Raw genomic sequence first — 57671 nt, 5'->3', positions numbered from 1 at the left:
GCGTATATTTGTTATTTATTTAGTAGAAATTTGCCAAATAGACTGCCCGGAGTTTGTTTAGAGAACATAAAAGCTGGCTTTGATAAGATCAGCCACGAGATAGAAAATTTTGACGCATTGTATATCTTAGACGAAAATGGCGTGCAGATTGAAGACTCGATCAGCCTAAATGAAAAGTATAAAATTCCAAAAGGCGAAAACCGCGCAAACAAGGCATACTATTACACTGCAGTGCGTGAGAAAAGGTGCGTTTTAAGCGATCCATATCCATCAAGCTTAAATGGAGGTTTATGCGTCACAGCAAGTATGCCTATCTATAACGAAAAAAATGAGCTTAAATTTATCGCTTGCATCGACATAAGCCTAGAAAATATCCTAAATATGGTCGATAGCGGCTTTGTCGAGGAGCATTTTGGTAGATTTTTAAAGATAGTCTATACGCTCTTTTGTGCATCACTTTTTATGATTTGTGCATTTTTATTTTGGCACGGGGTAAAGAGCTTTATCTCAAAAAGTATCGAGCATATAAATGTCGAAGAAATTTTTGAATCAACCATCATTTTAACGCTGGCTCTTGCCATTTTTGATCTTGTTAAGACGATATTTGAAGAAGAGGTTTTAGGTAAAAATCAAGAAGAAAATAGCGTTATTTATAAGACGATGGTGAGATTTATCGGCTCAATTATCATCGCACTTGCGATCGAAGCGCTTATGCTAGTCTTTAAATTTGCTATTACTGCACCTGAAAATATCATAAACGCTATCTATCTAATAGGCGGCGTGGCGATGCTAATGGCGGCACTTAGCTTTTATCTTTTTAGCGTAAAAAGGCAAGAGAACAGATGATTGCTATTATTGATTATGGTGCGGGCAATATCAAAAGCGTGATAAATGCTTTTGATTTTCTTGACAAAAAATGTGCCTTAGTAAGTAAGCCTGAAAATTTAAAAGAGTATTCGCACATCGTTTTACCAGGCGTTGGGGCATTTGGTGAGGCGATGAAGAAACTAAAATTTAACGGCATGGATGAAGCGATAAAAGAGGCTGTAAAAAGTGGAAAAGCCTTTATAGGAATTTGCCTTGGTATGCAGCTTTTGTTTGAAAAAAGCTTTGAATTTGGCGAGCATGAGGGGCTTTCTCTTTTGCCAGGAGAGGTCGTTAAATTTGATGAAGCTAAATTTGATAAGCCACTAAAGATCCCGCACGTTGGCTGGAATACGCTTGAGTTTAAACAAAATAGCCTTTTAAGATTAGAACTAAAAGAGTTTGAGTATTTATATTTTGTGCATAGTTACCACGTGGTTTGTGATGATAAATTTACACTCGCAAAGACTACTTATGGTTATGAGTTTACAAGTGCGGTTTGGCATGAAAATGTCTTTGGCTTTCAGCCTCATCCAGAAAAAAGCCACGAGGTTGGGCTTAAAATTTTAGAAAATTTTGCGAGGTTATGATGGAAATTTTTCCAGCTATTGATTTGAAAGAGGGACAAGCAGTTAGACTTAGCAAAGGTCTTATGCAAAGTGCAAAAATTTATAGCAACGAGCCAAGTGAACTTGCTAAAAAATTTGAAGATTATGGCGCAAAATGGCTTCATGTGGTTGATTTGGATGGTGCATTTGCTGGAGAGACGATAAATTTTAAAACAATTGAAAAAATTACAAAGGCTACAAATTTAAGCGTCCAAGTGGGTGGTGGCATAAGAGATGAAGATCGAATAAAACGCTATTTGGATTTAGGAGTTAGCAGAGTGATCCTTGGCTCAGTTGCTCTTAGAGATCCAGAATTTACAGCAAAAATGGCTGAAATTTATAGAGTTGTAGTTGGCATTGACGCAAAAGATGGCTACGTGGCAGTACAAGGTTGGGGCGAGATCTCAAATATAAAAGCAGTTGATCTTGCAAGAAAATTTGCAGATGTCGGCGTAGAGGCTATGATTTGCACCGATATTAACAAGGATGGAATGCTTGGCGGAGTTAACGTTGAGTTTAGCTTGCAAATAGCTAGAAATAGCAAGCTTGAGACGATAGCAAGTGGTGGCGTGAGTGATATAAATGATATTTTGATGCTAAAAGCTACAAATGAGATTAGTGGCGTAATAGTTGGGAAAGCCTACTATGAGGGGTTGCTTGACCTAAAAGAGGCCTTTAAACTACTTAGATAGCGTTAAAGCTTTTATAAATTTAAATTAGCTAGAATAGGGCAATTTTTACTAAAAGGATATTATGTGAAGATTTTGGTTGTAGATGACAGTTCAACAATGAGAAGAATCATAAAAAATACTTTACAAAGGTTAGGACATCAAGAAATTCTTGAAGCTGAGCACGGTCTTGAAGCCTGGAATATCTTAACTCAAAATGAAGGTATCGAAGTTCTTATCACTGACTGGAACATGCCTGAGATGAACGGTCTTGAACTTGTTAAAAAGGTAAGAGCAGAGCAAAAGTATGTTGATATGCCTATCATAATGGTAACAACAGAGGGCGGAAAAGCTGAAGTTATAACAGCTTTAAAAGCAGGTGTTAATAACTACATCGTTAAACCTTTTACGCCACAAGTCTTAAAAGAGAAGCTTGAAGACGTTCTTGGTTAATGAAAGATAAATTCTACGAATTAAGCATAAAAACATCAAATTTTTATGATGAAATTTTAGAGCTAGTTTTCTCTTTTGGAGTTACCTGTGTTGAAGAGCTAGATCACGAGATCATCATCAGGGAAGAGTATGATCTAAAAGATATAGCTTGGGGTATTGAAGAGTATGCAAAAGGGCTCTCTAGTGTTCGTAAAATTTCAAATGATTTAAAAATTTCTCTTAATTTAAAAGAAAATAAAGACTGGCTAGGTGAATATAAAAAGGCAGTTAAGCCTATTTTGGTTGATAAAATTTATGTTAGACCTAGCTGGGAAGAGCCACTTAATGGCGTAACAAATATCATAATCGACCCAGCTCTAGCCTTTGGCTCAGGGCACCATGAAAGCACAAATTCTTGCTTGCAGCTTTTACAAAAATATGCAAAAAGTTGCAATACTACTTTAGACGTGGGGTGTGGAAGTGGAATTTTAAGTATTGCCCTGGCAAAGCTTGGTTGCAAGGTCGATGCTTGCGATACAGATGAGCAAGCCACGCAAAGCTCACTTAGCAACGCCGAGTTAAATGAGGTTAAATTTAATAAAATTTGGACAGGCTCTATCGCGAATTTAGAGCAAAAATATGACATTGTCGTAGCAAATATCATTGCCGATGTCATTTTTATGCTCTCAAATGACTTAAAAAAATCGCTTAAAAAAGGCGGCTACTTGGTATTGTCAGGAATTTTAAACAAGTACGAAGATAGGATTAAAGATACATTTAAGGATTTGGAGCTAATTGAGATAAAACAAAGTAACGATTGGAGTAGCTTTGTTTATAAGGAAATAGATGAATAACCAAAATAGTAACCAAAATAATGGCAACAATAACGGTTTTTTTAATAAAAATCCTATTTTCATTTTTGCCATTTTTGCAATAGTTATAGTTTTAGCTTTTAGAAGCTTTAGTGGAGACGGACTTGGTGGCTCTTTTGGGCTAAATAGTAATGCTCAGAGTAAAATGGTGGCTTATTCTGAGTTTAAAGATATGTTAAAAAATAAGCAGCTAAATGAGGTTGCTATCTCGGAGACTACCATAAAAGGCATAGGTAGTGACAAAACTATCTATCTTGCAAAACGTATAAATGATCCAACACTCATTGGCATACTTGAGCAAAATGGCATAACTTATAGCGTTTATAGCGAAAATAACTGGTTTGGAGATCTTATATTTTCATGGATCATACCGGTGTTTATATTTTTTGCTATTTGGATGTTTATTGCTAGTCGTATGCAAAAGAACATTGGCGGTGGCATACTTGGTATAGGAAGTGCAAAAAAACTTATAAATTCTGAAAAACCAAAAGTAAAATTTGACGATGTCGCAGGCGTTGAAGAGGCAAAAGAAGAGGTTCAAGAGATAGTTGATTATCTAAAAAGTCCTGATAAATATCTAAGACTTGGGGCAAAAATTCCAAAAGGAATTTTGCTAGTTGGCCCTCCGGGCACAGGCAAAACGCTTCTTGCAAGAGCAGTTGCAGGCGAGGCTAGTGTGCCATTTTTCTCTATGTCAGCATCAAGCTTTATAGAGATGTTTGTCGGTGTTGGCGCAAGTAGGGTTAGAGATCTTTTTGAAAATGCTAAAAAAGAGGCTCCAGCGATCGTTTTTATAGATGAGATCGATGCGATCGGTAAAAGTAGAAATTCTGGTCCGATGGGCGGCAACGACGAGAGAGAGCAGACGCTAAATCAGCTTCTTTCTGAGATGGATGGCTTTGACGCGGACAAGTCGCCAGTCATTGTTATAGCTGCTACAAATAGGCCTGAAGTTTTAGATGCTGCGCTTTTAAGACCAGGTAGATTTGACAGGCAAGTGCTTGTTGATAAGCCTGATTTTAAAGGACGCTGCGACATTTTAAAAGTTCACATGAAAGATGTAAAGATCGGTAAGGATGTAAATATCGAAGATATTGCAAGGCTTACGACTGGTTTAGCTGGTGCTGATCTTGAAAATATCATAAATGAGGCAGCACTTCTTGCAGGACGTAAGTCAAAGACCTTTGTCGAGCAGGCCGATCTTGTGGAGGCTGTCGAGAGATCGATCGCTGGACTTGAGAAAAAGTCTCGCCGCGTAAATCCAAAAGAAAAAAGGATTGTCACTTATCATGAGTGCGGTCATGCCTTGATAGCTGAGCTAACAAAAGGTGCAAAAAGGGTAACAAAAGTCTCAGTCGTGCCACGTGGTCTTGCGGCACTTGGCTATACTCTAAATACGCCTGAAGAGAATAAATTTATGATGCAAAAGCATGAATTGATAGCAGAAGTAGATGTGCTTTTGGCTGGTAGGGCTGCTGAAGAGGTGTTTATTAAAGAAATTTCAACCGGAGCTAGCAACGACCTAGAGCGTGCGACTGATATCATAAAAGCTATGGTTAGTATGTATGGTATGAGTGATGTTGCTGGTCTTATGGTGCTTGAAAAACAACGTGCTACGTTTTTAAATGGCGGTCAAAGTATCAAAGACTATAGTGATAAGATGGCTGAAAAGGTTGATGAGTTTGTAAAAACGCTTCTTCATGAAAGATACACTGCTGTGCTTGGTTTGCTTGAAATTTATAAAGGCGCCATTGAAAATATGGTATCAGCACTTTATGAAGAAGAAACAATCGAAGGAAAAAGAGTTAGAGAGATCATTAAAAACTATGAGATCGAAAATGATCTAGAGAGCAGACTCGTAGAGATAGAAGAAGACGAAAAGAGTAAAAAAGAGGAATAAAAATGAGTGGCTATATCGCGAAAGCAGGATATAAATTTATATTATTTTTTCTAATTTTATTTGTTTTATCTTTGCTGTTTGGGATCTTGCCACTACTTTTTGCTATTTTACTTTTTTTTGGGCTTTATTTTTTTAGAGACCCTGAGAGAGAGCCATTTTCTGATGATAAATTGGTTTTACTATCGCCAATTGATGGCAAGATAAAAGAGATCAGTGCTTCAAATTTTGACAATAATGAAGTAGCTAAGATCGTCATAAAAAAATCTTTTTTTGATGTTGGTACATTAAGGGCTGTAAGTGATGTAAAAGTAGCTGAAATACGCAAAAGACATGGCTTATTCTTATGCCAGGCTATGAAAATTTCAGAATTTTTAAATGAAAGAGCTATTATTCGCTTTGAAAAAGAAAATATAAAATTTGTTATGAAAATTATAGCTGGAGTTTTCAGTCGAAGCTTAGAAATTTCAAATGTTACTAGCCTAAAAGCATCTAGAAAATTTGGTTTTTTAGGAAGTGGTGAGGTGATTTTATACTTACCAAGAGAGACTAAAATATGTGTAAGCGTTGGAGAAAGCGTAAAGGCTGCTTCACTTTTGGGATATTTTGAAGAGGGAAAAAGAGATGAATAACATACAAAAGATGCAACTAATGTATATCTTGCCAAATTTATTTACAGCAGCTAGTGCTTTTTTGGGTGTTATTAGTATTATTTCATCTATTCAAGGTAACTATTTTAAAGCCATTATTTATATAATCTTATCGCTTATTTTAGATGGACTTGATGGGCGTGTGGCTAGACTTACAAAGACAACTAGTAAATTTGGGGTAGAGTTTGATAGCCTTGCAGATCTTGTTGCTTTTGGTGTAGCACCAGCGATTTTATTTTATTTGACTATTGGTAAAAATTTTGGCAGATTTGGAGCACTTATAGCTGCTATGTTTGTGGTTTTTGGAGCTATCAGGCTTGCTCGCTTCAATGTCACTACTGGTACATATGAGCCAAATGTTTTTATCGGACTTCCTATTCCATCAGCAGCTATTGTGAGCGTACTTTGGGTTGGTATTTATATTGACTATACTTTTTTGGAAGGATTTGAGTGGTGCTTGATGCTACTTGAAGCTACTTTGGCAGCTTTAATGGTTAGCAACATTCGCTATCCGAGCTTTAAAAAAATAAATTTAAAACAAACCCATGTGATAAGAATTTTAGTAGCTCTTGTAGTTGCATTTTCGATGCTTTATCTATATCCATTTGAAAGTGCGACTTTGGTTATGAGCGTCTATATGCTTTATGGCATAGTAAGAGCCACTATAATGTTTAGTAAAAATTCCAAAAAAAAGGAGAGCGAATGAGCGAAAATGGCATCATAAAATCACGTAAATTTTTACCAAAAATCGAAATCAAAAACTCTCTACTGCTGCTACTTAGGTAGCAAATTTCTCTTTACTTAACTCATCAAATTTAAATATAAAAAATAAAAAAGGACAAAAAATGGATAAGAATAAAATTATAATCTTTGATACGACTTTAAGAGATGGTGAGCAAAGCCCTGGTGCATCGATGAATACAGCTGAAAAACTACAGATCGCACTTCAGCTTGAAAGGCTTGGTGTGGATGTTATGGAGGCTGGATTTGCAGCAGCAAGCCCAGGGGATTTTGATGCGGTAAATCAAATAGCAAAGCAAGCCTCAAATATCACGGTTTGCTCTCTTGCACGCGCAGTTGAGCGTGATATTAAGGCAGCTGGCGAGGCATTGGCTCCAGCTAAAAATAAGAGAATTCATACATTTATAGCGACAAGCCCAATTCATATGGAGTACAAGCTAAAAATGAGCCCAGATGAAGTAATAAAACGCGCAGTCGAGTCTATAAAATACGCAAAAACCTTTTGTAATGATGTGGAGTTTAGTTGCGAGGACGCTTGTAGAAGTGAAATGAGCTTTTTAAAAGAAATTTGTGATGCTGCCATAAATGCGGGTGCAAAAACTTTAAATATCCCTGATACGGTTGGTTATTTATATCCTGAAGAGATAACTGCTCGTATTAGTGAAATAGTAAAATTTGTAGGCGATAGAGCGATAATATCTGTGCATAATCACAATGACTTAGGTATGGCTACAGCGAACTCATTAGCGGCTATAAAAGCTGGCGCAAGGCAGGTTGAAGGTACGATAAATGGCATAGGTGAGCGTGCTGGGAATGCTGCGCTTGAAGAAATTGTGATGGCTATCAAAACCCGCCAAGACGTCTTTGCTCCACTTTATACAGAGATTATCTCAAAAGAAATTTATCCAACTTCAAGACTGATCGCTAGTATTATAGGCATTGAGCCTCAACCAAATAAAGCTATCGTTGGTAAAAACGCATTTGCTCATGAGAGTGGCATACATCAAGACGGCGTGCTAAAACATAAAGAGACCTATGAGATAATTAGCGCCGAGAGCATAGGCCTTGAGAAAAATTCTCTTGTTTTAGGTAAGCATAGTGGTCGCCACGCGTTTAAAGATAAGCTTGCTAGCCTTGGATTTGACCTTGATAGCGATGCTCTTAATAAGGCATTTGAAAAATTTAAAGAGCTAGCTGATAAGAAAAAAGAGATATTTGATGACGATATTAGGGCTCTTGTAGCTGAAGAGATTACAAAAATTCCACAAGCTTATGAGATCACGGCTCTTCTTCAAAGTAGCGGCGGAAGCCTTGCGAGTGCTTCAATTAGTATAAAACACAATGATGAGATTATTAGCGACTCAGCTCTAGGAAATGGTACTGCTGATGCGATATTTAAGGTGGTTGATCGTATTAGTGGCATTAGCGGCACGCTAAAAGACTATAAAGTGGCGTCTGTTTCTCAAGGCAAGGATGCACTTGCAAAGGTTGATGTAAAGGTCGAGTTTGAGGGTAAAACGGCTGTAATAGGCCATGGACTTGACATAGATACTATGATTGCAAGCGCAAAAGCCTATGTTGGCGCGCTAAATAGCTACATTCGCATACACAAAAACTAAAATTTTAGCCGGCTGTTAAAATTGCAGCTGGCTACTTTAAATTTAATCCAAAAACTATATAAATTTTTAAAATTCAAAGTCTTTATTTTAAAAAAATAGAATTTTTACCATCTTTACAAATTTTAAAATATTACTCACTCACCTTAGCAACTTACTAATTTTAGGACTCATAAACATTCACCACTAAATTTAGAAGTGTGATATGCTCGCTCATAAATTTTTAAAATTTGATAGGGTTTAGACCGCATGCAGTGTAAAGCACTAGTGTATGCCCCTTGAATGTGCGAGGGATTTGGAGGATTAAAAAGGGAGATAAGGGGATGGACTTCGTGTCTGCCACGCAGTTGCGAGCCTGAGAAGTAAAATTAAGTCCTCTTGCCTACCTTTTGAATAAAAAATTGCGAATTTAATCAAGCCATTTTGTGAATTTCAAAATATTACACACTCACCTTAACAGACTACTAAATTTATATCCAAAAATACCAGCTCTAATTTGAAATTTTGCTTGGAGAGTAAATTTTTGACTTACTACCCAACTATCTTTTTAACAGCTAACGAGGCTAAATTTAGCCCAAAGCAAGCAGTCACGCCCATGAAGCTTCCAAGCGGCTTGCAACGTGGCTCTTCTGTTGAAAAAACCACATCAAATTTACCGCTAAAGCCTGATTTTTTGAGCTCATATCTATATTTTCTAGCTAGCGGATCGACCGAGGTTTTCCACACGCCAGCCACCTTTATCTTAGTTGGATCAACCCTTTTTGCCCCACCCATCGAGGCTATAAATTTGCTAGGATCTACCGCATTTGCAAGGGCAATCTTAGCAGTGATATCATCGATTGCATCGATCACCACGTCAAATTTACTAAAGTCAAAACCAGCAATAAATTCTGGTGTAATCAGTGCCTGAATAGGCGTGATGTAAGGATAAATTTTGGCAAATTCCTCCACCTTTACACCGCCCACGTTTTCGCTATAAATTTGGCGGTTTTGGTTTGTTATGTCAAATATGTCTTTATCGATTAGAGTGATGCTCCCAACCCCGCTTCTAGCAAGCGCATCCACACACATTCCGCCCACACCACCAGCTCCACAAACTAGCACTTTTGCGCTTTGAAGCCTGCTAAAACCATCCTCGCCAAAGAGCCATCTTATCCTTGTAAATCTATCATTTTGCATCAAATTTCCCCTTTAGACTCTCCAGACTCTCATATGAAGTCATATTTAGTTTTATGGGCGTTATCGTGGCAAAGCCCTCATTTACCTTGCTGATGTCGCTTGGCTTGCCTTTTTCGTATTCAAGTGCGGCATTTCCAAGCCAGTAGTACTCGATGCCTCTTGGGTTGCGATTAAGCGTGGCATGCGTTGCATAGGTGCGTTTGCCAGCTGGGACGACGGAGTAGCCTTTGAAATTTTTGCTTGTTACAGCCGGAATATTTATATTTAGGAATTCTCTTTGATTTAGCGAAATTTCACCCTCTAGCACCTTTGGTACGATAAATTTCACCACCTCTTTTGCTAGCTCAAAGCCAAGTTCATTTAGTGAGTTATTTGCATAAAACTGTGAAAAGGCGATACTTCTAATGCCTTGCAAAACCCCCTCCATCGCCGCTCCGCACGTGCCAGAGTAGGTGATATCTTCGCCTAAATTTGCTCCGTGGTTTATGCCACTTATTACAAGGTCTGGCTTTTTGTTATAAAGTGCGTGAAGTGCGAGATAGACGCAGTCACTTGGCGTTGCATCATCGAGTTTAAAAAAGTTATCATCAAGTTTTATAAATCTAAGTGGCCTTGTGAGAGTTAGCGAGTGAGCGCAGGCTGACTTTTCTGAGCTTGGAGCTACGATCGTGACATTTACGCCACCTAGCTCGCTTAAAGCTTCTTTTAAAGCAAGCAAACCAGCCGCCTCAAATCCATCGTCATTTGTTATCAAAATTTCTTTCAAATTTTATCCTTTAGAGGGTTGGATTTTATCACAGCTTTCTTAAAATTTTAAAGAATTTTTGCGTATAATGCCCCCAAAAAAAGACCTGATGAAAGTGTGTAAATGAAAATTTTAGTCTCCGCTCTTGAGCCATCGGCAAATTTGCATTTAAAAGAAATTTTGAAAAATTTCGAGGGCGAATTTGAGCTTATGGGAATTTTTAGCGAAGAGCTTGGCACGCCATATATGAAAAGTAGCGAGTTTTCAGCGATGGGCTTTGTCGAGGTTTTGCCACTCATTTTTAAAGCAAAAAAGGCGATAAAAGTGATGAGCCAGATGGCAAAAGAGGCTGATGCCGTGCTTTTAATAGACAGTCCAGCTTTTAATCTGCCGCTTGCAAAAGCGATCAAAGAGTCTGGTGCAAAGACGGCCGTGACATACTACATCTTGCCTCAAGTTTGGGCGTGGAAGCCAAAAAGAGTGAGCGCGGTTGAGAGGTATTGTGACAACCTAGCTTCGATCCTACCATTTGATGCGAAATTTTATAGTCGCTCGACCTACGTGGGACATCCTTTGATGGATGAGATAAAGCTTAAAAAAACTAGCCTAAGTAGCAGTGGCAAAGTGGCGTTTTTGCCAGGATCAAGAAGGTCAGAGATTTCAAGACTGATGCCAGTTTATAGAGAGCTTGCTGAGAATATTGAGGCAAAAAGGTTACTTGTCGTGCCACCATTTTTGCTTGATAAAGTGGGCGAAATTTATGGCGATGTGAGTGATTTTGATATCGTCTCAAATACGCCTGAAGCCTTGTATGAGAGCGACTTTGCCTTTGTTTGCTCAGGTACGGCTACTCTTGAAGCAGCGCTCATTGGTACGCCATTTGTGCTAGCATATAAGGCAAAAGCAATAGATATTTTTATAGCTAGAAAATTTGTAAAGATCAAGCACGCTGGACTTGCAAATATAATGTTTGATTTCATGGGCAAAGAGCCGCTTCATGAGGAGTTTATCCAAGAGTTTGCAACGGCTGAAAATTTGCTAAGAGCTTATGAGAGCTGCGATAGGCAGAAATTTTTAAAAGGCTGTGACGAATTGAGAGAGTATTTGTCGCATGGCAGCAGTAAAAATGTAGTAAAAATTTTAAAAAATATGGAGTAAAAAATGAGTGAACCAATGACAATGCATGGATACGAGAAGATAGAAGCTGAGCTAAAGGATCTAAGGCTGGTGCAACGCCCTCAAATCGTAACTGAGATAGATATCGCAAGAAGCCATGGCGATCTAAAAGAAAATGCTGAGTATCACGCTGCAAAAGAAAAGCAAGCTTTCATAGATGCTAGGATAGCAGAGCTAAGCGCGCTTCTTGCAAATGCTGAAGTGATCGATCCAAGTAGCTATGAGCACGATAGAGTTAGATTTGGCTCAAGTGTTACGATAATGGACGAGGAAACCGAAATAGAGCATACATATACGATAGTTGGCATTAGTGAAAGTGACATCGACAAAGGCTATATCTCGATAAATTCGCCACTTGCAAAGCAGCTTTTGGGTAAGGCTGAGGGCGATGAGGTAGTGCTAAATTTACCAAAAGGCAGAAGCGATGTTGAGATTGTAAAAATTTGCTATAAGCCTATAAAATTTGACTAAAAAGATGAGACAAAGAGTCAGAAACTGCTTTTTGGCTCTGCTAATTTTTAATTAAGGCAAAATTTGAGCGAATATCTATATGTCCCTGTTATAAAAGAAGGTGCAATCTTTATAGCTGATGCGCATGAAAACGTAAACCGAAATGGCTTTTTAAAATTTTTAAGAGCTGTTGATAGCGGGGAGATCAAAGAGCCGCCACAGATTTTCTTGCTTGGCGATATGTTTGACTTTCTAACGGGCGAGGGCGAATACACAATAGAATTTTACACTGAGCACTTAAGACTTATCAATAAAATTTCACAAAAGGTAGAAATTTTTTACTTCGAGGGCAACCACGATTTTAGACTTTCAAATTTATTTAATAAAACAAGAGAAATTTGGGATGGGCACGAGATGCTGCGTTATAAAAGCATTAGGGTTTATGATATTTACGATCAGCCAGCAAATTTTAAGACGATCAATGAAGAGCACGTTCAGATCGCACATGGTGATATATTCTTACCTTTTGTAGATAAATATGCACTTAGATTTTTGCGCGTAAAATGGTTTTTAAAATTTATGAATGCTTTGGATAAATTTTTAAATTTTAAAATATCAAAAGCGATACTAGCTAGGCTTACCAAGAAAAATTTAGACTATAAAATTCCTAATTTCAAGGAGTTAATGGGCAAGCATTTGCAGGGATACGAGGCTAATATCGTGATAGAAGGACACTATCATCAAGGCGAGCAATTTAACATTTATGATAAGTTTTATATAAATTTACCTTATTTTGCATGTGAGCAAAGTTATTTTGTTGTAGAATACGCCCAGCAAAAGTTAAATTTGCTCAAAATGAGTTTGAAAGGACATTGATGTTTGGAGATAACGTACTAAAAACGGACTCAAACGAGATGGAACTTGTTGATTTTCGTATCTTTAAAAAGACCGAAAACAAAGTATATGAAGGAATATACGGAGTCAATGTCGCAAAGGTGCGGGAGATCATTAAGATGCCAAATCTTACAGAGCTTCCAGGCGTTCCTGAGTATATCGAGGGAATTTTTGATTTAAGGGGCGTGGTGATCCCTGTTATAAATTTGGCAAGATGGATGAATATTATCGAGCCAACTGAAGGCGTAGTTATAAAGCCACGTGTTATTATTGCTGAGTTTAGCGGTATTTTGATCGGTTTTATCGTCCATGAGGCAAAAAGGATCAGACGCATAAGCTGGAAAGATATCGAGCCTGCAAATTTTGCTTCAGGTTCTGGCGCTTTAGACAAAGGCAAAATAACAGGCGTGACAAGAATAGAAAATGATGAAGTTTTGCTTATTCTTGATCTTGAAAGCATAGTAGAAGAGCTTGGAATTTACTCACCAAAGATCGAATTTGATGTAACGGACGATCAAAAATTAAAAGGTGCTGCTTTAGTTTTAGATGATAGCTCAACTGCTAGAAAACTAGTAAAAGATGCACTTGAAAAGATGGGACTCAGCGTAGTTGAGGCTAAAAATGGCGTTGAGGGCTTGGAGAGAATGGAAGAGCTTTATCAAAGATACGGAGATAACTTATCAAGAGAGCTTAGAGTTATCTTAAGTGATATCGAAATGCCACAGATGGATGGATACCGCTTTGCTTCAACTCTTAAAAATGATGAAAGATTTAAAGAAGTTCCAATAGTATTTAACTCCTCATTGAGTAATGATTTTAGTGAAATCAAGAGCAAAGAAGCTGGTGGTGCGGCGTATCTTACAAAATTTGATGCAAGCATATTTTATCAAGAAGTGCTAAAGGTTATTGAAGCACATTCTAAATCTGCAAAATGAGGTGAAACATGGATGATATGAAAGAAATAATGGAAGACTTTTTAATAGAGGCTTTCGAACTTATTGAGCAGATAGATCACGACCTTGTTGAACTTGAGTCAAACCCTGAAGATTTGGAATTATTAAATAGAATTTTCCGCGTTGCTCACACAGTAAAAGGTAGTTCAAGCTTTTTAAATTTTGACGTTTTAACAGAGCTTACTCACCATATGGAGGATGTTTTAAATAAAGCTAGAAAAGGCGAGTTAAAGATCACTCCAGACATTATGGACGTAGTTCTTGAGTCAGTTGACATGATGAAAGGCTTGTTAAGCAGCATTAGAGATCATGGAAATGATACAGCTGCTGGCATTGATATTAAAAACATTTGCGCAAGACTTACTCAAATTTCTGAAGGCGAAGCTCCAGCAGCAGCTCCTGAAGCTCCTGCCACACCGGTAGCTGAGCCAACACCAGAGCCAGAGCCAGCCGCGCCTACCGAAGAAGCACCAGAGATAAGTGATGCTGAGCTTTCAAAGCTAAGCGACTCTGAAGTCGAAGCAGAGATAGAAAGACTCTTAAAAGTTAGAAAGGCTGAGGATCAAGCAAGGCGTGCTTCAAAAGGCATAGCTCCAAAATCTCCTAGCGAGATAGCTCCAGCTGCAAGTAGTACTTCAGCTCCAGCTGCAAAAGCAGAGAGTAAAGAAAAAGACGGAGATAAAAAGGTCCCAGCAGCAAGCAGCGGTGCAGTAGCGCAGGAACAAACTATACGCGTTGAAGTAAAAAGACTTGATCATTTGATGAATCTAATCGGTGAGCTTGTTCTTGGTAAAAACCGCTTATTAAAAATTTATGATGACGTGGAAGAGAGATATGAGGGTGAGAAATTCCTTGAAGAGTTAAATCAAGTAGTCTCAAGCCTAAGTCTAGTTACGACCGATATTCAGCTTGCCGTTATGAAGACAAGAATGCTTCCAATAGCAAAAGTCTTTAATAAATTCCCACGTATGATACGCGATCTTAGCCGCGATCTTGGCAAGCAAATCGATCTTGAAATTTCAGGTGAAGAGACTGAGCTTGATAAGTCAATCGTAGAAGAGATCGGCGATCCACTAGTTCACATCATCAGAAATTCATGCGATCATGGTATCGAGGATCCTGAGACAAGAAAGGCAGCAGGCAAGCCTGAAAAAGGCCTTGTTCAGCTAAAAGCCTACAATGAAGGCAATCACATCGTAGTTGAGATAGTTGATGATGGTAAGGGTCTAGATGCTGACATGCTTAAATCTAAATCTATAGAAAAAGGCATCATCACTGAGCGCGAAGCTGATGCGATGAGTGAAAAAGAGGCATTTGGTCTTATCTTTAGACCAGGATTTTCAACTGCGGCAAAGGTTACAAATGTATCTGGTCGTGGTGTTGGTATGGACGTCGTTAAGACAAATATCGAAAAACTAAACGGTATCATTGATATTGAAAGTGAAGTTGGAAAAGGCACGGTTATGAAGCTTAAAATTCCACTCACACTTGCGATTATTCAGTCACTACTAGTTGGAACGCAAGAAGAATTTTATGCTATTCCACTTGCTAGTGTTCTTGAAACTGTTCGTGTACCGATCGATGATATCTACACGATCGATGGCAAAAATGTACTAAGGCTAAGAGATGAAGTCTTGTCTCTTGTTAGACTCTCTGATGTGTTTGGTGTTGAAAAGGCATTTGATGGTGGAGATCAAACTTATGTTGTAATAATCGGTGTTGCTGAAGCAAAACTAGGCATTATTGTTGATACTTTGGTTGGGCAAGAAGAGATTGTTATTAAATCAATGGGCGATTATTTACAAAATATCCCAGGTATTGCTGGTGCTACTATTAGAGGTGATGGTCGTGTGACATTGATTATCGACGTTGGTGCTATGATGGAGATGGCAAAAGATATCAAGGTAGATATTAGAGCCGAAATAGAAGATAGCACAAAAGCAAAGGAAAAACCAAGCGATTATAAAGTCTTAATAGTCGATGACTCAAAAATGGATAGAACTATCATGCAAAAAGCGCTTGAACCAACTGGGGTAACAATAATAGAAGCCACAAACGGTGTTGAGGCATTAAATATCGTAAAATCCGGAGAGCACTCCTTTGATGCGATTTTGATAGATATTGAGATGCCAAGAATGGATGGATATACACTGGCTGGCGAAATTAGAAAATACTCTAAGTACAGAAATTTACCACTTATTGCTGTTACATCAAGGACTTCAAAAACAGATAGATTACGTGGCGTAGAAGTTGGAATGACTGAGTATATTACAAAACCATATTCAGCCGAGTACTTAGAAAATGTCGTTAGAAAGAATATAAAATTAGCTTAGGGGTAAGGGATGAACAATAAACTAAATCAAGTTTTAAGTAAACAAAAACAGCAAATGAATGGTCCTGAGTTAAAAAATAATGAGGATATAGTTCAGCTAGTAGGATTTGTTGTCGGCGAGGAAGAGTACGCAATACCTATTTTAAATATCCAAGAGATAATCAAACCTATTGAATATACACGTGTTCCTAGTGTACCTGATTACGTTCTTGGCGTGTTTAACCTACGTGGAAATGTTATTCCGCTTATTGATTTGCGTAAGCGTTTTTCACTAAATGTCACAAAACAAAGCCCAAGCACAAGATATATCGTTATGAAAGATGCGGATAATATCGCTGGCTTTGTGATAGACCGCTTGACGGAGGCCATCAGAATAGACCGTAATAGGATCGATCCGCCACCAGAGACTTTAGTAAAAGACAAAGGCATGATTTATGGTATCGGAAAGCGCGACCAAAATATCCTTACGATCTTAAAGGTCGAAAGTCTTTTGAAACGTGATTTTTAGGGTATAGCTTGATAAAACTTTGTGTTTTTGATTTTGACTCTACAATAATGGACGGCGAGACGATAGATATTCTCGCCGCCGCTAATAATGTTAGTGAAGAAGTAGCTAATATAACTAAGCGTTCGATGAACGGTGAGCTTGATTTTTTTGAAAGTCTTACAAAAAGAGTAAAAATTTTAAAAGGATTGCCGCTTTTAAAAGTAAATGAAATTTGCAAAAATTTACCCATAATGCCAGGAGCTGGCGAGCTAATAGAAGCTTTAAAGCAAAAAGGTATCAAAGTCGTGGTTTTTAGCGGTGGATTTCACAATGCAACCGATGTAATGCAAAAAAAACTTAATTTTGATGCAAATTTTGCAAATATCTTGCATCATAAAGATGGAATTTTAAGTGGTGAAGTTGGCGGAGAAATGATGTTTAGTAGTTCAAAGGGAGATATGATCGACCGCTTGTGTGGACTATTAAATTTAGGCAAGGACGAGATAATGTGTGTTGGGGACGGGGCCAATGACATATCGATGTTTAGAAAGTGCGACCTTAGCATTGCATTTTGTGCAAAAGATATCTTAAAAAAAGAAGCAACACATTGTGTTGATGTTAAAGACTTGCGTGAAATTTTAAAATTTATAAGGTAGAAATGAATGTATGACAACGAAGCTAAATTCTCTCTTTGGTGTGATTTTATAGAGAGAAATTTTTTACAAAGCGAATTTAACTCTTTATTGGAAAATAATATTATAAACGGTGCTACAAGCAACCCAGCTATTTTTAAAACAGCGTTTGCTTCACCTGCTTATAAAAAGATCATAGAAACTAGCAATAAACGCCATCCAAAAGATCTTTATGAAATTTTAGCTACTCAAGATATAAAAACCGCCGCATGTAAAATGTTAAGAAATTATGCAAACGGCGATGATGGCTTTGTAAGCATTGAGGTTGATCCAAATTTAAGCGACGATACAGCTGCAACGATAGAAGAAGGTATCAGGCTTCATAATCTAATATCAATGCCAAATGTTATGATAAAAATTCCAGCTACAAAAGATGGTTATGAGGCGATGAGCGCGCTTATGGCAAGGGGAATTAGCGTAAATGCTACACTTATATTTTCACTAGATCAGGCTAAAAACTGCCTTGAAGCTTTTAAAGAAGGCAGTAAAGCTTATGCAAGTCGCTTTATAGATACTACTATGCCAAAAGGTGTGATAAGTGTTTTTGTAAGTAGATTTGATAGAAAGCTTGATGAGGTTATGGCTGCAAAGAGCTTGCCAACGGGACAAATCGGCATAATGAATGCTGCGAATATATACCACCTGATTGAAGATTTTGGACTAGAAAATGTAAGAACACTTTTTGCAAGTACAGGTGTAAAAGGTGGTGGTTTAAGAGGGGATTATTACGTTAGAGAGCTAATGTATAAAAATTCTATAAATACAGCACCAATAGAGACGATAAAAGAATTTATAAAAGAAAAAGCAGAGGCAAAAAATGTGCCTAGTAAAGAAAATATCTCAAGCTTTTTCCAGATTATAAAAAATAATGAGATAGATATAAATGTCGTTTATAAAGATTTATTAAGCGACGGTTTAAAGCAGTTTGTATCAGCATTTGATGATATTATGAAATCACTTTAGACAAAGAAGCCCAAGCTAATACATAAACAGCAAAAGTGATCATTCTTAAACAAGCTTTATTTAAAATTTATAAAGCATTAGATAAAATCAGCACCTATTTTTTTATGAAAGGAAAACGATGTTAGAGGGTATCGTTAGAGAGAGTATCGGTAAGAAGTCTGCAAAGGCTTTGAGAAGAGATGGTTATCTAATCGCCAACATTTATGGCAAGGGATTAGAGAATGTTGCAGCTGCTTTTAAAGTAAATGACTTTATTAAAGAAGCACGCAAAAAAGAGAGCCTTGCTTTTGATGTAAAAGTAGGCGGAAAAGTTTATAATGTCGTTATTGTTGATTACCAAAGAGATGTTGTTACAAGTGATCTTAAACACGTAGATCTAAAAGTAGCACTTCCAGGCGTTTTATCAAAATATATGATTCCAGTTAAGCCAGTTGGAACACCTATCGGTCTTAAAAATAAGGGCGTTTTGATCCAATCAAAAAGACGTCTTTGCGTAAAATGCACAGCTGAAAATTTACCAAATTCATTTGACGTTGATGTAAGCAAACTTGACATCGACGATACTATTTTGGTTCGTGATATCACAGCTCCTAAAGGCGTTACCATTGTAGACGCTGACCGTGTTGCGGTACTTGGAGTTATTAAAGCTAAATAAAAAGGGCTTTTGTGACACTAATAGCGGGGCTGGGAAATCCTGGCTCCAAATATGAAAAAACTAGACATAATATAGGCTTTATGCTTATAGATCTCCTAAAAGACTCAAATTACAAAGATGTTAGCTCAGCCAAATTCCAAGGCGAAGCTTTTAAATTCAATGACATTATCTTGCTAAAACCAACAACTTTTATGAACCTCTCAGGACAAAGTGTAAAAGCGGTAAAAGACTTTTATAAACCAGATAGAATAATCGTAATACACGATGATCTTGATCTTGGTTTTGGTGCAGTTAAATTTAAAAAAGGCGGTAGTAGCGGCGGGCATAACGGCATAAAATCAATCGATGGATTAATCGGTAACGACTACGAAAGGGTGCGCGTTGGTATCGGACATGATGGCGATGCTAAAAATTTCGTCCTTGGCGAGTTTAGTGACGAGGAGAAAAAGGCTTTAGATGAAATTTTAGCCTATACAAAAAATGCGGTTTGCGAGCTGCTAAAGAGCGACATCAACGAAATTTCACAAAAATTTACGGTAAAAAAAGGTCTTATCAAATGAAACTATATGCCAGATACGTTGGCTGGGTCTATATAAAATCTTTTCTTATCGTATTTTTAGCACTTGAACTATTTTATGTTGGTATTGACCTACTTACAAATTTAAAAGATCTGCCGCCATCTGCAAACCTTCAGCTCCTTTATATTGGGCTTACATCGCTTAGTGCTATTGGCTACGTTTTGCCACTTTCGCTCATTTTTTCACTCATTATTTTACATGTAAATATGGTCAGATCAAATGAGCTAATCAGTTTTTATGCGCTTGGCATTAGTAAAAATAGCTTAATTTTTCCACCATTTTTTATTGCACTTTTTGTAACTATTTTTTATGTTGGCTTAAATTTTACTCCATTTGCCTATGCGCACGACTATCAAAAAAGTATCGCTAAAAATACGGCCTTCTCAAAAAGCACAAATGATTCATTTTTAAAATTTGAAGGCAAATTTATCTACATAAAAGAGCTAAATTCTGTGAATCAAATAGCAAATGATGTTAGAATTTTTGAGATAAATGGCACAAATTTACTCTCAACTACATTTGCAAATCACGCTAATTTTAAAGACAATGAGTGGATTTTAAAAGATGTTAATCAAACTCTTTTGCCTCAAATTTTAGAGCTTGGTGAGGCTGGTTTTAATAAAATACAAAGCGAGAGCTTAGATGCATTAAAAGGCTTTAAGCCAAAGAGTATTGAAAGCGCTGCTAGTGTTGAAAACTCAAAATTTAATATCCCAGATGCGATAAATTTTATAAAGACATTTAAGAATGAAGGTATCGGCCTTGATAGCGCAAAAACAGCTTTTTACAACCTTGCTATTGCACCATTTTTTGCACCATTTTTGTTACTCATTTTTTACTATCATTTGCCTGTAACTGGTAGATTTTTTAATCTTGCACTTTCGACTTTTATCTTTGTTGTGATAACTCTTGTCGTTTGGGGGCTTCTCTTTATTCTTGCAAAATTTGCACAAACTTCTGTAATCTTGCCAGAGATTGGTATAGTTTTACCGGTCATTTTACTTTTTGCATACGCCATTTATCTCATAAAATCGCATCGTTAAGCCAAATTTTGGCAAGCTTTTTGTAAAATCAAGCCATTTTAATAAAGGCTATTTTATGGATTTTAAAGAGCTTGCACGTAGATACAAAACCCCACTTTACATTTATGATTTTAACCACATAAAAAACCGCTATGAAGCACTAAAGAATGCATTTTTTGCTAGAAAATCTCTCATTTGTTATGCGGTGAAAGCAAACTCAAATCTAAGTGTTTTAAAATTTCTAGCCGACCTTGGAGCTGGATTTGATTGTGTTAGCATTGGCGAAGTAAAAAGAGCACTTTTAGCAGGCGCAAAGAGATATCAGATCATTTTTAGCGGTGTTGGCAAGAGCGATGAAGAGTTAAAAGAGGCTTTAAAAAATGAAATTTTACTCATAAATGTTGAGAGTTTTGCTGAACTTTTAAGGCTTGAGGAGATCGCAAAAGGGCTAAACTTAAAGGCAAGAATTAGCATTAGAGTAAATCCAGGTGTTGATGCAAAAACTCACCCATATATCTCGACAGGGCTAAATGAAAATAAATTTGGCGTTGATGCTGAAATAGCCAAAAGAATGTACATCCACGCTAAAGCTTCAGACTCTCTTGAGCCAACTGGCATACATTTTCACATCGGTTCTCAGCTAACATCACTTAGCCCGATAATCGATGCTGCAAATATCGTTAGTGAGCTTTTAAGAGAGCTAAGAGCGCTTGAGATTGATATCAAATTTTTTGACGTTGGCGGCGGACTTGGCATCATTTATAACGATGAAAAAGAGATAAATTTATACGACTATGCTCAAGGAATTTTAGCTGCACTAAAAGGCCAAGACGTGACTATCGTATGCGAGCCAGGACGCTTTATCGTAGGTAATGCTGGCTACTTTGTTGCAAGCGTTTTATATGAAAAATTTAACGGCAAAAAGAGATTTGTCATCACTGATGGCGCGATGAATGATCTTATTAGACCAAGCCTTTATGGTGCTCATCATGAAATTTTTGTTTGTGGCAAGGATAAAAATTTAGGTGTTTGCGATGTGGTTGGTCCAGTTTGTGAAAGTGGCGATTTTTTAGCAAAAGATATAGAGTTGCCAGAGTGTGATAGTGGCGATATTATCGTTGTAAAAGGTGCTGGAGCTTATGGTTTTAGCATGAGCTCAAACTACAACACAAGAAACAGAGCCGCTGAAGTTTGCGTGCTTGATGGCAAAGACAGACTTATAAGAAGACGTGAGAGCTTTGAAGATGTCGTGGCACTTGAGAGAGAATTTTTGGAGAGCGCTGATGCAAGAGCTAAATGAGCTTAGAAAAGAGATCGATGCGATCGATGATCTCATCTTAAATAAACTAAATGAAAGGATGATTTTAGTTGAGCAAATCGGCAAGCTAAAACAAACTAGTGGGACGCCTATATATCGTCCTGAGCGCGAGCGAGCTATCATAAACCGCTTAACTAGTCTTAGCAAAGACAAAGCCTTAAATAAAGCTGCTATCGAAGCCATTTATCTTGAAATTTTTGCTGTAAGTAGAAATTTAGAAATGCCTCAAAAGATCGTATATCTAGGGCCTGAAGGCACTTACACGCATCAGGCGGCTCAGAGTAGATTTGGTGCGATGAGTTCATATTTGCCACTTGCGACCATTGAGGCGGTTTTTACAAAGCTAGCTCAAAAAGAGGCAAAATACGGCGTTGTGCCTATTGAAAATAATACCGAAGGCGCTGTTGGCGCTACGCTTGATTGTTTGAGTAAATTTAGTGGTATAAAAATAGTTGCTGAACTTTATGTGGATATCCACCATAGCTTTGTTAGCATAAATGAAAATTTAAAAGAGATAAAGCGAATTTATTCACATCCGCAAGGGTATAATCAATGTCGTAAATTTTTAGAAGATCATATGCTAAATGAAATTGAATTTGTTCCAGCAAAATCAACCGCAGCAGCTGCATATATGGCATCGATGGATAGAAATTCAGCTGCCATTTGCTCAAAGATTGCAGCAAAAATTTATAACGTACCGATCGTTTATGAGACGATTGAAGACAATATGGCAAATAGAACGAGATTTTTGATTTTAAGCGATTTTAAAAACGCAAGAGTTGAAAACTCGAAAACTTCGATCCTTGCAAAGACTGATCATAGTCCAGGACGCCTTGCTGATCTGCTTTCTATCTTTAAAAATGAAAATATTAATATCACAAAACTTGAGTCACGCCCTATAAAACAGCGCGAATTTAAGTCAATGTTTTATCTTGATTTTGAAGGGCATATCGACGATGAGAAGGTACAAAATGCCTTTGAACTCGCAAAAGAGAGCGGTGCTGAGATAAGCTGGTTAGGGAGTTATTTAAACGGAGAAGAGTAATGAAGTTTAATGATTTTTTAGATGATCTAGTAAATTACGAGGCTGGAAAGCCGATTGAGCTTGTAGTTAGAGAGTTTGGCATCGATGCAAAAGATGTGATAAAGCTAGCGAGCAATGAAAATCCTTTTGGCACGAGCAAACGCGTAGAAGAGGCACTAAAAGAGGTTGCTAAAAAAGCGCATCTCTATCCAGACGATAGCTACTTTGAGCTAAAAGAAGGGCTGGCTAAGAAATTTGGCGTAACTAGCAAAAATTTAATCATTGGCTCTGGAAGTGACCAGATCATAGAATACGCACTTCACGCAAAGGCGAATAAGCAAAGTGGCGTTTTGATGGCTGGCGTGACATTTGCGATGTATGAAATTTATGCAAAGCAAACTGGAGCTAAAATTTACCGCACAAAGAGCGTAGAGCATAATTTGAGCGAGTTTTTAGAAATTTATAATGCACATAAAGATGAAATTTCTGTCATCTTTCTTTGCTTGCCAAACAATCCTTTGGGCGAGTGCATCGATGCCGATGAGGTCTATAAATTTATAAAAAACATTGATGAAAACACGCTTGTGGTGCTTGATTGTGCTTACAACGAATTTGCTAAATTTAAAGATAGTAAAAAAGAGATAAAGCCAAGCGAGGTGGTAAAATTTAAAAATGCCATATATCTTGGAACATTTTCAAAGGCTTATGCACTTGGTGGTATGCGCGTGGGATACGGCGTGGCAAATGAAGAGATCATAGGCACTCTCTCAAAACTAAGAGCCCCATTTAATATCACAACTCCAAGCCTAAGAGCTGCGATCGTGGCACTTGGTGATGATGAGTTTGTGCAGCAAACCATGCAAAATAACTTCGAGCAGATGAAGAGATATGAGGAATTTGCAGAGCAAAATGGCATTGAGTTTATCCCAAGCTATACAAATTTCATAACTTTTAAATTTAACGAGCCAAAATCAAGCCAGATATGCGAAAAGATGCTAAAAAAAGGTATAATTTTACGAGATTTAAAAAGCTACGCCTTAAATGCGGTGAGAATCACCATAGGTCAGGCATGGCAAAACGATAGGGTTTTTGAAGAGTTAAAGCAAATTTTAAAGTAGGGATATGGATTTTAAGGCATTACTTCATCAAATAAGTCAAATTTATCAAAAGCTTTCATTGAAGCAAAAAATCGTTGCAGCTAGCTCGATCGTCTTGGTCGTGGCATTTTTGGTATTTTTAACACTTTATAAAAGCAAAAATGAAAATTTTGCAGGCTACAGCGTCCTTTTTGAAAACATTAGCCCAAATGATTCCGCCTTAATACTTGATCAGCTAAACAAAGATGGCATTAAATATAAATTAGCTAACGAAGGCACTATTCTTGTGCCAACGAGTGATGTCTATAAAGAGCGTATCGCTGTTGCAACGCTTGGAATACCAAAAGAGAGCAAAATCGGTTTTGAAATTTTTGATAAGCAAGAATTTGGTGCGACTGATGCCGAGCAGAGAGTAAAATTTCAAAGAGCGCTTGAGGGCGAGCTAGCTAGAACGATCGAGAGTCTTTCTTCTATCCAAAAAGCGACTGTTCGTATCGCTATTCCTAAAGAGAGCGTTTTTACTGAAAGACAAGCACTCCCAACTGCTTCTATTGTCGTTGAGTTAAAGCCAGGCGTTAGTCTAAATGCGAAGCAAATTTTTGGTATTAAAAACCTTGTCGCTGCCTCTGTTACAAACTTAAGCACGGAAAATGTAAAAATAGTAAATCAAGACGGAGTCGCACTTGGCGATGAAGATGGTGAGTTTGATAGTGACGCTATAGCTCAACAGATACGCTATAAACGTGAGTTTGAAAATAATTACGAGCAAAAGATCGTAAATGTGTTAGCTCCTATCGTGGGTGGAGCTGACAAAGTAGTAGCAAAGGTAAATATCGACTTTGACTTTGACAAAAAAGATACAAAAAGTGAAGTTTATGACCCAAATAACGTCGTTAGAAGTGAAAGTAATATCGAGGAAAAACGCCAAGGCTCAGCTCCAAATGAAGTGGGCGGCGTACCAGGTGCGGTTAGCAACATTGGCCCTGTTCAAGGCCTTGATGATAGCACTTTAAAAGAGCAGTACAACAAAAGCTCACAGCAGACAAACTACGAAATTTCAAAGAAAGTAACAAGCATCAAAGGGCAATTTGCTAGCATAAATAGAGTGAGTGCAGCCGTCGTTATAGACGGACTCTATCAAAGTAAAAAAGATAGCAACGGCAAGCCAACTGGTGAGATAGAATTTACTCCACTTTCTAAAGAGCAAAGAGAATCAATCACAAATTTAATCAAACAATCAATCGGCTATAACCAAAATAGAGGCGATGAAGTAAGCTTAGATAACTTTGAGTTTAAAACTGGCAAAGATATAAGCACTAGCGAAAAGATGGATGGCTTTGTGAATAACTATGTAGTGCCATTTATGCCGCTGTTAAAATATATTTTTGCAGCATTGTTGCTTTATATTTTCTACAAAAAAGTCATTGTGCCATTTATGCAAAAGATGCTTGAAGAGACAAAAGAAGAAGAGGAGCAAGTTCAAGATGGTCTTGAAGATATTGAGGTAGATGCCGAAGATACGCTTGAGAAATTTAAAGCTGCTCGCAAAAAGGTCGAAGAGCAACTAGGACTTAGTGGCGAGTTTAATGAAGATGAACTAAAATACGATGTTTTACTTGAGAAAATGAGAGCGGTCATCACAGAAAGAAATGAAGAGATAGCAATGCTGCTTCAAGATATGGTAAAAAATGACAGCGACTTTAATATGCGTAAGGAAATTTGATGTCAATAAAGCTAAATGACAAGCAAAAAATGATTTATGATGATCTATCGATGCCTGAAAAGATTGCTATTTTGCTGATTCAGCTTGGCGAAGAGGCAACTGCTCTTATATTTTCTCACATGGATGTTGATGTCATCACTGAAATTTCAGGCTATATCGCAACCGCAAAAAACATAGACAAACAAGTCGCAAGTGCCGTACTAGAAGAATTTTACGCGCTAATGCAGTCAAATCAATATATGAGAAGTGGCGGTTTAGAGTACGCAAAAGAAATTTTGTACCGCACATTTGGTCCAGAGGCAGCTCAGAAAATTTTAGACAAGCTTGCAAAAAGCATGGAAAACTCAAAAAGCTTTGGCTATCTTGATAAGATAAAACCACAGCAACTCGCAGACTTTATCATAAAAGAGCACCCTCAAACCATAGCGCTAATACTAGCTCACATGGACTCAACAAGTGCTGCTGAAACGCTTAGCTTTTTCTCAGATGAGCTAAGAAGCGAAGTCGTTATTAGAATGGCAAATCTTGGTGATATTAGCCCATCGGTAATTAAGCGTGTTTCAACCGTACTTGAGGGTAAACTCGAAAGTCTTACATCTTATAAAGTCGAAGTTGGCGGTCCAAGAGCTGTGGCAGAAGTGCTTAATAGACTTGGGCAAAAAGCTAGTAAAAGCACGATTGAGCGTATTGAGCAAAGCGATGATAAGCTTGCAACAACGATTAAAGAGCTTATGTTTACCTTTGAAGATATTATCAACCTTAACGCAACTGCGATTAGAGAAATTCTTAAAAATGTCGATAAAAAAGACCTTATGGTCGCATTTAAAGGCTCAAGCGATGGCATAAAGGATAAATTTTTATCAAATATGTCTCAGCGTGCAGCAGAAGCCTTTAAAGAGGAGATGCAATATCTTGGCGCGGTGCGTGTAAAAGATGTTGAAGAGGCTCAAAGACGCATAGTAGAGACGGTACAAACTCTAGCTGATCAAGGTGTGTTCCAAGTCGGCGAAGCAGATGAGATGATAGAATGAAAAGCAGCGTAATAACCAGTGAGACTTCTCCGGCTCACTTTATAGAAAATTACAGATTTAAAGTACTTGGAGTCGGAGAGCGAGCCACAGATAGTGCTCCTGTATTGATAGAAGAAAATAATCTTAGTGAAGAGCTAAGCGAGCAAAATTTTGGGCAAAAGGGTGAAAATTTTGCTCCTCAAGCTAGCCACCAAACGCAGACAAACTCACAAAACCACTTTGCTTCTCAGGCTCAAAGTCCACAAATACAGCAAACAGGTGAGTCGAGCTTTGTCGAAGAACTGCTTAAAAAAACAGATGAGCTAAGCAGCAACATCATCAAACTTCAAATGCAAATAGAAAATCAAGAGAGCGAATTTGCAAAGCGTCTTGAAGCTGAGATCACTCGTGCAAAAGAGGATGGCAAAAATGAAGGTATCGCCCAAGCAAATGCGGCAAATGAAGCAAGGATAAATGAGTTAGAGGCTAGATTTAGCACTTCAGCTGCAAAACTTGAAGAGCAATATATTAAATTTGATGAGTTTTTAAAGAAGATCGAAGAAGAGCTCGGACAAACTGCTATAAAAATCGCAAAAGAAGTAATCGATAAAGAAATTTCAACCTCTTCAAATCAGATCGCTCATCATCTAGCAAGCTCTCTTATAAAAGAGCTAAGTAATGTTAAAAATATAGAAATTCGCGTAAATCCTGAAGATAGTGAGTATCTAAAAGAGCAATTTATCAAGAATGAACACGTCAAGATAAGCGCTGATGATGCTATAAGCAAAGGCGGTGTGGTTATTATAAGTGATGGTGGCAATATCGATGCAACTATGCAAACAAGGCTAGAAAAACTAAAAATGCTGGTAAATAATGAATAAAGACGTTAAAAGTTTAGATGTTGATGAACTAAACGCACTTTGTCATGACATCAGGGATAAAATTTTAGCTACTGTTAGCAAAAATGGCGGTCACCTTAGCTCAAACATCGGTGCAGTTGAGATCATTGTGGCGATGCATAAAATTTTTGATGTGACAAAAGATCCATTTATTTTTGATGTGAGCCACCAAAGCTATGCACATAAGCTGCTGACTGGACGCTGGGAGAGCTTTGATACGCTTAGAAAATTTAACGGCATCAGTGGCTATACAAAGCCAAGCGAGAGTAAATTTGACTACTTTGTGGCAGGTCATAGCTCGACATCCATTTCGCTTGCAGTTGGTGCTGCAAAGGCGATAAAACTTAAAAACGAAGATCGTATCCCAGTAACTGTCATAGGTGATGGCTCACTAAGTGGCGGAATGGCGTACGAGGCGCTAAATGAGCTGGGAGACAGAAAATATCCTTGCGTCATCATCCTAAACGACAACGAGATGAGTATAAGCAAGCCTATAGGCGCGCTTAGCAAGTACCTAAGCCAGATGATGGCAGGACAGTTTTATCAAAAATTTAAGGGCAGGGTTGAGAAATTTCTAAGCTATATGCCAGATTCAGCTGCATACATGGCTAGACGTATCGAAGAGGGCATTAGACTCATCACTCCTGGCATGTTTTTCGAAGAGCTTGGACTCGAGTATATAGGCCCAGTTGATGGACATGACCTTTCAGCGCTTCTTAGTACATTTGAAACTGCCAAAAATATGAAAAAACCAGTCATAGTGCATGTACAGACGCTAAAGGGCAAAGGATATGAATTTGCTGAGGGGTGCTATGAGAATTGGCACGGAGTTGGGCCATTTGATCTAAAAAGTGGCGAATTTATAAAAAGACAGTCAAACAAGTCAGCCACTGCAATCTTTAGTGAACAGCTTTTAAAAATGGCAAGAGAGTATAGCGATATCGTTGGTGTGACGGCTGCGATGCCAACAGGTACTGGTATGGATGCCTTGATACAAGAATTTCCAGATCGTTTTTGGGACGTGGCGATAGCTGAGCAACATGCAGTTACATCGATGTCAGCCATGGCAAAAGAGGGGTTTAAACCATTTGTTGCAATATACTCGACATTCATGCAAAGAGCCTATGATCAGATCATTCACGACGCTTCTATTTTAAATTTAAACATCACATTTGCGATGGATAGGGCTGGCATTGTGGGCGAAGATGGCGAAACGCATCAGGGTGCGTTTGATATAAGCTTTTTAAACGCTGTGCCAAATATGGTTCTTTTTGCCCCAAGATGCGAAGAGAGTATGAAAAATGTTATGGAATTTGCCTACTCTTACAAGGGTGTTAGCGCATTTAGATATCCGCGCGGAGCGTTTATCTTAAGAGATGAGTTTGAAGCTCAGCCGCTTGAGTTTGGCAAGGGTGAAATTTTAGCTGATGTAAAGAGTGATATCGCATTTTTAGGCTATGGTAACGGCGTTGGCAGAGCAAATTTGGTCAGAAATTTACTAGCTGACAAGCTTGATGTGGTATTAGTTGACCTTGTCTTTGCAAAACCACTTGATAGCGAGCTTTTACTAGGTCTTGCAAAACGCACTAAAAAGTGGTATATCTTTAGTGATAGTGCCAAAAAAGGTGGCGTTGGTGAGATAATAAGTGCATTTTTACAAGAAAACAAAATATCAAATATAAGTGTCATTAGTTTTGAGTATGAAGATAAATTTATCCCTCATGGTTCAACTACTGAGGTCGAAAAGTACCTTGGTATAAGTGCCGAGCAGATCACCAAAAATTTACTAGAGAATAATTAATATCATTTAATAAAGTAACGTTTAATATTATTTTTGCTAGCATAAGCCAAAATAAAAACAAGGAAAAGCATTATGCAATACGTATCATTATTAAAGCAATCTGGGCTAAAAGTCACGCCACAACGCCTTAGCGTTTTAAGAATTCTTGATCGCCACACGCATCCAACGATTGATGAGCTTTATGATGAAATTTTAAAGGAGAGTCCATCGGTTTCTCTTGCGACAGTTTATAAAAATTTAAATACTTTAAAAGACGAAGGTCTTGTAGTCGAAGTAAATATCGTCAATCAAAAAGCTAGATACGATATCTACGAATATCCACATATTCATGTTGTCTGTGAAAGCTGTGGAAGCGTCGAGGACGTGAGCTACGATGATGCTGAGCTTGGCAAATATCAAGAGGCACTAGAAAAGAAGATTGGAAATATAATAGAACGTCTAAATATCGTAGCTAGCGTAAAAAGCTGTAAACACTGTAAATAAAATTTATGTTGCTATTTAGCAACATAAATTTCATCTTTCTTCTTGTAAAAATACTTTTAAAATAAGCCTATATTTAGCATTTTTCTCATTGTTTTAAGCACTAACTTGCTAAAATGAACAAAAAATTTTGGAGAAAAATGTGAGTTTGGAGATAGAGCGTAAATTTTTACTCAAAAATTCTCAAATTCTAGATTTTTTAAAAGAAGCTGGAGTAGTCTTTAAGCATCTTGAAATTTCTCAGTTTTATACCAAGATAACGCAAAATGAAGAGATCCGCTTTCGAAGTGAAGAGGATAAATTTATAAAAACTGTAAAGATCGGTAAAGATCTAATCAGAGAAGAAAATGAAGAATTTTGCGAAAAGGTGGAGTTTAAAAAGGCTCTTAAAAACCGCATCGGTAGCGTCATCTTAAAAGATAGATATATTTTTAAACTAAATAACAATCCTTGCAATATCGATATTTTTAAAAATGAACTAAATGGACTTTGTACATTTGAAATCGAATTTAGCGATGAAAATGAGGCTGTCTTTTTCAATCTGCCACCATTTTTAGAAAATTTTTGCCTAAGTGACGTAACTTGTGACAAAAGATATAAGAACAAATTTCTTGCCATCCACGCAAATGAAAATGAACAAATCGACTACAAAAGAGCCTATAAGATCATAAAAGAAAAAGAAATTCTGCCAAATTTTGCTGCAAATCTAAAAAGCGGAGAGGCGCTAAGAGTCCTTTTTGTTAGTATTTTTAAAGTAATAAAAAGGCTAAAAAGCCAGTATTTGATAGATAAAGATGAAGAAGTTTTGCATGAGCTTCGCATAAATTTAAGAAAGGTTAGATCGATCCTTAAAATTTTTAACGGCGTTTTTGATGAGAAAGTGACACTTTTTTTTGGTGAGAATTTTAAAATGCTTGCAAACTCGACAAACAAGAAGCGAGATTTGGATGTATTTTTGAGCTTTTTAAACGAGCAAAAGCACGCAAATGAGCCTATCTATTTTGTGCAAAAGGCTCTAGATTTAGAGTATGAAAATGTAAAAAGCTACCTTGGCGATGAAGAAAACTACGCATTTTTAAAAGAGTGGGAGATATTTTTAAATGAGGGTGAATTTTATAAGTCAAAACTCTTTGATGTAAGCCTTTCGCGCCTTGGTTCATTTAAGCTCAGAATGCTCTTAGTTTTAGCTCAAAAAAGGCTAAAAAGCCTTAATCAAGACTGCCCAAATGAGAGCTTTCATGATCTTAGGATAGAGCTTAAAAAGATGAGATATACATATGAGTTTTTATGTGAAATTTTTTATTTTGAAGGGCTTAAAAAGTATGAAGAGAAGCTAAAGCAGATGCAAGAAATTTTTGGTAATCTTCAAGACTATGACGTCTGGCTTGGCATCCTTAAAAGGCTTCCAGAAATGTCAGACAAAGAGAGGCTCGAGAGTAAAATTTACAAGCAAATTTATAAAAGTAGAGAAGAGATACTAAAAAAGCGTCTTAAATTTATAAAAGCAACTCGTAAAATTTCAAGAAATTTAAAAATTTACTACATATAAAAGGGCAAATTTATGCAAAAACAAGAAAAAATCGTTGATATGTTTAACCAGATCGCTCCGACTTATGACGTCGCAAACAGAGTGCTAAGTCTTGGTGTGGACGTGAGTTGGAGGAAATTTGCCTGCAGATATATGCTAGAAATTTTTAAAAATAAAAGCATAAATATCGTAGATGTAGCTTGCGGTACTGGCGATATGATGGGGCTTTGGAGTGAAATTTCAAAAGAATTTGGCGTGCAGATAAAAAGCCTTACTGGTATCGATCCCTCAAGTGGTATGCTAAAAGAGGCGAAGACAAAATTTCCAAATTTTCAATTTATAGAGGCCTACGCTGACAACACTACGCTTGCAAGCAGAGAGGCTCAAATTTTAAGCATAAGCTATGGCATTAGAAATGTGGTCGAGCGAAAGGCAGCGCTTAGGGAGTTTAACAGAGTGCTTGCTCTAAATGGCTACGTAGTCGTACTTGAATTTACAAAACGCCAGAAAAAAGGCCTTATAACCTCGCTAAGAGATTTTTACCTAAGTAAAATTTTGCCAAAAATTGGTGGCTTTATCTCAAAAAACAAAGAGGCATACGAATATCTGCCAAGCTCGATCGAAAATTTCTTGGATGCTAAGAGCTTTTGTGATGAGCTAGTCGAAGCTGGTTTTGAGATAGAGCTTTGCAAGGGCTTTAGTATGGATATCTCGACGCTATTTATCGCTAAAAAGGTAAGAGAAATCAATGCTTAGTGTTTCTGAGCTAAACGAAAAAGCAAAGGCACTGCTTGAAGCCACACTTGACTATGTCGAGGTAAGTGGCGAAATTTCGCGCCTTACTAAGCACGCCTCTGGACACTGGTACTTCACGCTAAAGGATGAGAAGTCAAGCATCTCAGCTGTGATGTATCGCATGAACAACCAAAAAGTGAAATTCCTGCCAAAAGATGGGTTAAAAGTAAAAATTTATGGCAAAGTGACTATTTACTCGCCAAGTGGGTCCTATCAGCTAGTGGCAAGTGCGATGCTGCCTGATGGTGAGGGCGAGCTTGAGCTTGCGTTTAGGCAGCTTAAAGAAAAGCTCGAAAATGAGGGGCTTTTTGACATTGCTGCAAAAAAAGAGATACCAAATTTACCTAAAAAAATAGCCCTTGTCACAAGCGCTACTTCGGCGGCGCTTCAGGATATGTTAAAGGTCGTGACGAGCCGTTGGAAATTAAGCGAAATTTATATTTTTGATGCTTTAACTCAAGGTGAAAATGCCCCAAGCTCGCTTATAAAAGCCTTGCGCAGAGCCGATAAATACGGCGTAGATGTGATTGTTTTAGCTAGAGGAGGTGGCAGCAAAGAGGATCTTTGGTGCTTTAACGACGAGGGCTTAGCTCGTGAAATTTACGCTACAAAGACGCCAGTCATAAGCGCTATCGGACACGAGATCGACTACGTTATAAGCGACTTTGTAGCAGACCGCAGATCGCTTACGCCAAGTGCAGCTATGCTTGATCTGCTGCCTGATGAAGAGGCATTTTTTCAGTATCTTGACAGGCTCAGCGATGATCTTGATAGCGCTTTAAGCTTAAAGATCACCAAAAAGCAAAATTTGCTAAATGTTCTTCTTTCTAAATTTTCATCAAATGCTCTAAAAGCTAGGATCGAGCTAAAATTTAGCGAGGTGACAAACAAGCAAAATGCCCTAACAAACGCCGTGCAAAGAAAAATTTTAGTCCTTGGCTCAGCATTTAACTCACTAGAGAAGGCTTATGAGATGAGGGAGCTCTTTTTTGAGAGTACAAAAAGGCTTATCGAGGTTAGAAAAGACGGCAAGAGAGTTGATTTTAGGGATTTAAAAATAGACGATGAGATCGAGCTTATCTCGCAAAATACACATAAAAAAGCAATTATCAAGGAGTAAAAATGAGTAGAAAAATCAACTTTAGCGCAGGCCCAAGCGCGATACCACTAAGCGTTTTAGAGCATGCAAAGGCCGAATTTACCGACTACAGAGGCGAGGGCTACTCGATCATGGAGATCAGCCACAGAAGCAAGACCTTTGAGGAGATCCACTTTGGCGCGATGGAGAAGATAAGAAAGCTTTACGGCATCGGTGATGAGTATGAAATTTTATTTTTGCAAGGCGGCGCACACTTGCAATTTAGCATGATACCGATGAATTTATATCAAGGTGGCAGGGCTGAGTACGCAAACACTGGTGTTTGGACAAATAAAGCCATCAAAGAGGCAAAAGTGCTTGGCGTAAATGTGAATGTCGTAGCAAGCAGCGAAGATGAAAATTTCTCTTACATCCCTGAGTTTAAATTTAGCGATGACGCCGACTACGCCTACATCTGCTCAAATAATACGATTTATGGCACACAGTATAAGGCTATGCCAAAGACAAAATCTCCACTTGTTGTCGATGCTTCGAGCGATTTTTTCGCTAGACCGCTTGATTTTAGCAGTATCGGCTTGCTTTACGGTGGCGCTCAGAAAAATGCAGGTCCAAGTGGCGTAACTATCGTCATTATAAGAAAAGACTTGGTTGATCGCGTGAGCAGCCAAAACATCCCTATGTTTTTGCGCTACAAAACGCACGTAGAGGCAAACTCGCTTTACAACACACCACCAACTTTTGGAATTTATCTTTTAAATTTAACCATGCAGCACCTACTAGATCTTGGCGGACTTGCCGAGGTTGAGAAGATAAATGCCAAAAAAGCAAGCACACTTTATGACATCATAGATAGCTCAAACGGCTTTTACGTGGGCCATGCCAAAAAATCAAGCAGATCAGATATGAACGTGAGCTTTACAATACCAAAAGATCATGCGCTTGAACCAGTTTTTGTAGAAGAAGCACTAAAAGAGGGCATGCTAGGGCTAAAAGGTCACAGACATATTGGCGGCATAAGAGCATCTATCTACAACGCCGTTAGCCAAAGCGATGTTGAAAAACTTGGCGAGTTTATGAGAGAATTTGCAAGAAAATATAGCTGATGAATAAAACAAAGAAAGCTTACGATGAAATTCCTTATTTCTCGGCTGCATTTAGCGACTGCTCGCCAGTTAGGATAGAAGCGGTTGCTAAATTTCTGGGGCTTAAAGCAGCTAGCTTAAAAGAGGCTAGAGTGCTTGAGCTTGGCTCGTCATATGGCGGTAATATCTTGCCATTTGCCATTTCACATAAAAGCGCAAAAGTCGTTGGTATCGATATCTCAAGTCATCAGGTGGCTGAAGGTAACAAGGTGGCAAAGCAGATAGGTTTAGAAAATTTTACTCTGCTTGAGCGAAATTTTTTGCACATGAACGAAAGCGATATAAAAGAGCTTGGGAAATTTGACTATATTATCGCTCATGGCGTTTATAGCTGGGTGAGCCCAAATGTAAGAGATGCGCTGCTTGCCACGATTAAGGCACTACTAAGCGAGGATGGCATCGCTTATGTTTCGTATAATACCTATCCTGGCTGGAAGAGCCTTGATATTTTAAGAGATTTTATGCTTTTTGTAAGCTCAGGTAACGACAGCAAAGAAGCACTTGCTCACGTAAAAAGCGAGTTAAATTTCTTGCAGGATTATTTGAAATTTAGCCTGCAAAACCAAAGCGATGTCGTATACAAAGATAGCATGAAGCTTCTTCTAACGCAGCTAAATTTCTTACAAGGCATCATCGCAAAGGGTAATGATTATTATATATTGCATGATTTTTTAGAGGCTAGCAACGAGCCAATCTACTTTCATAAATTTGCTAAGCATATCGACAAACACGGACTTTGCTACGTTATAGATGCTTCGCTAAATGACATCTTTGCAAGCTCAACTGGGATTTACCGCTTTGACGCGCACATCGAGCAAAATTACAACTCTCGCATCAAAAAAGAGCAACTAAACGACTTTTTATTTAATAGGTCATTTAGAAAAAGCCTCATCGCTCACAAGGAGAGGCTTGGCGGTGCTGAGGACTTTGATGCGGTACTTGGAGAGAGCGAGCTTGATAAGATTTATTTTGCATATTTTAGCGAGCGGCCAAGGACAAAAACGCAAGAAATTTTAAGCAAAAGCTATCCACAAAGCTTAAATTTAAGCGAAGTAAAAACGGCACTTGGCGAGAATGCAAACGAAGCTTTTGTGGGACTGCTTGAAATTTTAAACGATCAAAACACTAAAATTTCTTCTTCAAAACTTGCAGCACTTACCTATGAGCCTGATAAAACCAAACTAAAGCCTAGAGTTGCTACGTATCTGGAGTATTTTCTGGAGGCTAGCTCACCAGTTATCTCTTTGGCAAATGAGCTAAATGGCAAGCTAAGCTTAAGCCATGAAGAGATCAAGGCCGCTTTAAAATTTGATGGCAAAGCTAGTTTAGAAGATATCGCAAAGAGCGTAAATTTTAGTAAAGACGAGCTAGATAAGCTTGCTTTTAAATTAAGTGAAGCCTACTTTTTGAAGAAATTTAAAACTAGCTAGCCTAGTCTTAAATTTTTGATTTAGTCAAATATCATATCTTTTAAGATCAGAATTATCATCGCTATGTAAAAGAGTAAAAACCACTTTTTAAGTGCTTTTTTATCCATAGCTTGTGTCTTTTTGGTGCCAAAGTATGCGCCTATTAGCGAGCCAAGGCCTAGAAAGGCACCTTCTAAATAAGAGATATGGCCGCTTAATGAAAGTGAGATAAAGCCAGAGAAAGCTGCAAACATTACAAAAAATACTCCCATTGAAACGGCTTTTTTTAGCTCATAGTGTAAAAAGCCTACCAAAATAGGCGCTACAAAGACGCCTCCGCCGATGCCAATACTAATGGCAAAAGCACCTACAAAAAGACCAACTAAAAATAGTAAAAAAAGTGAGTTATTTGCGTTTGAGCCGTCGCTATTTGGCATAAAATATAACTTTAAAAGGGATAAGATAAATGTTGCAAGCAAGAGTGACTCAAGTAAAATCGCTGGCGCATATGAAACAATAATGCCACTAAAACTAGCTCCAACTAAGCCTCCAAGCCCTAAAACTACGCCACGATTTAGTTTTAAAAGGCCAGCTTTGTAGTTTAGATATGAGCCAAAAGTCGCGCTAAAGATCATTTGCATGACGCTTATGCCAATAGCGGTTTTTATGTCATATCCAAAGGCGACCATTATAGGAACGACGACTGTGCCGCCACCGATACCAAAAAAGCCAGCGATGTATCCAACGCCGATACCAATTATAAAAAGTTCAACAAAAAGCATGAATTTCCTTTTACGAGTGCCAAATTTTAGCCAAGCGGTGTTAAAAAAATAGTAAAAAGGTGAAATTTGGGCATAAATTTAGAAATTTGATAAAAATTTTAAAAACTAAAAGCGAACTTTTTTTATAATCATCAAAAAATTAAAGGAAAAAAATGCTCTTAGAACAACCACTGTTTTATTATGAAGTGATTAAAGAAAAATTTAAAAATAGCTACCTAGCCGAGGATAAGACGCAAACGATTATAGGCATTGATTGCGATTATATAGATGAAAAGGATATGGATTTTTATGGGCTTAGAAGTTATTTTGATACAAATCGTAATAAATCTTTGGCTCCATTTGCGGGTCTCTTTGGTGTTTTTGCTTATGATGGCGTGAGATATTTTGAATATATCGGAGAAGAGAAAGCTAAAAAGTATGAATTTCCAAAATTTATCTATGCCGATGCTAAGGCCTATCTACACTTTGATAAGATGAGTAAAATTTATACATTTTATGGAGATAAGAAAAAATATTATGACTTTTTGCTTGATGTGAAAGTTGAAAACAAAAGCAAAGAGCAGAGTAAATTTAGTATAAAAACTGATCTTGGTAAAGAAAAGAAACACTTTGAGGATATGGTTGAATTAGCAAAAGAGTATATAAGAAGTGGCGATGTCTTTCAGGTGGTGCTTGGTGAGTTGCTTGAAATTTCAACGAATATGAGTAGTCTAGACTTTTATAAAAAGCTCTCACTTACAAATCCAAGTCCATATATGTTTCATTTTCCTACACCTTATGGCGATGTGGTTGGCTCTTCGCCAGAGCTTGTTTTTGAGATGAAAAGTGAGCAAATTTTTGTAGCTCCGATCGCAGGCACAAGACCTAGAGGAAGCGATGCAAATGCAGATGCGGCACTTGAAAATGAGCTATTAAGTGACGAAAAGGAGCTGGCTGAGCACAAGATGCTAATTGATCTTGCTAGAAATGACATTGGCAGGGTTTCAGAGCCAAAAAGTGTATCCGTAAAAAATGCTATGCATATCCAAAAGTATGAAAAAGTAATTCATATTGTAAGCGATGTCTATGGCAAATGCGCCAAAGGGCTTGATCTTTTTGATGTCTTAGCTAGCATATTTCCGGCTGGCACGCTAAGCGGAGCCCCAAAAATAAGAGCTATGCAGATAATCAATGAGCTTGAAATTTCTGAGCGAAATATCTATGGCGGCGGCATTGGATTTTTACATTTTAATGGCGATGCTCAGGTCGCTATTCTTATTCGATCAGCCATCTTTGTGCCAGGTGAAAATGGCTTTAGTGATGTATTTGTGGGGGCTGGAGCTGGTATAGTTTACGACTCAAAGAGCGAAAGAGAATACGCTGAAATTTGTCATAAGCGAGCAAGCGTGCTAAATGTATTTAAAAATAACGCAAAAGAGTTTTAGGCGTTAAACTTAATAAATTCATAAGAGCTTTTAGCGTAGCTAGCGCCCATAGAATCGATTTGCTCTCTTACGGTAGCTGAAAGCTCTGCTTTTGTGATATTTTTAGCTAGCACTTTTATAAAAGGAAATTCACTTCTTTCTTGTGCGCCAAATATCAGCACTCTTGTATCAACCTTTTGGCTTTGTCTTATCTTATCAACAACTCTTGTTAGCTCTTCGTAGTTGAAGCCTTTTACGTTTTCATCTATAAGAACGATACCGTAAGTTTTGGTTTTTATCTTTGTTAATAGCTCATCAAAGCTATTTGTGGTTTCAAGTGTGTTGTAAAATTCTCCTAAAGCTGAGCTAAATATTTTATTTTCCATTGGCGATTTCTTAAATAAAATAATATTTTCGCTTTTTGCTAGATAGCTTTCGTCTATTGCAATCTCGCCAAAATTTGGCAAAAATTTTCTAAAAATTTGAGCCAGTTCGTCGCTATTTATTGGTGTTTTTATATAGGCATTGAAGTATTCTTTGACACTCTCTCCATCTATATTTGAAGTGTTTGAAAGCATTAGTATAATTGGAATTTTTGCATTTTGTATGGCTGCTTTTATAAGATCAATATTTTTTTGAAGGCTATTTTTTTCAGCTTCGAAAAATTTTGAGCCAACAAAGATAAGGTCAAAATCGCCTTGCTTTATGGCTTGTTTTAGATCTTTTTTATTGCAAACCCCCACAACTTCGCAGTTAAATTTACTAAAACCACTTGCTGTTATATCTATGTAAATTTCGTTAGTATCGCAGATTAAAAATTTTGGTTTATCGTTTAAATCTTTATTCATAATATTAGCTTCACCTAAGCAAAGTAGCCTTGTGATGCTTAATGGAGTTAGCGGATCTTTTAAAATGAGCGGATTTTTAATATCTTGACCTTGCTTATTGGTGTTTCTTAAAAATATAGCATCATAATTTTTTGTAATAGATGGACTAGTGCTTGTTAGCATATCCACTTTGAGCCCAAGGTCTTTTGTAGTTTGTTTAAAAGCTTCGTTGTAAGCGACATTTGCGTCTTGTAAGAATGCTAGTTTATGATTGCATTTTATATCAAAGTCTTTATAGTTTGATGTTGTTTTAAAAATGACTACAAATTTAAACTCATTGCCAATACTTTGAAACGAATTAATCTCCAGCTTGCTTTCTAAATTTTTTAAATAAATTTGAGCGATTTTTAGATAAAACTCGCTCTCATCATTATTTAAGCTATTCTCATCATCTGAAAATATATCTGAAATTTGCTTTTCGCTCATGGCGGTTGAGCTATTTTTTATGCTAAAGCTTACAGAACAAAGCCCGCTTCTATCAAACTCTTTTTGAACTTTTTTGATAGCGATGATAATGTTTTGATGTCTTAAAGACATTGATAAAGACGCCAAAAAGATAGAGTTAAATGCGGTTTTTAATGAATTTAGATTTCCTTCTAGTTCATTTGTAAGGCTTGGATCAAGGTAGCTTATAAAATTTATCTTTTTGCTTTGCGAATAGACGATGTTTACTTGCAAAATTTCTTCAAAGCTTTTTTGAGGATCAAATATCTCGGTTTTATTGCATTCGCTATATTTTTTAACATTTGAGATATTTTTAGCATTGTTATAAAGCGAGGTCATGATATTTGCATTTTTTTCTATCGTGTCTATAAATACTTGCTTTTTGCTATTATTTGTTTCTATTTTTAAAGCTGCGGTCGATGTAAAAATTTCTTTATTAATAGACTCTAGCTTTTTGCTCACTGATAAAATATATCTATCTTTTATCTGAAAAAAGCTGCTATCTTTTATATAGGTTTCTTTTAGATCTTCATAAGTTTTTATGAGCTTTGATATCGTATTATCCGCACTTGCCTCTTTTGATGATAGGATATAGTTTGATATGTATTTTGACTTATCGATAAGCACCTTTAAAAATTTCAACCTAGCAGAAATGCTAAGCAAAGATAAAATGAGCAAGCCACAAAGCAAAAACTCAAAAAAGGTCTTTATGCCAAAGCTTATTTTCTCGCTCTTGGTAAGTTCTAGTAGCTCATTTTTTATGTTTATGGCACTATCTAATAAAAGTATAAATTTATCATCTTCATACTGTTTTATTAAGATGATATCTTCGATATTTAGCTTTTCAGAAAATGCGATCTTGGCTTTAGCTTCTCTTATTTTTTTAGCTTTATAGTTGGCTTCAAACTGGTTAAAGTCTTTATAAATATCCTCTTTTAGCTCACTTTTTGGAAGCATATCAAGATTTGGCGTGTTGTCCTTTACGGAATATATATTTTCTCTTACATTACTGTTTATTGAAAATAAAGGGCCATTTATAAAGATATTTTTTACGTAGTATTTGGTGTTGTTTGCTAAAGAGAGTTGATTGTAAATTTTACTTAAAGTTGCGGCATAGGCTTTTATTATAAGCGGAAAGTCTCGGTCTAAATCTTGTTTAAAATCGCTATCTATTTCTCCGTTTATATTTTGGAAAAATTCATAAAATAGTTCATCAAATTGATCATTTTGATTTATATTTGCTAGCAATTCTTTTAATTTATTTACATTTCGTATCTCGATGCGATCGTCTTTTCTTATAGAATTTATAAATTTTTGTGTATTTTTTAAGGTGTTATCCCGCAACCTTTTTATATCTTCTTGGCTTTTGCCTATTAGAGTATCGTGCTCTTGTATTACGGATTTTATAGTCTGAAATACTAAGGATTGTTTATATAGTTTTTCATTTAGATCTTTTAGATCTGTAAATTTTTTATAGCTTTCATTTCCGCTATATGCACAAAAGATCGCTGAAATTATTATTGGCGCTAACAATATATAAAATTTATTATTTTTCATTGATACTCTTTTTGCTATATTTTTTAACGATATTTTCTATCTCAATTAGTCTTTTGGTAAAAAGAGACATCTCTTTCATCTTTCCATTTTGATTGTTATCTAAAAAAGCGTTAAGCTCATTTGCAAGGTTATTAAGCTTTAAATTTAATGCAGCTTCTCTTATCTCATTTACGTATTTTTTGAGCATTATCTCATCTTTTGCGATTATGGCTGATTGGATCTGGATAAGAATTTCTCTTGCGTTGCGTAAAAATATATTTAAATAGGATGCAAAATCTTTTTTACTTAAATTTAGTATTTTAAGTGATGTTTCAAACCAAGAATCATCGATAAGTGATTGTGTCTGCGTGTCAAAAAGATACCATGCGTTTAGTTTAAAAACAGGCAGTCTTAATGTAGGTTTTACTTTTACTGCTGCTATTAGATTTTGGTTGTTTATTATGTCTTGCTTCTCTAAAAGCACGATAAAAAATTTTTCGCTATTTTTTAAAATAGCATTTTGCAATCTCGCTTCTAGTAAGATCGCACCACCATCTTTTCTTTTTAAATTTACTCTAGCGCTATTATCTTTCGTATTTTGTAAAAATTCCAAGAAGCTGTAGTTTGGGCTTTCTTGGCTTGTTATGACTAGCTCGCTTATATCTTTGTATCGCAACAAAAAGTCATCCAAACTATCAAAACCCAATAGCTCAAGTGAATCTTGCGTTATCGCAGATATTTTTAAATTTTCATCATATATTATCACTTCAAATTTCCTTCTTTGAGCACTGCAAGCTTTTCTGCTACGCTTTTATTTGTTATTTTTGCCACTTCGTCTAAATTTGCTTCGCTGATTTTATCAAAACTTCCGTAAAAGCTGATTAATTTCGCGATACTTCCTTCAGATACGCCAGCTTGCTTTAGGATCGATCTTTGCATATCGTTTTTCTGCCTTGTTTTTCTGTGAAAACTGATGACAAATCTATGGCTTTCATCGCGCATTTTTTGGAAAAACTGAAGCTTTTTATCGCTCGTGCTTAGGCTAAAGCTGCCATTTTTTGTGTAAATTTTATCCTTTGCCTCGCCCTTTGCGCGGTGAGCTTTGGCGTCTATTTTTTCTTTTGAGATAGCGATTACATCGACGTTTGCGCCACTGCTTGCTAAAATTTCGCAGGCTAAATTTAAAAGCACTTCGCCCCCATCAATAACCCAAAGATCAGGCGGGCTAAGCTTGTCAAACCTAAGTGCTCTAGCTGTTAGGCTCTCTTTCATCTGATCGTAGTCGTTTTTAGAGCTTAGGTGCATATGGCGGTAGTTTTGCTTTGCCCACTCGCCATGCTCATAGCGCACCATCGCTCCGACACTTGCCTCGCCAAAAAGGTGTGAGTTATCGTAAGCCTCGACCACGTAAGGCGTGTGAGCTAGGTCAAAGTACTCTTTTATCTCGTTTAATAGCACGTTATCGTGCGTTTTTAGATATTTTTCGATGCTAACTTCAGCGTTTTTGGTAGCGATCTCACAAATTTTACGCTTATCGCCTATTTTTGGGCATGTGATGCTAAATTTACGTCCAAATCTCTCGTTTAAAATTTCCTCCACAAGCTCGCTATCTTCAAAGCTCTCATGCACATAAATTTTGGTGCTAATTATCGGCTGTCCAGCTATGAAGCTTTTTAAAATGGCCTGCTTATAAGCTTCGTTTGTCTCGTCTTTTTGGGCGTTTTTGGCCTGCGTGATGTCAGTTTTTACGCCAGTTATCTTGCCACTTTGCACGCTAAATCTCACCGCACAGATCATATCGTGCACGCAAGCGACCGAGTAGGCCTCAAAGTCCTCAAGTTTAGCAAGATCAACTTCAACCTTTGTTTGCATGTTTTTAAGTGTTTGTATCTTATCTCTAGTCGCGGCTGCTTGCTCGTAGTCTTCGGCCTTGGCGTAGTTTAGCATGAGCTCTTCAAGGCGAGTTATAAGTAAATTTGGATTTTGTAAGGCCATGATAGCCTCGTTTACGATCTTAACGTAGTTCTCTTTTGAAATTTTGCCCTCACACGGGGCATAACAGCGTTTTAGCTGATAAAAAAGGCAGGCTTTTTTGCCTTTGATGCAGGACTTTTTCTGAACGAGATTGTAATTTAGATAAAGTGCCTCAAGTAGCTCGCTAGCTCCGTTAAAATATGGCCCAAAATAGCGGATATTTGAGCCTTTTACCACCTTTCTAGTGATCTCAAATCTAGGGAAATCATCATTTAAATTTATAAAGATATAAGGGTAGGTCTTGTCGTCACGAAGCAAGATGTTGTATTTTGGCTTAAGCTGTTTGATGAATGAATTTTCAAGTATGAGCGCGTCTGCCTCGCTTGGCGTGACGATGTATTCAAGGTGCACGGCTTCGCTTATCATCTTTGAAATTCTTGGACTTAGCTTTTCAGCCGGAGCTAGACTTGGTGTAAATTTAAAGTAGCTTTTGACCCTGTTTTTTAAAATTTTGGCCTTGCCAACGTATAAGAGCCTATTTTGTGCGTCAAAATACTGATATACGCCAGGCTCATTTGGAAGCGTTCTTATCTCGTCTATTAGCATCTTGCCTGCTCATTTTTATTGAGCAAAATTTCTCTTAACTCTTCAAATTTCTGGTGTATTTGCTCATCTTTTGCCAAATTTTTAAACTTGCCTTTGCTAGCTGGCGCATAAAAGATGGCATTTTGCTCTTTTTGATTAAAAAATTTTAAAAATTTGCTCACGACAAATCTTATATTTTCTTCTTTTTTGTTTTTTGTATAGTTGATTTCGTTAATGGGCTTTGGAGTAAGAATGCTGTTAAAAACGCTATTTTTATTAAATTTGCAAAAGGTTTTTAATAACCTTTTTATATCATTTATACTACTATCACGCCTAAGCTCTAAAAGCCCAGTGGGATGAGTAAGAACAAAGGTCAAAACACCTTCTCTAACGTAGCAAAAAGCTATATAAAATCGTTTTGCTTTCCCCATAAGCTCTAAAAGCTGTTGGCACTCATTTGCCATGCTTAATTTTTCTTTATACAAAGGATTTTCGTGAATAGTATTTATCAAAAATTTAGCGTTTTTCATGGGCTTATCTTATCATTTTTTATTTTAATTTTTACTCTTTTTGTATTTAGTGGTTGTGGCTATAAAGATGATCCATTTTATGGAAATGCTCCCGTAAAAGAAAAGAAAACTGACAAGATAAACAAAATCTAGTAAAATTTTCGTATTTAAATAAAAATGTAATGTAAGCTTAATAATTTTAACTAACCTAATTTTTAGGCTCTTTTAAGTAATATACCAAGATTTTTTATTCTACAAGGAGAGTATAATGAGGTTTTTTGGACTTCTAGGCTTGTTTTTCGCGATGGCTTTTGGTGCTGATGGAGAAACCGCAGCTATTGACTTAACTACTACATGGGCAGGAATTTTATCGCTTATAATTTTTGTTGTTGGATATTTTTTCATAGCAGCAGAAGAAAATTTCCATATTGATAAGGCAAAACCTGCTATCTTTATCGGCACATTTATGTTCCTACTTATCGGTGTTTATATGCTTATAAATGGCATGGATGTGCATTCACTTGAACATGAGGTAAATCACCTGATTTTAGAGATCGCTCAGATCGTATTTTTCTTGATGGTGGCGATGACTTTTATCGAAGCACTTATCGAAAGAGACGTATTTAATGCACTTAAATATAATCTCGTATCAAAAGGCTATACTTATAGAAAGCTATTTTGGCTAACTGGTATTTTGGCATTTTTCATAAGCCCAGTAGCTGATAACCTGACAACAGCGCTTATACTTTCAACCGTTCTTCTAACGATAGATAGAAATAATACAAATTTCCTAGTAGCTGGTGCGATAAACATTGTCGTAGCAGCAAATGCAGGTGGGGCATGGAGTCCATTTGGCGATATCACTACGCTTATGGCTTGGGCTGCTGGAAAAGCACCATTTGTCGACTTTTTCGCACTTTTCCCAGCGTCTATCATAGGTTGGTTTGTAACGGCATTTTTACTTTCTCGTGTAGTGCCAAGTACTGCACCACATTTTGATGTGGCAAATGAGCCAAAAGTGGTTATGAAAAAGGGCGGCAAAGCTGTTATCTTTATAGGCGCATTTACTATCTTTTGTGCAGTTATGATGCATCAGCTTTTCCACTTGCCAGCGATGTGGGGCATGATGTTTGGTTTCTCACTACTTAGTCTTTATACTTACTATTTCAAAAAAGCTCACAAAAATGAAGAACCAATGCATGTATTTCACTATATGTCAAAGATTGAAAACAACACACTATTTTTCTTCTTTGGAATTTTAGCTGCAGTTGGCGCTCTTCATTTTGCTGGATTTTTAAATTACGCTGTATCACTTTATGATAAATTTGGCTCAACTGCTGTAAATATCGGCGTTGGTTTCCTTTCAGCAATCGTTGATAATGTCCCTGTTATGTCAGCTGTCTTAAAAGCAAATCCAGCAATGGGAGCTGATGCAGGCGAGGCAATGAGTCAGTGGCTATTAGTGACACTAACTGCTGGTATCGGTGGTTCGATGATCAGCTTTGGCTCAGCAGCTGGTGTTGGAGTAATGGGTAAATTAAAAGGAATTTATACCTTTGGCGCACATATGAAATACGCTTGGATGGTGGTTCTAGGATATATCGTATCGATCATTGTTTGGTATGTGCAGTTTGAAATTTTTCATATCTATTTTTAAAAGGTTATAAATGAACAATACGATTATAGTTTTGGATTTTGGTTCGCAATACACTCAGCTAATAGCTAGAAGGCTAAGAGAAGAGGGCGTCTACACTGAAATTTTGCCATTTAATGCAAAGCTTAGTGAGATAAAGGCGAAAGAGCCAAAAGGTATCATTTTAAGTGGCGGTCCAGCTAGTGTTTATGCTAAAGATGCTTATTTTTGTGATAGTGGTGTCTTTGAGCTAAACATCCCTATACTTGGCGTTTGCTACGGCATGCAACTACTTGCTCACACGCATGGGGCTGAGGTTTTAGCGGCTGATCAAAAAGAGTATGGCAAAGCAGAGCTTAATGTTATTAAAGAGCATGAGCTATTTAAAGATACACCTTCAAAACAAATCGTATGGATGAGTCATAGTGACTATGTAAAGGACTTGCCAGAGGGCTTTGAAGTGATCGCTATTAGTGAGAATTCACCTTATTGCGCTTTTGGCGATGATAAACGTAAATTTTATGCGATACAGTTCCACGCAGAGGTGCAACACAGCGAATACGGCACGCAAATTCTAAAGAATTTCGCTAAATATATCTGCGGTTGCGAGAGCACATGGAACATGGGAAGCTTCGCTAAAAATAAGATAGAAGAGATAAGAAAAATAGTAGGCACCCACAAGGTGCTTTGCGCAGTTAGCGGTGGCGTGGATAGCTCTGTGACTGCGGCACTTTTAGCGGCTGCTGTGCCTGAAAATTTGATCCTTGTCTTTGTTGATAACGGACTTCTTAGAACAAACGAAAGAGAGCAAGTTGAAGCTACATTTAGAACAAAGCTTGGTGTTGAGCTAGTTAGCATAGATGCGAGCGAGACCTTCCTTGGCCGCTTAGCTGGTGTGGTTGATCCTGAGAAAAAGCGCAAGATCATAGGTGAGACCTTTATAGAAATTTTTGAGCAAGAGGCTAAGAAGCATGGCGACGTGAAATTCCTAGCTCAAGGCACTCTTTATACTGATATTATCGAAAGCTCCGTAGTTGGCTCAAGCAAGACGATAAAGAGCCACCACAATGTTGGAGGCTTGCCTGACTGGATGACATTTGAGCTAATAGAGCCGCTAAGAGAAATTTTTAAAGACGAGGTTAGAAAGCTTGGTCTTGAGCTTGGACTAAGCCGTGATTTAGTATTCCGCCATCCTTTCCCAGGACCAGGCCTTGCTATCCGCATCATGGGTGAAGTAAATAAACCAAGCCTAGAGTTACTTCGAAAAGCTGACGTAATCTTGAGAGATGAGCTAAAGAGCACTGGCTGGTACAACAAAACTTGGCAGGCATTCTGCGTACTTTTAAATGTAAATTCTGTCGGCGTAATGGGTGATAACCGTACTTATGAAAATGCTGTTTGTGTGCGTGTGGTCGATGCGAGCGATGGCATGACTGCTAGCTTCTCACGCCTGCCGTACGATTTGCTAGAAAACGTCTCTCGCCGCATCATAAACGAGGTAAATGGCATAAACCGCGTAGTTTACGACATCTCAAGCAAGCCACCTGCAACGATAGAGTGGGAGTGAGAATATTTTTATGAAAAGCACCAATATAGATTCTTTAATTCAAATATTTGACTCAAAAAATAAAGATCTATGTAGGTCGCTTTTTAAATTAGTAGACGGTAGTTTTTCATTTAAACAAAATAAAGGTATGTCTGATAGTGAAGTAGAGAGCATATGTTCGTTTTTCATGGAAATAAGTTCACATTTATCTCATATGCAAAAGGAAGGTTATTTTATATCTACTTTAATCGAAACTGGTATAAGGGAAGAATTTGATATTCTCAGATTTAGCGATAAATCTGTTTTGAATATAGAAGTTAAGCGTGAGCCACCAAAAAATGGTATATCTGCGATTAAAGATCAATTAATTAGGCATAATTGTTTACTTAGATTATTAAACAAAGATATTGTTATATGTGCGTATATAGCAAAAACAAAACAGATTTATTTGTTAGAAGATAATGAATTAAAAGATATTGATTTTTTAGATTTATCCAAAATGATTCCAGAGGATTATGTAATTAAAAATGAATTACTGTCTATAGATCAGTCATCTCTTATAATCTCTCCATACTCACAGCCTCAAGAATTTAAGAACCATAAATATTTTTTAACAAGCGAACAAAATCAAAGAAAAAACGACATACTCAAAACTGATTATAAAAAAATTTGTCTTGCTGGAGGACCTGGAACTGGAAAATCTCTATTATTGATGGATTTGGCAAGAGAGTATATTTTAAAGGGAAATAAAGTTTTAATCGTATTTTGTGCATTAATTCCAGAGTATGAATCATTGTCCAATGAATTAGGTATAACAATTGTACCGATAAAAGGAATTATTATAGACAATCTAAAACCTTATGACGTTATACTAATAGATGAGGCACAAAGACTATATGAAAATCAGTTTAAGCAGCTAATAAACCTTAGTAATAAGATGATTGTATTTTCAACAGATCATCAACAAACACTCCATAGATCAGAAAAAACATTGAATGTAGAAGAAAAACTAAAAGATAGAAGTGATGTTTTGCATATAAGACTAAAGAACAAAATAAGAACAAATATTTTTATGGCCTCTTTTATATCTAAATTTCTAAATACTAAAACTAGTAAAGCTGAACCATACGATTACGATAAAGTTCAAGTTGTATATTTTTCTAATAAAAACGATGCAATGTTATATATTAAAGAAAAATACTCAATGGAACATTATGTTTCAATTGAATTAACAGAATATACTACAAAGTCATTTGGGTCCTTAAAGAGAGAAAAAGTCTATACAAATTCAAGATCTACGCATAGTGTTATTGGAAGAGAATATGAAAATGTACTTGTAGTTTTAGATAAGCATTTTAAATATTCGGAAGAAGGAAAGCTGGTATCTACATATAATGAATATTACCCTTACGACGAACATAGTTGTATTTTTGAGGCACTAACTAGAGTGAAAAGTAATTTATTGTTAGTCGTAATCGATAATCCTGAGTTATTTATTCAAATACAGAAAATATTGTCTTGGAAAAATGATAAACTTTATTCTGATTAGAGATAATCCTTATCAATAAATCGTCTAAAAATTTTTACTACAATGACGTGTAAAATTTACGAAAGGAAGAAAAATGAGTAAAATTTACAATCTAAACGCCGACACGAAAGTTGTCGCGAAAAGCGTCGTTAGCAAGAGAATTTTTGATTGCGAGAACGCTCATGTCGATGTATTTGCATTTGATACGGGCGAGGAGCTAGATCATGAGATGCTGTTTTGCGACAGCCTTTCATGGGTTGTGGAGGGCGGTGCTAGCCTATACTACGGTGAAAAGCAGATGCATATAGGCAATGAGCAAGCTTGCCTGATAGAGAAAAAAGTGTGGCGCAAGCTGGTTTTTAACGAACCAACGAAATATATTTCAATTGATTTTAAGGAGGATTTAATGATAGATCATTTACCTAAGGCAGCTATTTTTAGCTTAGTTGATGCAGTCGAATACGAAAAAGGCAAAATCGTGAGCAAAACGCTTGTAAAGAATGAAAACGGCTCAATGTCATTACTTAGTTTTGACACAGACCAAGAGCTCTCAACTCACGCAGCACCAGGTGATGCACTACTTATCGCACTTGATGGCGAGATGAAGCTAACTATTGGTGATGAACATTTTGATATCAAAAAAGGCGATACCATCGTGCTTCCAGGCAAAATACCACACGGATTAAAGATTAAAGATAAATTTAAAATGCTCTTAATCGTCACTAAAGACAAAATGTAATACTAAGCCCTATTTTTAGGGCTTCTTTTTATAATAACAATAGTAAATTTATACTTAATAAAGCAAAAAGTAAAACCATAATATAATCGCTCCAAAAAAAGAAAAACTATGAAAAAAGAAAATTCCAAACTATTTTTGTTGATATTTTTAGGCGCTCTCTCTGCCTTTGGACCATTTGTCACAGATCTTTATTTGCCAGCACTTCCGGCTATTACTGAGTGGTTTAAAACAAGCGTCACAGCTACACAATTAACGATCACGACATCGATGGCAGGCTTAGCCATAGGTCAGCTCATAGTTGGCCCAATAAGTGATAAATTTGGACGAAAAACGCCACTTACCATCTCGCTTATCGTCTATACGATAAGCACTATTTTTATATTTTTTGCGCAAAATATCCAGTTTTTTATCTTTATGCGCATCATCCAAGGGCTAGCAAGTGCCGGCAGCTTAGTCATCTCAAGAGCCGTTGTGAGTGATCTTTATAAGGGTCATGAAATGACTAAATTTTTTAGTCTTATGATGGTTATAAATGGTCTTGCCCCGATACTTTCACCAATAGGTGGCAGTTTGCTGCTTAAATTTACCGACTGGCGTGGCATCTTTATGGCACTTACTATCATTGGTATTTTGCTTTTTATCGCAAATTTTTATTTCAAAGAGAGCTTAAGTCAGTCAAATCGCTTAAAAATGCCTTTGTTGGTGACTTATAGTGTTTTTGGCAAAATTTTAAGAAAGAAAAAATTTATGCTTTTCGTAAGCATTCAGACATTTGCGATGGGTGCGATGTTTGCCTATATAGCGTCATCTTCGTTTATCTTTCAAGAATTTTATTCTTTAAGTCCAGTAAGTTATAGCTTTTGCTTTGCTTCAAATGGTTTAGGACTTGTTATAGGAGCAAGGCTTGCCAGTCTTTTAAATGAGAGAAAAGCGCTCAAAACTGGGCTTTTTGGCACCTTGTTTGCTAGCATTTTTATTGCTTTCATGCTTTGTTTTAAATTTGAAGTAATCGGCGTTATTATCGCATTTTTCTTATTACTTCTTTTTACAGGATTTGTCTTGCCAACTGCTTCATCGCTAGCTATGAACGAAGGCAGAGAATACGCAGGTTCAGCCTCAGCAATACTTGGATTTTGCCCATTTTTCTTAGGCGGCGTCGTCTCTCCGTTAGTTGGGCTTGGTGATATATTTTATTCGACTTCTATTGTTATTTTAGCCTGCACATTACTTGCTTTGATGTCTTTTTTAAGGTTAAAAAGAGTTGCGTAAAATTTATCTTATTTCAAATACAAAAACGACTGATGAGAGCGTTGTAAATTTAAACGTTAGCAAGATCGAGTTTTTAAAATTTGAATTAAATTTAAGTGACTATGGCGTGCTTGTAGCCACTTCTAAAAATGCTTTTAATGCATTAAAATTTAACAATATAAAAGCTATAAATTTGCCAGTCTTTGCCATCGCAAATAGTTGTGCGGCAGCTGCAAGAGAGTTTGGATTTAGTGAAATTTATACCGGAAAGAACGCTCACGGAGATGACTTTGCAAGAGAAATTTTGCCACTTTTAAAAGGTAAAAAAGTTCTTTATCTAAAAGGTAAAGATAGTGCTTCAAATTTCTTAGAAATTTTACAAAATGGCGGAGTAAATATAAAAGCAATTATCGCTTATCAAAACGTTTTAAATCCTTGTAAAATGGAGCTAAAACCACCAAAAGATAGCATTTTGATCTTTGCTTCTCCACTAAATGTCAGAAATTTTCTTAGTAATTTTGGCTGGAATGAGAGCTATCAAGCAATAAGCATTGGAAAGGTCACTGCAAAAGAGCTAAAATTTACCGAGCCAATAGTAAGCCAAAGTCAAGATATAAACGCCTGTATCGCGCTTGCCAAAACATTACTTTAAGCAAAGAATTTATATAATTTTATTGCCTGAGTGAAGCGAGTCAGCATTTTACGGGGTCCAACACTTTTTTGTTAGCGAAAAGGTATGGATGCCTTGTGATGTGGCTTCGTTTGAGTCTGAAAAGGTGAGAAGTTGCAACCGTTTGGTATCCATCTATTTGCAAGATTGGCTTTGTTTATGGGCCACTCTTCTATGCGACGCCCACTCGGGTTTTTAAATTTACGGAGATGAAATGAATATTCTCATAATAGGAAGTGGCGGCCGCGAATACGCCATTGCTCTAAAGCTAAAAAACGAAAAAAATATAAATTTATACTTTGCGCCAGGAAATGGTGCGACCTCACGCCTTGGCGAGAATTTAAATATAAAAGACTTTTATGAGCTTGCAAAATTTGCTAAAAAAAATAGTATCGAGCTAACTATCGTAGGCCCTGAAGCACCGCTTAGTGAAGGTGTAGTAGATATCTTTAAAAAAGAGGGCTTGCTTATATTTGGACCAAGCAAGGCAGCTGCTAGACTTGAAGCCAGTAAGGCCTATATGAAGGACTTTTTAGCTAGAAATAATATAAAAACTGCAAGATATTTAAACACAGATGATAAAGAAAAAGCATTTAAATTTATTGATACCTTAAGCGCTCCGATGGTCGTAAAGGCCGATGGCCTTTGTGCTGGCAAGGGCGTTATAATCGCAAATTCTAAAGAAGAAGCCAAAGAGGCAGTTAGCGACATGCTAAGTGGGACTAGCTTTGGCGAGGCTGGTAAATTTGTAGTGGTTGAAGAGTTTTTAGATGGTTTTGAGCTTAGCTTTTTTGCTATTTGCGACGGCGAAAATTTTGTAAGCTTGCCAGTGGCACAAGACCACAAACGCCTGCTTGATAACGATGAGGGTCCAAATACTGGCGGTATGGGCGCTTATGCTCCAAGTCCGCTTGCTTCAAAAGAGCTGATAAAAAGGGTTGAAGAAGAGGTTGTAAAGCCAACTTTAAAAGGGATGAAAAACGAGGGCAGTTCGTTTTGTGGAGTGCTTTTTGTGGGACTGATGATCGTGAAAAATGAGCCTTATGTACTTGAGTTTAACGTAAGATTTGGCGATCCTGAATGCGAGGTCTTGATGCCGTTAATTGATGGAAATCTAAGCGAAATTTTGCTAAATGCTGCAAAGGGCGAGCTAAAGCCTATTAGTTTAAAAGATGAATTTGCGGTTGGTGTCGTAATGGCTAGTAAGGACTATCCGTATAAAAGTAGCCCAAAAGCTAAAATTTCAGTTTTAAATGATGTAAAAGATGCTCACATCGCTTATGCTGGTGTTAGTGAGCAAGATGGAGAAATTTATGCAGATGGTGGCAGAGTACTAGTCTGCGTGGCTACTGCGAAGAGTATAAAAGAGGCACGTGATAGAGCTTATGAGCTTTGCGAAAATGTAAAATTTGACGGAGCACATTATAGAAAAGATATTGCCTGGCAGGCATTAAAATGAGTATGCAGATAGTTGAAAAACTTGAAAAAGAAGAAATTTCGCTAGCGCCATTTTCAAAAAGAGTGCTAGCTTACTCAATTGATGAATGTATTGTTTCTTTTTTGTTTTTGATCATTTACTGGGATGCCTTTTTGTCGGTTATGAGCTATGATGAAGCCAGAAATTTGACTTTAAATTTCTTTTGGCAAATAGTTTCACTAAAGATTATTTATCATACATTTTTTGTTTGGTATTATGGCGCGAGTCTTGGACAAATGCTAACAAAGACGATGTGCATTAATGTAGAAATTTTAGATAGACCAAATTTTATTTCAAGCTTGGTAAGAGCGATTTTTAGGTTAGTTAGTGAAGCTTGTTTTTATCTTGGTTTTGCATGGGCATTTGCAAATCCAGCTAGGCAGACTTGGCAAGACAAAATAGCAAAAACAGTGGTGATAAATGCGTAAAATTTTATTTTTAGTTCTGGTTTGTATTTTAAATCTAAGTGCAGCTGTGCAAGATGTGCAGCTTTTGGCTGATGATGTAAAGCAAGATAAAGGCATCGTCACGGCCAATAAAAATGTTGTTGTATATTCACAAGATTACCTTGTGACAGCTGATTGTGCAGTTTATGATCAAAATAATTCGGTTATTGAGCTATTTGGTAACGTCAACATGATGAAGGGCAAGAGTGAAGTCTCTCGCTCAAATTATGCAAAGCTAAATTTAAAAAATAATGACACTGCTTTTGAATCGCTTTTTATGATGAATAAAGACATGGAAGTATGGATGAGAAGCGATGAGAGCAGCTCTGACAGTGAGTACTATAGAGTAAAAAAGGCGATGGTTTCAAGCTGTAATGTCCAAGATCCTGACTGGAGTATCACCTCAAGCTCAGCTATGCTAAATAAACAAAGCAAATTTTTACATCTTTTTAACCCAGTCTTTCGTATAGCTAATGTGCCAGTTTTTTATTTGCCATATTTTGGTTTTTCAACAGATACCACAAGAAGAACAGGTCTTTTGCCGCCTGAGCTTGGATACGGAAAATCTGAAGGCTTTTATTACAAGCAGCCGATTTATTTTGCACCTTATAATGAGTGGGACTTCGAGCTTGATCCACAGATAAGAACAAACAGAGGTGCTGGAATTTATGGTGCGTTTAGATTTACTGAGTCGCCTGATTCAAGGGGCGAAATCAGCTTTGGGTCATTTACTGATAAAAACAGCTACCAAGCCAAGCAAAAAGGAGAGACCTCAAATAAGGCTGAACTAAAAAATAAAACACATAAAGGCATTGGACTAAAATACGAAAGAGATAAGCTTATAAGATACCTTAGCGAAGCGGATTTGCAAGAGGGAATTTGGATAGACGCAACGAAGCTAAATGATATAGATTATTTAAATTTAAAAGGCATGGATGATGATTATGATTCGCTTGTAACTTCTAAATTTAACTATTTCATCGCAAATGACGATCATTATTTTGGTGCTTATGCAAAATACTACATAGACACTGAAAAAATTGGCTCAAAAAATGAGAACAAAGACACTCTTCAAGAGCTTCCATCGCTTCAGTATCATAAATTTACAGATGATATTGTCTTGCCAAATATCTTATATTCACTCGATCTTCAGTCACATAGATACGATAGAAAGATAGGCGTTAGAGCGACTCAGTATGAATTTACGCTTCCAGCTTCAGTGCATGTGCCACTGCTTGATGATAGTTTAACTTTTTCATTTTACGAGTATCTATACGCATCAAGAATAAATTACGAGAATAAGATAAATTCATTTGATGATAAAAGAGAAGATAAGCATACAAATTTTGTAAATAATTACCACAAATTTACCCTTCACACTGACCTTGCAAAAGCGTATGAAAGCTTTTATCACACTCTAAATTTTGGGGCCGAATACCTACTGCCAGGCTATAGAAAAGGAAATTTGGATGATGAGTTTATCTATGATAAAAATCTAAATGAATATGAAAATTTCTTGACTCAAGAGCAGAGTAAGGAAGAAATTTCTGGTTATCTGACTCAGTATTTCTTTAACTCTAATGGTAGAAAGATTATAAAACATAGTATTTCTCAAGGATATTACACAAAAGAAGATGAATATTCGAATTTAAAAAATGCTATCTATCTATATCCATTTGAAAATTTAAGCCTTTATAATAAGCTTGAATATTCACACAAGAGCAAAGAGCTTAAAAAGGTACAAAGCGGATTTTCATACACAAATGATCTATTTTGGCTAAATATGCTTCACACCATGAAGAAAAATGATAGCAAAATAAAAAATAGTGCGACAAAAGATAGCTATTTTACAAGTGGTCTTGGAGTAAAATTACCTCATCAGTATAGTCTTATTGGCGGCTGGCAATATGATATCGAGCGAAGCTACACAAAAAGCTGGAGAGTTGGTGTGCTTCATCAAAGAAAATGCTGGAATTACGGGATAATTTATCAACAAGATGTAGAGCCAACAACAACAATAAACGGCTCAGCGTCAACTAGAAAAAATGGTATCTATTTCACGATAAATTTCTATCCAATGGGCGGTTTGCACTATGACTTTTCGCAAAGCAGTACAAAATCGAGTGCCAACTAAATGATAACGGCTAAATTTAAGGATCAATTAGAGGCAGCTAGCAAGCTAATTGAAATTTTGCCAAAAAAAGAACTCGTAGATAAAAAGACGATAGTTGTTTGTATGTCGCTTGAGTCAGTTATACTCACAGATGCAGTTTGTAGAAGTTTAAATTTAAGCTACGAGATGCTCTTTAGCGAGCCAATACCTGCACCAAATAATAGCGAATGCGACGTTGCAATAGTTAGTGAGACAGAAGATATAGTATTAAACGATAAGCTTATAAAAGCTTTTAATATAAGCTATGACTATATTTATGGCGAAGCGCATAGAAAATACGAAGAAAAAATTTTAAAAAACGTTTATAAATACCGAAAAGGAAATTTGATAGGAGAGCTAAAAGATAAAAATATTTTACTAATCGATGAGGGGTGCGAGACTGGTATGACGGCACTTATTTGCATAAAGACGTTGCTTGATGTGAAGGTAAAATCCATCTCATACGCAACGCCAGTGATTGCTACTGATGTCTTTACAAATTTAAATGATATGGTTGATGAAATTTACACGATAAACAAGATCGTTGATTTTATCGATGTGGATTCGTATTACGAGAAAAAGATCGAAGCTACGAGTGAGCGTATCATGTCAATATTAGAAGAGAGCCCTTATTATTTGCCGTTACAAAAACAACAAGGAGATAAAAATAATGCAATATAGTATAGAAGTCAATAATCAGGTTGAAATTTTTGACCTGAATAAAGTAGCAAAACAAGCTAGCGGAGCGGTACTCTTAAGGGTGAAAAATACCGTAGTTTTAGCAACTGTTGCCAGAGAGGACACGCAAGTTGAGGAGGATTTTTTACCTCTAACGGTGCAGTACATTGAAAAAGCTTACGCCGCTGGAAAAATTCCTGGCGGTTACGTTAAGCGTGAGACAAAGCCAGGCGACTTTGAAACGCTAACAGCTCGCATCATCGATAGATCTCTTAGACCACTCTTTCCAAAAGGTTATGCTTACCCAACTCAAATCGTTGTAATGGTGCTTTCAGCTGATCCTGAGGTTGATTTACAAGTTGTAAGTCTAAATGCAGCCTCAGTTGCACTATATCTTAGCGACATCCCTGTAAATCGCCCAGTTTGTGGCGTGAGAGTTGGTTATATAGATGAAAAATTTGTGATCAACCCAAGCAACTCTGAACTAAAACAAAGCGCGATCGATCTTTATGTAGCTGGTACAAAAGATGAGCTTTTGATGATCGAGATGAGAAGCTTGCCTCAACAAATTACACAGCTTATCCCAATGGTTGCGATTGAGCCAATGATAGATCCTAGCCTAAGTGATAGCATGGCTCAAAAACAGCTAATGAATGAATTTAGCGAAGATATGATGGTTGAAGCGATTGATTTTGCTGGTAAGGCGATACTAAGAGCTAGCAGTGCTTACGAAGAAGCTTTCAAAGAGCATAAGAAAGAGGACGCTGCGCTTGAGCTAAAACCTGAGATAGAAAATGAAAATATCGCTATTTATATCGATAAATTTTATAAAGCCGAAGTCAAAAACGCGATCAATCAAATGGCAAAAAGCGAGCGCGCTAGCGAACTTAGCAAGATCGCAAAACAAATTTCAAGTGATGAGGTCGCTCAAAAAGAGGGCTGGGACGAGTCTGTCATCACAAATGTCCTTGGCAAATATAAAAAGAAAATCGTTAGAGAGCAGATCATAAACGAGGGTGTTAGAGCTGATGGACGTGGTCTTGAAGAGGTTAGGCCTATTAGTATCGAAACAAATGTGCTTCCAAATGCACATGGCTCATGCCTCTTTACAAGAGGACAGACACAAGCCCTAGTTGTCACTACTCTTGGCACTGACAGTGACGCTCAAATGTATGACATCCTCACTGAAAAAGTACCTTTTGTAGAAAAATTTATGTTTAACTACAATTTCCCAGGCTTTAGCGTAGGTGAGGCAAGCCCATTAAAAGCTCCTGGTAGACGCGAGCTTGGACATGGAAATTTGGCCAAACGTGCCCTTGCACCAAGTATCGATCTAGCATCACCATACACAATAAGAGTCGTTTCAGAAATTTTAGAGAGTAACGGCTCAAGCTCAATGGCTAGCGTTTGCGGTGGTTCGCTCGCACTTAGAGCAGCTGGCGTAAATACTTTAAAACTTGTCGCAGGTGTCGCTATGGGATTAATATTTGAAGGTGATAAACACGCAGTACTAACAGATATCATGGGGCTTGAAGATCATGACGGTGATATGGACTTTAAAGTAGCAGGTACAAGCGATGGTATCACAGCGCTTCAGATGGATATTAAGCTTGGTGGCATTAGTTTAGAAGTGCT

The 57671-nt window shown here is 37.1% G+C and carries 53 protein-coding genes (2 of these 53 running past the window's edge); 46 read left to right on the top strand and 7 right to left on the bottom strand.

Translation table 11 applies throughout. From position 1 onward, the window contains the following. The 9 genes from G5B98_RS06975 to G5B98_RS06935 form a co-directional block, all read left to right on the top strand. On the top strand, positions 1-846 hold the 3' portion of the coding sequence (locus tag G5B98_RS06975; protein WP_196086474.1) for a PDC sensor domain-containing protein. Its footprint begins 51 nt before the window's first position; only the last 846 of its 897 coding nucleotides appear in the window; its start codon lies beyond the left edge, outside the window; the stop codon is at positions 844-846. Then, on the top strand, positions 843-1454 hold the full coding sequence (gene hisH, locus G5B98_RS06970; RefSeq protein WP_196086473.1) for an imidazole glycerol phosphate synthase subunit HisH: 612 nt from the start codon (positions 843-845) through the stop codon (positions 1452-1454). Before G5B98_RS06975 ends, hisH begins: the two co-directional genes overlap by 4 nt. Beyond that, positions 1454-2164 (top strand): 1-(5-phosphoribosyl)-5-[(5-phosphoribosylamino)methylideneamino]imidazole-4-carboxamide isomerase, encoded by a 711-nt coding sequence (gene hisA / locus G5B98_RS06965; RefSeq protein ID WP_196086472.1) that lies wholly within the window; start codon positions 1454-1456, stop codon positions 2162-2164. The genes hisH and hisA overlap by 1 nt, the downstream gene beginning before the upstream one ends. Positions 2165-2227: 63 nt before the next feature. Beyond that, a complete protein-coding gene (locus G5B98_RS06960; RefSeq protein ID WP_002939933.1) occupies positions 2228-2593 on the top strand; it encodes a chemotaxis response regulator CheY in 366 nt (121 codons plus the stop codon). Then, positions 2593-3426, top strand: coding sequence for a 50S ribosomal protein L11 methyltransferase (locus G5B98_RS06955; protein WP_196086471.1), 834 nt, complete (start codon positions 2593-2595; stop codon positions 3424-3426). The genes G5B98_RS06960 and G5B98_RS06955 overlap by 1 nt, the downstream gene beginning before the upstream one ends. After that, on the top strand, positions 3419-5344 hold the full coding sequence (ftsH, locus tag G5B98_RS06950) for an ATP-dependent zinc metalloprotease FtsH (RefSeq protein ID WP_196086470.1): 1926 nt from the start codon (positions 3419-3421) through the stop codon (positions 5342-5344). The genes G5B98_RS06955 and ftsH overlap by 8 nt, the downstream gene beginning before the upstream one ends. Before the next feature lie 2 nt (positions 5345-5346). Further along, the gene (locus G5B98_RS06945) at positions 5347-5973 is read left to right on the top strand and encodes a phosphatidylserine decarboxylase (RefSeq protein WP_196086469.1); all 627 of its coding nucleotides are present in this window, start codon (positions 5347-5349) and stop codon (positions 5971-5973) included. Next, complete coding sequence (gene pssA, locus G5B98_RS06940) at positions 5966-6697, top strand: CDP-diacylglycerol--serine O-phosphatidyltransferase (RefSeq protein ID WP_072594435.1); 732 nt, start codon at positions 5966-5968, stop codon at positions 6695-6697. Before G5B98_RS06945 ends, pssA begins: the two co-directional genes overlap by 8 nt. A 139-nt stretch (positions 6698-6836) precedes the next feature. Continuing rightward, on the top strand, positions 6837-8351 hold the full coding sequence (locus G5B98_RS06935; protein WP_196086468.1) for a 2-isopropylmalate synthase: 1515 nt from the start codon (positions 6837-6839) through the stop codon (positions 8349-8351). Positions 8352-8879: 528 nt separating this feature from the next. Here G5B98_RS06935 and G5B98_RS06930 read toward each other — a convergent pair. Then, complete coding sequence (locus tag G5B98_RS06930; protein ID WP_196086467.1) at positions 8880-9527, bottom strand: tRNA threonylcarbamoyladenosine dehydratase; 648 nt, start codon at positions 9525-9527, stop codon at positions 8880-8882. Continuing rightward, on the bottom strand, positions 9517-10293 hold the full coding sequence (gene surE / locus G5B98_RS06925) for a 5'/3'-nucleotidase SurE (RefSeq protein ID WP_196086466.1): 777 nt from the start codon (positions 10291-10293) through the stop codon (positions 9517-9519). Before surE ends, G5B98_RS06930 begins: the two co-directional genes overlap by 11 nt. 102 nt (positions 10294-10395) lie before the next feature. Between surE and lpxB the strand changes: the two genes are divergently transcribed. From lpxB to G5B98_RS06805, 24 genes are all read left to right on the top strand, one after another. Further along, positions 10396-11430: a lipid-A-disaccharide synthase gene (gene lpxB / locus G5B98_RS06920; protein ID WP_196086465.1), complete on the top strand. Its 1035-nt coding sequence runs from the start codon at positions 10396-10398 to the stop codon at positions 11428-11430. A gap of 3 nt (positions 11431-11433) precedes the next feature. Beyond that, entirely contained in the window at positions 11434-11919 is a 486-nt protein-coding gene (gene greA, locus G5B98_RS06915) for a transcription elongation factor GreA (RefSeq protein ID WP_072594430.1), read from the top strand. A gap of 63 nt (positions 11920-11982) precedes the next feature. Next, a complete protein-coding gene (locus G5B98_RS06910; protein WP_196086464.1) occupies positions 11983-12774 on the top strand; it encodes a UDP-2,3-diacylglucosamine diphosphatase in 792 nt (263 codons plus the stop codon). Further along, positions 12774-13727 (top strand): chemotaxis protein, encoded by a 954-nt coding sequence (locus tag G5B98_RS06905; protein WP_021091802.1) that lies wholly within the window; start codon positions 12774-12776, stop codon positions 13725-13727. Before G5B98_RS06910 ends, G5B98_RS06905 begins: the two co-directional genes overlap by 1 nt. An 8-nt stretch (positions 13728-13735) precedes the next feature. Then, positions 13736-16078 carry a hybrid sensor histidine kinase/response regulator gene (locus G5B98_RS06900; protein WP_196086463.1) on the top strand — a complete coding sequence of 781 codons (2343 nt, stop codon included), beginning with the start codon at positions 13736-13738 and terminating at the stop codon, positions 16076-16078. A gap of 9 nt (positions 16079-16087) precedes the next feature. Further along, on the top strand, positions 16088-16585 hold the full coding sequence (locus G5B98_RS06895; RefSeq protein WP_072594427.1) for a chemotaxis protein CheW: 498 nt from the start codon (positions 16088-16090) through the stop codon (positions 16583-16585). A gap of 8 nt (positions 16586-16593) precedes the next feature. Beyond that, positions 16594-17220 carry a phosphoserine phosphatase SerB gene (serB, locus tag G5B98_RS06890; RefSeq protein WP_196086462.1) on the top strand — a complete coding sequence of 209 codons (627 nt, stop codon included), beginning with the start codon at positions 16594-16596 and terminating at the stop codon, positions 17218-17220. Between the two features lie 6 nt (positions 17221-17226). After that, positions 17227-18219 (top strand): transaldolase, encoded by a 993-nt coding sequence (locus G5B98_RS06885; protein ID WP_196086461.1) that lies wholly within the window; start codon positions 17227-17229, stop codon positions 18217-18219. A 118-nt stretch (positions 18220-18337) separates the two neighbouring features. Continuing rightward, complete coding sequence (locus tag G5B98_RS06880; protein WP_021091684.1) at positions 18338-18874, top strand: 50S ribosomal protein L25/general stress protein Ctc; 537 nt, start codon at positions 18338-18340, stop codon at positions 18872-18874. Positions 18875-18885: 11 nt separating this feature from the next. Continuing rightward, positions 18886-19434, top strand: coding sequence for an aminoacyl-tRNA hydrolase (gene pth, locus G5B98_RS06875; protein ID WP_196086460.1), 549 nt, complete (start codon positions 18886-18888; stop codon positions 19432-19434). Beyond that, the gene (locus G5B98_RS06870; protein WP_196086459.1) at positions 19431-20495 is read left to right on the top strand and encodes an LptF/LptG family permease; all 1065 of its coding nucleotides are present in this window, start codon (positions 19431-19433) and stop codon (positions 20493-20495) included. The genes pth and G5B98_RS06870 overlap by 4 nt, the downstream gene beginning before the upstream one ends. Positions 20496-20550: 55 nt before the next feature. After that, the gene (lysA, locus tag G5B98_RS06865) at positions 20551-21774 is read left to right on the top strand and encodes a diaminopimelate decarboxylase (protein ID WP_196086458.1); all 1224 of its coding nucleotides are present in this window, start codon (positions 20551-20553) and stop codon (positions 21772-21774) included. Next, the gene (gene pheA / locus G5B98_RS06860) at positions 21758-22837 is read left to right on the top strand and encodes a prephenate dehydratase (protein ID WP_196086457.1); all 1080 of its coding nucleotides are present in this window, start codon (positions 21758-21760) and stop codon (positions 22835-22837) included. Before lysA ends, pheA begins: the two co-directional genes overlap by 17 nt. Then, complete coding sequence (gene hisC, locus G5B98_RS06855) at positions 22837-23934, top strand: histidinol-phosphate transaminase (RefSeq protein ID WP_196086456.1); 1098 nt, start codon at positions 22837-22839, stop codon at positions 23932-23934. The genes pheA and hisC overlap by 1 nt, the downstream gene beginning before the upstream one ends. Before the next feature lie 4 nt (positions 23935-23938). Beyond that, complete coding sequence (gene fliF, locus G5B98_RS06850) at positions 23939-25636, top strand: flagellar basal-body MS-ring/collar protein FliF (RefSeq protein ID WP_196086455.1); 1698 nt, start codon at positions 23939-23941, stop codon at positions 25634-25636. After that, the gene (gene fliG, locus G5B98_RS06845; RefSeq protein WP_021091747.1) at positions 25636-26667 is read left to right on the top strand and encodes a flagellar motor switch protein FliG; all 1032 of its coding nucleotides are present in this window, start codon (positions 25636-25638) and stop codon (positions 26665-26667) included. The genes fliF and fliG overlap by 1 nt, the downstream gene beginning before the upstream one ends. After that, entirely contained in the window at positions 26664-27527 is an 864-nt protein-coding gene (fliH, locus tag G5B98_RS06840) for a flagellar assembly protein FliH (RefSeq protein ID WP_196086454.1), read from the top strand. The genes fliG and fliH overlap by 4 nt, the downstream gene beginning before the upstream one ends. Beyond that, on the top strand, positions 27520-29346 hold the full coding sequence (dxs, locus tag G5B98_RS06835; RefSeq protein ID WP_196086453.1) for a 1-deoxy-D-xylulose-5-phosphate synthase: 1827 nt from the start codon (positions 27520-27522) through the stop codon (positions 29344-29346). The genes fliH and dxs overlap by 8 nt, the downstream gene beginning before the upstream one ends. Before the next feature lie 72 nt (positions 29347-29418). After that, positions 29419-29829 carry a Fur family transcriptional regulator gene (locus G5B98_RS06830; RefSeq protein WP_054197019.1) on the top strand — a complete coding sequence of 137 codons (411 nt, stop codon included), beginning with the start codon at positions 29419-29421 and terminating at the stop codon, positions 29827-29829. Between the two features lie 139 nt (positions 29830-29968). Next, complete coding sequence (locus G5B98_RS06825) at positions 29969-31375, top strand: CHAD domain-containing protein (RefSeq protein WP_232524565.1); 1407 nt, start codon at positions 29969-29971, stop codon at positions 31373-31375. A gap of 12 nt (positions 31376-31387) precedes the next feature. After that, positions 31388-32110: a bifunctional demethylmenaquinone methyltransferase/2-methoxy-6-polyprenyl-1,4-benzoquinol methylase UbiE gene (gene ubiE / locus G5B98_RS06820; RefSeq protein WP_196086452.1), complete on the top strand. Its 723-nt coding sequence runs from the start codon at positions 31388-31390 to the stop codon at positions 32108-32110. Continuing rightward, a complete protein-coding gene (xseA, locus tag G5B98_RS06815) occupies positions 32103-33269 on the top strand; it encodes an exodeoxyribonuclease VII large subunit (RefSeq protein ID WP_196086451.1) in 1167 nt (388 codons plus the stop codon). The genes ubiE and xseA overlap by 8 nt, the downstream gene beginning before the upstream one ends. Before the next feature lie 2 nt (positions 33270-33271). Next, positions 33272-34351 carry a phosphoserine transaminase gene (serC, locus tag G5B98_RS06810; protein ID WP_196086450.1) on the top strand — a complete coding sequence of 360 codons (1080 nt, stop codon included), beginning with the start codon at positions 33272-33274 and terminating at the stop codon, positions 34349-34351. Further along, positions 34351-35820: a class I SAM-dependent methyltransferase gene (locus G5B98_RS06805; RefSeq protein WP_196086449.1), complete on the top strand. Its 1470-nt coding sequence runs from the start codon at positions 34351-34353 to the stop codon at positions 35818-35820. The genes serC and G5B98_RS06805 overlap by 1 nt, the downstream gene beginning before the upstream one ends. A 20-nt stretch (positions 35821-35840) precedes the next feature. On the opposite strand, the gene G5B98_RS06800 is transcribed toward G5B98_RS06805, so the two are convergent. Then, positions 35841-36581: a sulfite exporter TauE/SafE family protein gene (locus G5B98_RS06800; protein WP_196086448.1), complete on the bottom strand. Its 741-nt coding sequence runs from the start codon at positions 36579-36581 to the stop codon at positions 35841-35843. Between the two features lie 152 nt (positions 36582-36733). Between G5B98_RS06800 and G5B98_RS06795 the strand changes: the two genes are divergently transcribed. Then, positions 36734-38005, top strand: coding sequence for an anthranilate synthase component I family protein (locus G5B98_RS06795; RefSeq protein WP_196086447.1), 1272 nt, complete (start codon positions 36734-36736; stop codon positions 38003-38005). Here G5B98_RS06795 and G5B98_RS06790 read toward each other — a convergent pair. Genes G5B98_RS06790 through G5B98_RS06775 form a run of 4 tightly spaced genes read right to left on the bottom strand, consistent with a single transcriptional unit; the run spans position 38002 to position 43874 of the window. After that, a complete protein-coding gene (locus G5B98_RS06790; protein WP_196086446.1) occupies positions 38002-40872 on the bottom strand; it encodes a hypothetical protein in 2871 nt (956 codons plus the stop codon). The two genes, G5B98_RS06795 and G5B98_RS06790, sit on opposite strands and share 4 nt — an antisense overlap. Then, positions 40862-41617 (bottom strand): hypothetical protein, encoded by a 756-nt coding sequence (locus tag G5B98_RS06785; protein ID WP_196086445.1) that lies wholly within the window; start codon positions 41615-41617, stop codon positions 40862-40864. The genes G5B98_RS06790 and G5B98_RS06785 overlap by 11 nt, the downstream gene beginning before the upstream one ends. Then, a complete protein-coding gene (gene uvrC, locus G5B98_RS06780; RefSeq protein ID WP_196086444.1) occupies positions 41614-43431 on the bottom strand; it encodes an excinuclease ABC subunit UvrC in 1818 nt (605 codons plus the stop codon). The genes G5B98_RS06785 and uvrC overlap by 4 nt, the downstream gene beginning before the upstream one ends. Next, positions 43425-43874 (bottom strand): hypothetical protein, encoded by a 450-nt coding sequence (locus tag G5B98_RS06775; RefSeq protein WP_196086443.1) that lies wholly within the window; start codon positions 43872-43874, stop codon positions 43425-43427. Before G5B98_RS06775 ends, uvrC begins: the two co-directional genes overlap by 7 nt. A gap of 30 nt (positions 43875-43904) precedes the next feature. Between G5B98_RS06775 and G5B98_RS06770 the strand changes: the two genes are divergently transcribed. The 12 genes from G5B98_RS06770 to G5B98_RS06715 all read left to right on the top strand — a co-directional run. Further along, on the top strand, positions 43905-44072 hold the full coding sequence (locus tag G5B98_RS06770; protein WP_188115921.1) for a hypothetical protein: 168 nt from the start codon (positions 43905-43907) through the stop codon (positions 44070-44072). 115 nt (positions 44073-44187) lie between these two features. After that, the gene (nhaD, locus tag G5B98_RS06765) at positions 44188-45576 is read left to right on the top strand and encodes a sodium:proton antiporter NhaD (protein WP_196086442.1); all 1389 of its coding nucleotides are present in this window, start codon (positions 44188-44190) and stop codon (positions 45574-45576) included. Positions 45577-45586: 10 nt separating this feature from the next. Then, on the top strand, positions 45587-47119 hold the full coding sequence (gene guaA, locus G5B98_RS06760) for a glutamine-hydrolyzing GMP synthase (protein ID WP_196086441.1): 1533 nt from the start codon (positions 45587-45589) through the stop codon (positions 47117-47119). Positions 47120-47129: 10 nt separating this feature from the next. Then, entirely contained in the window at positions 47130-48647 is a 1518-nt protein-coding gene (locus G5B98_RS06755) for a DNA/RNA helicase domain-containing protein (RefSeq protein WP_196086440.1), read from the top strand. 73 nt (positions 48648-48720) lie between these two features. Next, the gene (locus G5B98_RS06750; protein WP_196086439.1) at positions 48721-49365 is read left to right on the top strand and encodes a cupin domain-containing protein; all 645 of its coding nucleotides are present in this window, start codon (positions 48721-48723) and stop codon (positions 49363-49365) included. Between the two features lie 108 nt (positions 49366-49473). Next, positions 49474-50634 carry a multidrug effflux MFS transporter gene (locus tag G5B98_RS06745; RefSeq protein WP_196086438.1) on the top strand — a complete coding sequence of 387 codons (1161 nt, stop codon included), beginning with the start codon at positions 49474-49476 and terminating at the stop codon, positions 50632-50634. After that, positions 50627-51265: a uroporphyrinogen-III synthase gene (locus tag G5B98_RS06740; RefSeq protein WP_196086437.1), complete on the top strand. Its 639-nt coding sequence runs from the start codon at positions 50627-50629 to the stop codon at positions 51263-51265. Before G5B98_RS06745 ends, G5B98_RS06740 begins: the two co-directional genes overlap by 8 nt. A 232-nt stretch (positions 51266-51497) precedes the next feature. Next, entirely contained in the window at positions 51498-52742 is a 1245-nt protein-coding gene (gene purD / locus G5B98_RS06735) for a phosphoribosylamine--glycine ligase (protein WP_196086436.1), read from the top strand. Next, on the top strand, positions 52739-53188 hold the full coding sequence (locus tag G5B98_RS06730) for an RDD family protein (protein ID WP_196086435.1): 450 nt from the start codon (positions 52739-52741) through the stop codon (positions 53186-53188). Before purD ends, G5B98_RS06730 begins: the two co-directional genes overlap by 4 nt. Then, entirely contained in the window at positions 53181-55340 is a 2160-nt protein-coding gene (locus G5B98_RS06725) for an LPS-assembly protein LptD (protein WP_196086434.1), read from the top strand. Before G5B98_RS06730 ends, G5B98_RS06725 begins: the two co-directional genes overlap by 8 nt. Next, positions 55341-56039, top strand: a complete 699-nt coding sequence (locus G5B98_RS06720) for a hypothetical protein (RefSeq protein ID WP_021091548.1) — start codon at positions 55341-55343, stop codon at positions 56037-56039. Beyond that, positions 56029-57671, top strand: partial view of a polyribonucleotide nucleotidyltransferase gene (locus G5B98_RS06715; RefSeq protein WP_196086433.1) — the 5' portion only. The gene runs 556 nt beyond the window's last position; 1643 of the gene's 2199 nt are visible here — the first part of the coding sequence; it begins with the start codon at positions 56029-56031; its stop codon lies off the right edge, out of view. Before G5B98_RS06720 ends, G5B98_RS06715 begins: the two co-directional genes overlap by 11 nt.

Source organism: Campylobacter concisus (assembly GCF_015679985.1).
Lineage (GTDB): Bacteria > Campylobacterota > Campylobacteria > Campylobacterales > Campylobacteraceae > Campylobacter_A > Campylobacter_A concisus_AC.
The sequence above is the reverse complement of the archived record's forward strand: the minus strand, read 5'-3'. Positions and strand labels throughout refer to the sequence as shown.

Bases quoted from the DNA above. Each gene is read 5' to 3' on its own strand.
- hisH (WP_196086473.1), top strand. From the start codon at position 843: ATGATTGCTATTATTGATTATGGTGCGGGCAATATCAAAAGCGTGATA.
- hisA (WP_196086472.1), top strand. From the start codon at position 1,454: ATGGAAATTTTTCCAGCTATTGATTTGAAAGAGGGACAAGCAGTTAGA.
- G5B98_RS06955 (WP_196086471.1), top strand. From the start codon at position 2,593: ATGAAAGATAAATTCTACGAATTAAGCATAAAAACATCAAATTTTTAT.
- ftsH (WP_196086470.1), top strand. From the start codon at position 3,419: ATGAATAACCAAAATAGTAACCAAAATAATGGCAACAATAACGGTTTT.
- G5B98_RS06945 (WP_196086469.1), top strand. From the start codon at position 5,347: ATGAGTGGCTATATCGCGAAAGCAGGATATAAATTTATATTATTTTTT.
- pssA (WP_072594435.1), top strand. From the start codon at position 5,966: ATGAATAACATACAAAAGATGCAACTAATGTATATCTTGCCAAATTTA.
- G5B98_RS06935 (WP_196086468.1), top strand. From the start codon at position 6,837: ATGGATAAGAATAAAATTATAATCTTTGATACGACTTTAAGAGATGGT.
- G5B98_RS06930 (WP_196086467.1), bottom strand. From the start codon at position 9,527: ATGCAAAATGATAGATTTACAAGGATAAGATGGCTCTTTGGCGAGGAT.
- lpxB (WP_196086465.1), top strand. From the start codon at position 10,396: ATGAAAATTTTAGTCTCCGCTCTTGAGCCATCGGCAAATTTGCATTTA.
- greA (WP_072594430.1), top strand. From the start codon at position 11,434: ATGAGTGAACCAATGACAATGCATGGATACGAGAAGATAGAAGCTGAG.
- G5B98_RS06905 (WP_021091802.1), top strand. From the start codon at position 12,774: ATGTTTGGAGATAACGTACTAAAAACGGACTCAAACGAGATGGAACTT.
- G5B98_RS06900 (WP_196086463.1), top strand. From the start codon at position 13,736: ATGGATGATATGAAAGAAATAATGGAAGACTTTTTAATAGAGGCTTTC.
- G5B98_RS06895 (WP_072594427.1), top strand. From the start codon at position 16,088: ATGAACAATAAACTAAATCAAGTTTTAAGTAAACAAAAACAGCAAATG.
- G5B98_RS06885 (WP_196086461.1), top strand. From the start codon at position 17,227: ATGTATGACAACGAAGCTAAATTCTCTCTTTGGTGTGATTTTATAGAG.
- G5B98_RS06880 (WP_021091684.1), top strand. From the start codon at position 18,338: ATGTTAGAGGGTATCGTTAGAGAGAGTATCGGTAAGAAGTCTGCAAAG.
- G5B98_RS06870 (WP_196086459.1), top strand. From the start codon at position 19,431: ATGAAACTATATGCCAGATACGTTGGCTGGGTCTATATAAAATCTTTT.
- lysA (WP_196086458.1), top strand. From the start codon at position 20,551: ATGGATTTTAAAGAGCTTGCACGTAGATACAAAACCCCACTTTACATT.
- pheA (WP_196086457.1), top strand. From the start codon at position 21,758: ATGCAAGAGCTAAATGAGCTTAGAAAAGAGATCGATGCGATCGATGAT.
- hisC (WP_196086456.1), top strand. From the start codon at position 22,837: ATGAAGTTTAATGATTTTTTAGATGATCTAGTAAATTACGAGGCTGGA.
- fliF (WP_196086455.1), top strand. From the start codon at position 23,939: ATGGATTTTAAGGCATTACTTCATCAAATAAGTCAAATTTATCAAAAG.
- fliG (WP_021091747.1), top strand. From the start codon at position 25,636: ATGTCAATAAAGCTAAATGACAAGCAAAAAATGATTTATGATGATCTA.
- fliH (WP_196086454.1), top strand. From the start codon at position 26,664: ATGAAAAGCAGCGTAATAACCAGTGAGACTTCTCCGGCTCACTTTATA.
- dxs (WP_196086453.1), top strand. From the start codon at position 27,520: ATGAATAAAGACGTTAAAAGTTTAGATGTTGATGAACTAAACGCACTT.
- G5B98_RS06830 (WP_054197019.1), top strand. From the start codon at position 29,419: ATGCAATACGTATCATTATTAAAGCAATCTGGGCTAAAAGTCACGCCA.
- ubiE (WP_196086452.1), top strand. From the start codon at position 31,388: ATGCAAAAACAAGAAAAAATCGTTGATATGTTTAACCAGATCGCTCCG.
- xseA (WP_196086451.1), top strand. From the start codon at position 32,103: ATGCTTAGTGTTTCTGAGCTAAACGAAAAAGCAAAGGCACTGCTTGAA.
- serC (WP_196086450.1), top strand. From the start codon at position 33,272: ATGAGTAGAAAAATCAACTTTAGCGCAGGCCCAAGCGCGATACCACTA.
- G5B98_RS06805 (WP_196086449.1), top strand. From the start codon at position 34,351: ATGAATAAAACAAAGAAAGCTTACGATGAAATTCCTTATTTCTCGGCT.
- G5B98_RS06800 (WP_196086448.1), bottom strand. From the start codon at position 36,581: ATGCTTTTTGTTGAACTTTTTATAATTGGTATCGGCGTTGGATACATC.
- G5B98_RS06795 (WP_196086447.1), top strand. From the start codon at position 36,734: ATGCTCTTAGAACAACCACTGTTTTATTATGAAGTGATTAAAGAAAAA.
- G5B98_RS06790 (WP_196086446.1), bottom strand. From the start codon at position 40,872: ATGAAAAATAATAAATTTTATATATTGTTAGCGCCAATAATAATTTCA.
- uvrC (WP_196086444.1), bottom strand. From the start codon at position 43,431: ATGCTAATAGACGAGATAAGAACGCTTCCAAATGAGCCTGGCGTATAT.
- G5B98_RS06775 (WP_196086443.1), bottom strand. From the start codon at position 43,874: ATGGCAAATGAGTGCCAACAGCTTTTAGAGCTTATGGGGAAAGCAAAA.
- nhaD (WP_196086442.1), top strand. From the start codon at position 44,188: ATGAGGTTTTTTGGACTTCTAGGCTTGTTTTTCGCGATGGCTTTTGGT.
- guaA (WP_196086441.1), top strand. From the start codon at position 45,587: ATGAACAATACGATTATAGTTTTGGATTTTGGTTCGCAATACACTCAG.
- G5B98_RS06755 (WP_196086440.1), top strand. From the start codon at position 47,130: ATGAAAAGCACCAATATAGATTCTTTAATTCAAATATTTGACTCAAAA.
- G5B98_RS06750 (WP_196086439.1), top strand. From the start codon at position 48,721: ATGAGTAAAATTTACAATCTAAACGCCGACACGAAAGTTGTCGCGAAA.
- G5B98_RS06745 (WP_196086438.1), top strand. From the start codon at position 49,474: ATGAAAAAAGAAAATTCCAAACTATTTTTGTTGATATTTTTAGGCGCT.
- purD (WP_196086436.1), top strand. From the start codon at position 51,498: ATGAATATTCTCATAATAGGAAGTGGCGGCCGCGAATACGCCATTGCT.
- G5B98_RS06730 (WP_196086435.1), top strand. From the start codon at position 52,739: ATGAGTATGCAGATAGTTGAAAAACTTGAAAAAGAAGAAATTTCGCTA.
- G5B98_RS06725 (WP_196086434.1), top strand. From the start codon at position 53,181: ATGCGTAAAATTTTATTTTTAGTTCTGGTTTGTATTTTAAATCTAAGT.
- G5B98_RS06720 (WP_021091548.1), top strand. From the start codon at position 55,341: ATGATAACGGCTAAATTTAAGGATCAATTAGAGGCAGCTAGCAAGCTA.